Genomic DNA, 57671 nt, shown 5'->3' on the forward strand with positions numbered 1-57671 from the left:
CGGATCGCAAACAGAATGATTACCGCAAGCTCCAGCAGATGATCGATTACTGCTATACAACAAGGTGCCTGCGAAGCGCCATGCTGGACTACTTTGGCGAAGCTCACGGGGACAAGCCGTGCGGCATTTGCAGCTCTTGCACGGACGAGCGCGAGCTCGTTGACATGACCATCGACGCGCAGAAGATCTTCTCCTGCATCCACCGGATGCGCGAGCGCTTCGGCGTGGCGCTGGTGTCGTCCGTGCTGAAGGGCTCGCGCAGCCAGAAGGTGCTGCAGTACGGCTTCGACAAGCTACCGACCCATGGCGCTATGTCCGGCCGTACCGAGAAAGAAATTACGGAAATCGTCAATGTGCTGATTTCCGAAGGTTATCTGGCCTTGTCCGAAGGCCAGTACCCGGTTGTGCGGCTCCAGCAGTCGGCCGCCGAGGTGCTGCGCGGGCAGCGGCAGGTGCTGCAGCGCGTCGTCCGGCCGTCCAGGTCGGCTGCGGGCGGCAGAGACCGCAGCCGCAGCCGCGACCTCTCGCCGTCGGCCGTCAACGAGACGGTGTTCGAGCAGCTGCGCCTGATCCGCCGCGAGCTGGCGGGCCGGGAGCATGTGCCGTCTTATATTATTTTCAACGACGCGACGCTGCGGGAGATGAGCGTGGTCTGCCCGCAGACGGAAGAAGAAATGATGAAGGTAAAGGGCGTCGGGGAAGTGAAATACCGGAAGTATGGAAAGGAATTTCTGGATTTTTTTCAAAGCGAATTGTATTCCAATGAATCGTAAAGGGGCATACGCAGCATGAAGATCGTCCTGGCCACACTCAATGCCAAGTATATTCACACCTCGCTGGCCATCCGTCTGCTCAAGGCTTACAGTCAGCATGAATTCGACATTCAGCTGGCGGAATACACGATCAAGGACCCGGTGATGAACATCGCCTCGGATTTGTTTGGGCAATCGCCCGATGTGATTGGCTTCTCCTGCTACATCTGGAACATCGAAGAGACGGTCAAGCTGATTGGCATCCTGAAGAAGATCATGCCGGGCGTGACGATCGTCCTTGGGGACCGGAGGTGTCCTATGAGCCGCTGTACTGGATGAACCGCGAGCCGGGCATTGACTTCATCGTCTGCGGCGACGGGGAAGAGACGTTCCATCATCTGCTGCAGGAGTTGCGGGACGGGCGGAAGTTTCATTTTGTATACGGGGCGGCTTACCGCAAGGGAGAAGAAGTGATCGTGAACCCTCCGCGTCCGAAGAGCGATCTGAACACGCTTCCCACGCCGCACCGTTTTCCGGAGGATCTGCCGGATTTAGGCAAAAGAATCACCTATTTTGAAACGAGCCGAGGCTGTCCGTTCAACTGCCAATTCTGTCTGTCCAGCGTTGAGGTCGGCGTCCGGTATTACGATATTGAGCGGGTCAAAGCGGATCTCTTGTATTTGATTGAAAATGGAGCCAAAACGATCAAGTTCCTGGACCGCACCTTCAACATCAACCGCGAGTACGCGCTGGAAATGTTCCGGTTCCTAATTGACAATCATGGCGGCTGCGTGTTCCAGTTTGAGATTACCGCCGACATTATGCGGCCCGAGGTGCTGGACTTTTTGTCAAAAAACGCGCCTCCCGGCATTTTCCGCTTCGAGATCGGCGTGCAGTCGACCAATGACGAGACGAATGAGCTGGTCAAGCGGCGCCAGAACTTTGCCAAGCTGTCCCGTACGGTGATGAAAATCAAGGAGAGCGGCAACATCGACCAGCATCTCGATCTGATTGCGGGCCTGCCGATGGAGGATTACGCGACGTTCCGCAAAACGTTCAACGACGTGTTCGCGATGGAGCCGGAAGAGCTGCAGCTCGGCTTTCTCAAAATGCTGCGAGGCACCGGACTGCGCGCCCAGGCGGCCAAGTACGATTATGTCTACATGGAGCATGCGCCGTATGAAATCCTGAGCAGCCATGTGATGCCGTTCTCGGACATTGTGCGGCTGAAGCGGCTGGAGGATGTGCTGGAAAAATACTGGAACAGCCACCGGTTGGATCATACAGTCAAGTATTTGATGCGCCATATTTTTGAATCCCCGTTCGACTTCTTCCAGGAGTTCGGCGATTACTGGGAAGTCCGGGGCTGGCAAAAGATCGGACATCAATTGGAGGATTTGTTCACCCGGCTGAACGAGTTTCTGCTGGAGCGCGGCACGCCGGAGATGGAGATCATCACGGGTCTCATGAAGCTCGATTATTTCCTCGGCCACAAGTATAAGCCGCGCAAGGTGTGGTGGGAGCCGGTCCTTGGCAAAAACGAATGGGGACGCTATATCCGGGAGATTGCCGAGCGACCTCAGCTTCTTGGCGACGCTTGGACCCCGGCGGCGGTGTCCGGCGAAACGGCGGGGAATTTGGCTGCGGGAGCTCCGGCAGCGAAAATACAGGCAGCGGGAATCAGCGAACGGGATCTGCAAAAATACGCGGTGCTGGAGATTTTGCCGTTTTCGCTGACACGGGTGCTGTCTTCCATCAGTGGACTGCGGGCGGGAGCAAGCGGCGTCGGTGAAGTTAACGCGCTGGATGCCGGAGCGCCGCCGCAGGACGGCGAAAGCACCCTCTTGCTTGTGCTGTACCAGCAGGATGAGAGTCAGAAGCCGAGAGTCTATGACCTGCCGGTTCAGCGGGTTCTCCAGTAGCGGAGGGAGTCAGCGTTAGAGCCCTCACGCTTTTTCACAAGGGAAACAAGGAGGCTTCATGCCAATGAGCGATTCGATTCGACTGGCCGAGTATGAAGATAAATTCAAGGAAAGCCTGCTTGCGGGGAGGGACAGCGATGACCAACTATCAGGAGCTGTGCGACCGGCTCACCGGCATTTTTGAACAGAGCAGTTGGTTAGGGGACTTGTTCGAACGTGCGGGAAGCCTCGGTCCGTATCCGTATTATACCGGGGCGGGCTGCCTGGTGCAGACGGTCTGGAACGAGCTTACGGGCAGACCGCCGATGTACGGAATATCGGATATCGATATCGTCTATTTCGATGACGCGGATCTCAGCTATGAAGCGGAGAACGAGGTGGTGGAGCGGGGAAAGCGTCTTTTTACGGAGCTTCCTCTTCCTGTCGACATCAAGAATCAGGGCCGCGTTCACCTGTGGTATCCCGGCCGGTTCGGCGTCGGTCTTACGCCTTACGCTTCTCTGGAAACGGCGATTGACAGCTGGCCTACGACGGCTTCTTCACTTGGCGTGCGGAAGGAGCCGGACGGAAGCTGGCAGGTCTACGCGCCTTTCGGCCTGGAGGACTTATTCCGGCTGGTCGTAAGGCCGAACAAGACTCTGGTTACGGAAAGCGCGTATTACGCTAAGGCGGAGAAGTGGAAGAGCAGATGGCCGGAGCTTACTGTAATGCCTTGGGAAGCATAGCGTCTGCGCGGGAGCATACCGTCTAGCTTCGTTTCCTGGCAGCGGCCAACATATGCGGGCTCATTCCAGTGGGTTTTCCTGCTCTTCTACGATGGCGCTGATCCTCAGCAGCGCAGCCCGGCTTTCCGAATCCCCCTATTTTTCCGCTCTTTAAGCTATAAACATGTCCCAAAAGGTGGTAAACTGTGTTCAACTCGGTTGAGAATATAACGGTGCTTCATCCGTGAGGGTCACCGGTAAAAAGGGAGGATTGCGAAATGAAGTGGCAAGAAATGAGGCAGCTGTTTCCCAACCAGTTTGTTTTGTTCTCCGTCCTTGAATTTCATCAGGAGGGCACCAGAAGATATATAGACGAGGTTGAGCCGATCCGCGCGGTTGCAGACGAAGACGCCCGTACGGAATTTGATCAAGCCGGACCCGGAAAGCTGGTCTACCATACTTCCAGCAAGGTATGCATTATCCGTATCCGCAGGAGAAAACGCAGCAGAGTGAGACGTAAAAAAACAAAATAAGCCGATAATACATATCCGCAGGGCATAAAATACTGGACCTTGGCGCCGGAACGGTTAGAACAGATTCAGCTCGGTGGATGTGGACTGTTCCTCCATTCTTGGCATCAGCAATCACGGCCTGTACGTGGGACGGAAATAACAGCATATTTTTGGACAATCGTAAAAAAGACAGGTCCTTCGCCAACACGGACGAGGCCTGTCTTTGTGTTTTCATACGGCTATTTCCTATTGCGTCCGAAGGAGATCCTGCCCGGGGGGAAGATGGCGGACCAGCCAATCGAGCAGATCGTCTGTAACCTGGCCGTGGTTCTTTTCATTCAGCATTTCATGGCGGCCATCCGGATACAGCTTCACCTCCAGGTCGCTGACGCCGCATTTTCCATACAGCTCCGCGAGCCGAAGGATTCCTTGGCCGTTCATTCCGACCGGGTCCTTCTCGCCGGAGAATAAGTATACCGGTTTGTCCTTACACAAGGAACCCAGCACAGCTTCGGTATGGATATCCTGAAGCAGCCGGAAGAAATCCCGGAAGAAACGGGTCGTGCAGATCGCCCCGCAGAACGGATCATCTACAAACCGGTCGACCTCCTCGGGGTCGCTGCTCAGCCAATCGAAGGCGGTGCGGGAGTTGGAGAATGAGCGGTTGTAGGGGCCAAACACGATGCCGTTCAGCAGCATGCTGCGGTGCCTTTCGCCCATAAGCGCCAGCTGCGCCTTTGCGAGCGTCTCTCCCAGCCGCAGCATTCCGCGGGGGCCGTTGCTTCCGCTCAGAATATAGCCTGCGTATCTTTCGCTCCCCGGCGAGCACATCAGCTTCTGCGCCAGAAAAGAGCCCATGCTGTGCCCGAGCAAAAACACAGGGATTCCCGGATGTCTGCCGGACGCGATTGCGGCAATCTGGAGAAGGTTGCGGTGCATCCAATAAAAGCCGTCTTGTCCAGCATCGCCGAGCAAGTCGATTCTTCCCGCAGTCTTGCCGTGTCCTCTGTGGTCCCCCGCATATACCGCGTAGCCCGCAGCGTTCAACCGCTCGGCGAAGCGGGCATATCTGGCGGCTGTCTCGGACATGCCGTGCGAGATTTGAAGGATGCCCCGCACGGGGCCTTCCGCCTCCGGCAGCCATTCGTACACATGTATCGGGACGCCGAGAGGATCGGTCATCGTAAAGGAATATTCCGTCACCAGTTGTTCCTCCTAATAACAAGCGGCAGGTCGACCTGAGAGAAGCTATAATCTCCAAGCCGGGAGCGTCGCCTACAATGCTAAATGAAATAAGGCTTAAGGCAAATACGAGCGGAGCAGGGTAGCCTGGCCCTCGATGGTATAAGTACCGAGGTTGGCCGGGAGCAGGTAGCACTCTCCTGCCGAATACGGCTGGGAACCGCCCTCCCAGATCAAATGCCCGCTTCCTTCGCAAATTACGAGCACCGTAAAGCTTTCCGGGTTGGTTTCAAGGCTCCAGTTGCCGCTTACAATGCCTTTTTCCACGATAAAATAAGGGGATTCCGCCAGCCGCAGCCATTCTCCGGGTACAGCGTTATCCGTCTTCATAGAAGTTGCGCCAGCGCCTTCGTAAGCAGTCACGTTCAGTGAGTCTTCGATATGCAGCTCTCGCGGCTTGCCGTCAAGGCCGGGCCGGTCGTAATCATAAATCCGGTAAGTCGTATCGGAGTTCTGCTGGATTTCCGCCACGACAACGCCCGCGCACAGAGCATGCACCGTACCGGCTGGAATATAGAACGTGTCCCCTGCCGAGACTGGCACTTCCTGAAGAAGATCCATCACGCTTCCGTCTTCCAGCGCTTGGCGCAGATTTTCGCGGTTCACGCCTTCCTTGAGGCCGTAGATGATTTTGGCGTCAGGCTTGGCGTCAAGAACGTACCACATTTCAGTCTTTCCTAATTCACCTTTAGGCAGCCGTTCATAGTCGTCGGTGGGATGAACCTGAACGGACAGGTTGTCGTTGCAATCCAGAAGCTTAATCAGTAGAGGGAATCTTCCACCTGTTTCCGAATAGCCTTTGCTGCCGAACCATTCCCGTCCGTAGCTTTCACGGATTTGGTCCAGGCCTTGTCCCGCAAGCTCGCCGTTTACGACGGACGAGGTTCCGTTCGGGTGGTCGGCGATCATCCAGCCTTCACCGATTTGGCCTTCAGGGAGGTCCAGACCGAACATTTCAAGGGCTCTTCCGCCCCAGACGCGTTCTTTGAATTCCGGTTGAAATTTTAAAGGATAAGGCAGTGTCATTAGTCCATCTTCCTCTCCAATTCAGGTTTAGTTATCTTTTACCCTCTTTTTCTCAAGTGCGATAACATAGGGAGCCGTTCTGCGCTGGAGCTGGCGGTACACGATGGCACTGGCCGTTTGCTGCGGAACGGAGGACGCCCAGGCCATGGCCGCTTCCGCTTCCAGCTCGCCTCCGGAATGTCCGGGGTACAGGACCGCCGTTATAATCCCTCCCGGCCGGAGAAGCTCAAGGGAAGCTTCAAGCGCGGCAACCGAACTGTCCGGCAAAGTAATCACGCTCTTATCCGCCTCGTCCGAGGGGAGATAGCCGAAGTTGAACATGACGGCCCCGACGCTGCCGCGCCACGAAGGGGGCAGTTCGTCCATCATCACGGCATGGCTCTTGAGTAGAAGAGTCGAAGGAGCAAGGGCGCTTCCCCCTTCGTCCTCCCTGGCGCGGCGCAGACGCTCCCCGGCAAGCGTCAAGGCTTCGGGCTGGATGTCGAAGCCGTAGACCTCGCCTTTTGGCCCCACCTTCTTTGCAAGGAACAAGGTGTCCGCTCCGGTTCCCACCGTGGCATCCACGGCGCGTTCGCCGGGGGCAAGGCGCTCTTCTACCATTTTATGGGCAAAGCTCAGCACGGACAGGAAACCCATCAGCGTTTCCTCCAATATTTGCCCTGCCAGGTATCTCTGCGCTTCAGCTCGTCGTCGATCGCATTGAGCACTTCCCATTTCTTGAGGCTCCACATCGGACCGATGAGCAGATCGCGGGGGGCGTCTCCGGTCAGACGGTGCACAATCATTTCCGGAGGCAGCATCTCCAATGAATCGGCGATGAGCTTCACATATTCATCCTGCTCCAGAAAGCGAAGCAGCCCCGCTTCATACTGCTTGACCATCGGCGTCTTGCGCATCAGATGCAGAAGATGAATTTTGATCCCCTGCACATCCATCTGCGATACGGCGGACACCGTCTCCAGCATCATTTCGTGCGTTTCCTGCGGAAGGCCATGGATAATGTGCGTGCAGACGCGGATGCCCCGGCTGCGCAGCTTCTCCACAGCCTTGAGGTAGCATTCCGTATCATGCGCCCGGTTAATGAGCTGCGAGGTGGACTCGTGAATCGTCTGTAGTCCCATTTCGACCCACAGATAAGTCCGTTCGTTCAATTCCGCCAGATAATCAACAACATCATCAGGAAGGCAGTCAGGACGGGTGGCGATGGACAAGCCGACAACACCCGGCTGTTCCAGTATGACCTCGTAGTATTCCCGCAGTTCTTCAACCGGCGCATACGTGTTAGTATATGCCTGGAAATAACCGATGTACTTGGCGTTCGGCCATTTCAGATGCTGGCGGTCGCGGACACTTCCGAATTGGGTGACCAGATCGTCGCGCCGGCTTCCGGCAAAATCGCCCGAGCCTCTTGCGCTGCAGAAGGTGCAGCCTCCTTTGGCAATCGAGCCGTCCCGGTTGGGACAGGTGAACCCGGCGTCCAGCATGACTTTGAACACTTTATCGCCAAACTGTTCGCGCATTTCGTAATTCCAGGTATGAAAACGTTTATCTCCCCACAGCGAGGCTGTGGAAGGGGCTTCAAGTATAGTCATGGATGTCTCCTTTATATTGCAAGTAATGATTTTACCCGAGTCCATTGTATCAAAAAATGGGAGCGAGCGTAACAGGACAGCGGACTAAGGCGGTCTGACGAAAAATCGGCGGATTCATAAGGTTGAAATCGCTTCTCCGCATACGAGTCCTAACTTCATAAATTTTGAAAAAATAGGTCTTTGAAAGGAGGAAATCCACTTGAAATTACTTACACGACGTGTTATATTTTGAGTGTGAAAGTGCTTCATGTTCACCAGTATGAATGAAGGAATTCAAAATCTCCTGTCGCCGTGGTCCACATCATTAATCGTGAGGTGATCGAACATGAATTCTCAAGCCGTATATCCTCAAGGCAGAGGTCCGATCGATGTTCAACTGACTCCTGATGAGGCGCTTGCGCTCACAGGCGTGGAATTTAAGGGTAATCCGAAGATCAAGACCGAAGCGCAGCGCAAAATTCGCAATGCTTTCGAGAAGACATTTGATTTTAGCTCGGAAGCAAGATAGACTATGAATTGTTGAAATTAGGGACCCCAATTCCAAATACAACATGGAAGGAATTTCCTAGCGTTTCGCTGATTCGGGCGGACGGGGAAGTTCCTTTTCTCTTTTCTGTTTTGCATCTTTACTTTTCGGAGCAAGTTAGTCACAATATTGCAGTAATCATGATCGTAACTTGTCGATAAGTGAAAGGAGTAAACATGCGTTTACGCGGAAGAAAAGGAATACGTGAAAGTCTGGAGCAGCAGACCGATCTGGTCGTGCTCGACCCTCGCAAACATAAAGGACAATGGTCCGGTCTCTTCGGCAACGACCGCCCGATTTATGTCGAGTTCGGAATGGGGAAAGGGCGGTTTATCAGCCGGATGAGCCATAAATACCCCGAAATTAATTTTATCGGCGTGGATATGTATGACGAGCTGATCCGCCGGGCGGCGGAAAAGGCGCGGAATATCTGGGAACCGGAAGGTTTGGAGACGCCGCCGAATCTGAAGCTCGCGCTGGCCAATATTGAATATGCGGAAGAAGTGTTCGCTGAAGGAGAGCTGCAGCGCATCTATCTGAACTTCAGCGACCCCTGGCCAAAAACAAAGCACGCCCGCCGCAGATTGACGCATCCCCGCTTCTTGGATAAGTACCGCGGGCTGTTGGACGGTCTGGGAGAAATTCATTTGAAGACGGATTCGCGCAGTTTATTTGAATTTTCCTTGAACTCGTTTGCCGACTTCGGTCTGCAGATGTCGAATATTTCGCTGGATCTCCATGCGGGAGGGATCAACGAAGAGCATGTCATGACCGAATACGAAACGAAATTTGTCGGCCAGGGCGTTCAGATCCACCGCTGTGAGGCGATTGTCGGAGCGGATGCGCTGAGTCGCTATCAAGCCTCTCGTCTGGACAAGTACAGACTGTAACGGGCAATGATGCAGGCTGAATAATTAAGGCGTCCGGCGAGTAATCCTATAACAAAAAGAGAGTCCTTCGGCTTAGGCCGGCAGGACCCTTTTTTTGCTCCAGCATTTCTAGTGATGTTCCGAATGGCTTTGCAGGCGCTGAACAATATTTTTCATATTGGGTATAGAAAAGCCGTTATAGGGCAAGCGTGGTAAGGCGGTTAATGATACCCGGCGATATTTAGCTGCCCCCGTTTGGTCATAGGTCCGGAGATACGGGCTTTAACTCCATAATGCAACCGTGCCGACCGCGACCGCGCTGCCGATCAGTGCGCCAGCCGCCACATCGGAAGGATAGTGAAGTCCAAGATAGATCCGCGAGAATCCAACCGACAAGGCAAGCGGCAGCAGGATGAAGCCCAGGACGGGGAAAGCCGCCATATAAGGCACTGTGGAAGCAAAGATTGCCGTCGTATGCCCAGAAGGAAACGAATGGTCTTTGAGCGGATTGCGGAACGTATTCGTTCCGGGCAGCGTCAGATATGGGCGGACCCTGGGATACAGCTTTTTGGCGACGGCCACGGGAAGGTGGCTGACAGCCAGGGCGATCAGCGCCTGCTGGGCGGGAAGCTTTAGCGTATGGGGGGCAACCCCCCATACCAGAAGACTGATCCCGATGCTGGCGGTTGCTCCGCCCAGATGAGTCAGATAGAAAAGCCAGAAATTCAGATAGCGGTTGTGCAGCCGGCCATTGATCCAATGAAAGAGACGCCGCTCTGCAGTAAGCAGTTTTAACATTTTAGTTCTCATAGTGGTCCCTCCGCTAATAACTGCCGCAGGATTTACGGCGTTAATTAGGATAACCCGCTTTAGCCGGTACAACTAACTTTATCATACTTTTTTGCACGAAACGATTTCAAGAAAAAGGTCGATTTTTCGCGAAAAATGACAGTTTTGACTTGGATGCCTTTAAGCCGTACAATGGTTCAAGCGGACTTCCCACGTTTATATGGTAACAGAGAAAATAATGCGTTTTGTAAAATCTAGAACGCAAGCGAAAAACTCCATATGGACGGCATATACAACAAAGAGGGGAACCGCTAAGGACAAAGGCACATTCCATGCCTGTCGCTTAGAATTGCAACAAAAGGGTCATTTATTACGTTCAAAGGTCAGAAAAAAAGAACCTGAACAAAAAAAGGGGGCATCGTAGGATCATGGCAGATGCAATTTTTGTAACGCTCCAAGTGATCTTGGCGCTGATTGCGGTTTACCAGTTTGGCTTCTCGTTGTTCGGACTGCGCAGGAAGAAGAAGAAAGAGCTTTTCCCGCCGGAAAAGTCATTTGCCGTGCTCGTAGCGGCGCATAACGAAGAACAAGTGGTCGGGGCGCTTATGGAGAACCTGAAGCAGCTGAATTATCCGAAGGAACTATACGACGTGTTCGTAATCTGCGATAACTGTACGGACGGGACGGCCCGCATTGTCCGGGAGCATGGCATGACCGCCTGCGTCCGCACCAACAATAATTTGAGAGGCAAAGGCTACGCAATCGAATGGATGCTGGGGAAACTTTGGGACATGCCGCGCCAGTACGACGCCGTCGTGATGTTCGATGCCGATAATCTGGCCCATACCGACTTCCTGATGGAGATGAACAATGATCTCTGTTCCGGAGCAAAAGTCATTCAGGGCTACATCGACACGAAGAATCCGGAGGATTCCTGGATTACCGCAGCCTATGGCATTTCTTACTGGTATATTAACCGGCTGTGGCAGTTGTCACGCCACAATGTGGGCATGGCCAACTTTCTTGGCGGAACGGGCATGTGCTTTGAAACGAATCTGCTCAAGGAAATGGGCTGGGGAGCAACCAGTCTTGTAGAAGACCTGGAGTTCACCATGCGCAGCGCATCGAAGGGCGTATATCCGGAGTTCAACTACGACGCCAAAGTATTTGACGAGAAGCCACTTACGTTCAAGGCCTCGTCCAGACAGAGGCTTCGCTGGATGCAAGGACATTTTACCGTTGCCCGCCGTTATTTCTTCCCTCTGCTATGGCAGAGTATTAAAGAACGCAGCTTGACTAAGTTTGATCTGGCGCTATACGGTGTCAACGTCTATATTGTCCTGCTCACGTTCCTGATGACCGCAGTGATGTGGATCGACAGCTCGCTGCTGGGCGGTCCGCATATCGCCAACCTGTACGGTTACCTGCCTTTATGGCTGAGCTATATCGCGATTATCGCCAATGTGTTTACTTTTTTCGTATCGATGATTCTTGAAAAGGTAAAGTTCAAAAAGGTATACGCCTATATGCTGCTGTTCCCGATTTACCTGATTTCCTGGTATCCGATTACGTTCTACGCGTTCTTTACGCAAAATAACAAGCAATGGAGCCATACGAAGCACACTCGCGTTGTGCGGCTGGAGGAAGTTCAAAGCAAGCAGGGGTAGAGGCGCGTAACAGGATGTCCATAACGTTGGAAAAAATGGTTGACACCACTAAACTAAATAGTGTATACTATTCGAGTGTGCTAAATTAATTAGAGATTACAAGCAGAAGCACCGGCTTCTCACCTGATCGGCTATCAGCCGGCTGGTTTTGATCTCAATGCTTTATGAATGCTGTTCGTTCATGAACGTTGATCAAACGGGTTGTCGGTAATTCCGGCACCCGTTTTTTATTTGGGTAGAAGCTGTATATTTATTAGCCAATCAGATCCGGAGGTGGAAAGTTATTAGTAAGGACCATATGATCAATGATGAGATTCGGGCGAGAGAAGTCCGTTTGGTTGGCCCGGAGGGAGAACAGATTGGGATTAAACCGATCCGCGAAGCGTTGCAGATGGCAATCGATCTTAATCTGGATTTAGTCAATGTAGCGCCGCAGGCGAAGCCGCCGGTATGCCGCATCATGGATTACGGAAAGTTCCGTTACGAGCAGCAGAAGAAAGAGAAGGAAGCCCGTAAGAACCAGAAGATCGTGGACATCAAGGAAGTTTGGTTCCGCGCTAACATTGAAGAACATGACTATCAGACGAAGTTCCGTAATGTGGTCAAGTTCTTGAATGAAGGCGATAAGGTGAAATGCTCCGTCCGCTTCCGCGGACGCGAAATTACCCACGCGAACATCGGCCAGAAAATTCTGGAGCGCGTCAAGTTGGAAGTGGCCGAGATTTCCGTTGTGGAGCGCCAGCCCAAGCTGGAAGGCCGCAGCATGATTATGATTTTGGCGCCCAAATCATCTTAAACAAGCAGCATAACTATTGAGGAGGAAACACAATGCCTAAAATGAAAACCCACAGCAGCCTGAAAGGCCGCTTTAAAATCACCGGAACGGGTAAAGTAACGCGCTACAAAGCTTACAAAAACCATCTGCTGTCCCACAAGTCCAAGCGCGCTAAGCGGGTTCTGGGAACCAACCCTGAAATGGCTCCCGGCGACGTAAGACGTCTGAAGCAAGGCCTGGCTAACTTGAAATAGTTCTATTACACAATTTTTGGGAGGTTTATTAATATGGCAAGAGTTAAAGGCGGCTTCGTCGTTCGTCGTAAACATAAAAAGGTACTGAAACTGGCAAAAGGCTACTTCGGTTCGAAACACCGCATTTTCAAAACCGCTAAAGAACAAGTAATGAAATCGCTGGTCTACGCATACCGTGACCGTCGTCAAACGAAACGCAACTTCCGCAGACTGTGGATCGTTCGTATTAACGCTGCAGCCCGTCTGAACGGCCTGTCCTACAACAAGCTGGTACATGGCCTGAAGCTGGCTGGAGTGGACATCAACCGCAAAATGCTGGCTGATCTCGCTGTAAACGATCTGAACGCATTCAACTCGCTGGCTACCGTAGCCAAAGAGAAGATCAACGCGTAAGCAGCTGCCTATTATATGAAAAGCACCGCCTCTGGGGATTCCCGAGCAGCGGTGCTTTTTTTGTGGAAGTATTTGAAGATGGAAGCCGGTTACTCCCAGTACTTGGTCGTTGTAAGCTGACCAGCCAGCTTCTTGCTTGCGGCGCGTCTGACTTTTCGCTGCTCCGACCGTTCCTCCGCCAAATCGCTGACCAGCTTCTCCTCGTCTGTCTCAGGGATAACTTTGGGTACGGGGGCGGGTTTTCCGTCAGACCCGATAGCCACAAAGGTGAGAAAGGAAGTGGCCGCCACGGTGCGCTCGCCTGAATAAAGATTTTCGGCGATGACCTTAACGAATACCTCTATGCTGGTGCGGCCGGTCCAGGATACAAAGGATTCAAAACAGAATGAATCGGTTGGCCGGATCGGGGACAGAAAGTCAACGGAGTCAGTGGAGGCGGTAACGACGCTGCATCGGCAGTGACGCATCGCGGAGATGGAGGCGACTTCATCTATGTTACTCATCAGCTTGCCGCCGAATAGGGTCTGGTGGTTGTTAATATCGTTCGGGAAGACCCGTCCCGTTTTGAATACACGTGATTCTCGGCAGTATTTCGAAGCCGGAGCTGCCGGCTGGGATGATTCACTCATCATGATTGGCTTCCTTTCCATGGAATTGATAGGCATTTATAATAATGGAATTCCCTATATTATGCAATACTATTTGAACTAATTTTACATGAGAGGGCTATAAATATTACATAACAGGTTAGAGTAAGCGGTTTATCGCAGGGAAATGCAAATTTTTATTAACCGCAGGTCATTAATTCACTGGATTTTACCGTTTTTACCCGTTATAATTTGTTTCAATGGCATGTCCAATGAGAACATAGAAGACATCCAATTTCTTTAAGGGGGATCACAATCGATGAAAAAAATTTACCAGCTGTCTCTTGTTATGCTGCTTGCATTCACGGTCATTCTGGCCGGTTGCGGAAGCGACAATAACAACGCGTCCGGAGACACAGGCACTAACGCAGGCACTAATACTGGAACCAACACGGGTTCCGGCGAAGCTACAACGGACAACTCCAACATTAAGATCGGTATGGTTACCGACGTTGGCGGCGTTAACGACAAATCGTTTAACCAATCCGCTTGGGAAGCCCTTCAAGCCCTTGAGAAAGAAAATGGTGTAAAGGTTCAATATCTGCAAAGTAAATCGAACGCGGACTATGAGCCGAACCTGAACCAGTTTGTTAAAGACGGTTATGCTTTGACTTGGGGTATTGGCTTTGACATGGGTGACTCCCTGAAAAAAGTTGCCAGCGAGAATCCTGACGCCAAGCTGGCTATCATCGACAACGTAGTAGATGCTCCTAACGTTGAGTCCGTTACCTTCTCCGAGAACGAAGGGTCGTTCCTGGTCGGCGTTGTTGCGGGTCTGACAACGAAGACGAATAAAGTAGCCTTTATCGGCGGTATGGAAAGCCCGGTAATCAAACGTTTTGAAGCAGGCTTCAAAGCGGGTGTTGCTGCGGTTAATCCAGGCGCAAAAGTAACGGTTACTTATGCCGGAGCTTATGACAAGCCGGACACAGGTAAATCTCTGGCTGCCACTCTGTATGATGCAGGCAACGACATCATCTTCCCGGCTGCGGGAGCAACGGGCAACGGCGTATTCAACGAAGCCAAATCCCGCAACAAAGCAGGCGGCGCGAAAGTATGGGTTATCGGCGTGGATAAAGACCAATCGATCGAATTTGGCGACGACGTCACGCTGACTTCCATGATGAAACGTGTTGACGAAGCAGTTAAAGTTGTTTCCAAGCAAATTATCGACGGCACGTTCAAAGGCGGCACAACTACCGTACTCGGCTTGAAAGACAACGGTGTAGGTCTGCCGGAAACATCTAAAGCGAACGTAAGCGCGGATATCCTGGCTAAAGTGGACGATTACAAACAACAAATCATCGATGGAAAGATTAAAGTTCCTACTGAATAACTCTTTCCCTCAACTGAATAAGATCGGAAGAAGAACCAAGGCCGGTTATTTTAGCTGGCCTTGTTCTTAGTTAGAGAGTAAAATTAGAAAGACTGGCTTGGCCGAATCGGAGGCGGGTACGTTTATCTGCTGCGTTTATCTAGTAGGTTAATCCGGCTTAGTTACCGCTCCAGGAAAGGGGCGGTACAGCCATGTCTAAGGAATTCGGAGGTTCTGAACTCCGTCCATGATCGGCAAAGCTATAATATATTCCTGTAATGAGGGTGATTCCATGAGTGCTGCGCCTCCTGTCGTAGAGTTGAAGCAAATCACTAAACGCTTTCCCGGTATTGTCGCCAATGACTCCATCAGCCTGACGCTGGAGAAAGGCGAGATTCATGCGCTGCTAGGCGAGAATGGAGCAGGCAAGTCCACACTAATGAATATTGTATTCGGACTGTATCAGCCCGATGAAGGCAGTATTGAAATCGGCGGGAAACCGGTTATAATCGATAGCCCGAATAAAGCCATTGAGCTTGGCATTGGTATGGTACACCAGCATTTCAAGCTTGTAGAGCCTTTTACGGTGACCGAGAATATTATTCTTGGAACGGAACCGAAGAAAGGTCTTAAAATCGACTATAAATCCGCAGCGGAGCAAGTCCGCAAGCTATCGGAGCTGTACGGTCTTCAAGTTAATCCGCAGGCCAAAATCCATGATATTTCGGTAGGGATGCAGCAGCGTGTGGAAATTATGAAAACCTTGTACCGCGGCGCGGATATTCTTATATTTGACGAACCCACCGCCGTGCTTACCCCTCAGGAAATCAATGAGCTCATGGCGATTATGAAACGCCTGGTCGCCGAGGGCAAATCCATCATTCTGATTACCCATAAGCTTAAAGAAATTATGACCATATCGGACAGAGTAACGATTATCCGCCGTGGCAAGGTTATCGACACAGTCAAAACGTCGGAGACCAATCCGAACGAGCTGGCTGAAAAAATGGTCGGACGGGATGTAACGTTTAAAGTAGACAAGCAGGCTCCGAACATCGGGAACACGGTACTGAAGCTGGACGGAGTTAGCAGCAAGAACAAGGAAGGCATTCCCGTATTGAATAATCTCAGCTTTGAAGTTAAGGCCGGGGAAATTCTGGGCATAGCCGGCGTTGACGGAAACGGACAGAGCGAGCTGATCCAGGCAATCACGGGTCTTCGTAAAATCGATTCCGGTTCGATTACCGTTGAAGGGAAGGAGATAGCCAATCTGTCTCCGCGTAAAATATCGGAAATGAACGTTTCGCATATTCCGGAGGACCGGCATAAGCACGGACTCGTGCTTGATTTTACCGTAAGCGAGAATATGGTGCTTGAAACCTACTACAAAAGCCCTTATAACCGGAATGGATTTATGGATAGCGAAGTCATTGACAAGCATGCTGAGGAGCTGGTTAGAACGTTCGACGTGCGTACGCCATCGATTTACAATACAGCGCGTTCTCTGTCCGGCGGCAACCAGCAAAAAGCAATTATTGCGCGGGAAATAGACAAAGAGCCGACCCTGCTGATCGCGGCACAGCCGACGCGGGGGCTTGATGTGGGCGCTATCGAGTTTGTGCAAAAACAGCTCATTGCCCAGCGGGATCAAGGAAAGGCCGTGCTGTTAGTTTCATTCGAACTGGACGAAATTATGAATGTGTCCGACCGCATCGCCGTTATTTACGAAGGGCAAATTGTTGGCGAGGTCTATCCGAAGGATACGAATGATCAGGAGCTTGGGCTTATGATGGCGGGCAGCTTGAAGCGGGGAGGTAAAGCGGGTGAATAAGCTTAAAAAAATATTTGCGACAGACAGCTATATTGTGCCTCTTGTCGCAATTATACTTGGATTCCTGGTCGGCGCGGCAGTGATGCTGATCGGCGGTTATGATCCGATCGCAGCTTATGGCGCTTTGTTCAAGCGCGTCTTCGGCAGTGCGTATGACTTCGGAGAAGCGATCCGCGAAATGACGCCGCTTATGCTGACCGGTCTTTCCGTGGCCTTTGCTTTCCGCTCAGGCATGTTCAATATCGGCGCGGACGGTCAGGTGCTGATCGGAATGACCGCAGCCTCTGTTATCGGCATTAAGCTCGCCGGATTGCCCGCATTTTTATTGGTGCCGCTGGCAGTGATCGGGGCGGGTCTGTTCGGCGGGATATGGGCCGGAATTGCAGGTTATCTGAAAGCCAAGCGGGGCATTAACGAGGTTATTACGACCATTATGCTAAATTGGGTTGCCCTGTATCTTGCGAACTATATCGTAAGAACTTTCCTCCTGATCCCAGGGCAGAACCGTTCAGAGGATATTCCTGCGTCGATGTCGCTCACTTTTTTGAACTCCATCTTTGACAATGCCCGCCTGCACTGGGGGACTGTGATCGCGCTTGCGGCGGCGGTATTCTTTTACATCTACTTGTGGAAAACGAAGCAGGGCTTCGAAATGCGTGCTGTAGGCCTGAATTCCCATGCGGCCGAATATGCCGGCATGAATGTCAGACGCAATGTAATGAAGTCCATGTTCATCGCGGGAGTATTTGCCGGACTCGCCGGAGCGGGCGAGGTGCTTGGCGTATTCCACTACCAGTCTGTATTCGCAGCTTCACCCGGTTATGGGTTTGACGGGATTGCCGTTGCGCTGCTGGGGCTTACTCATCCTTTCGGGGTCATTCTGGCCGCGATCCTGTACGGTATGCTGACCTATGGTTCCGCAGGCATGAGCTTCAATGCAGATGTGCCGCCGGAACTGATCCGCATCGTGATCGGCTCGATCATATTCTTTATTGCGGCACAGGGGATTGTGCGCTGGGTGCTTAAGCCGTTTTACTTCAAGCGCAAGAAAGAGAAGGTGTTATAGATGGATTTGCTGACACTGGGCCAAATGCTCAATACAACGCTTGTATTTTCCACAGCGCTTATTTTTGCCGCCCTTGGCGGGATCTTCTCCGAACGCTCGGGCGTGGTTAACATCGGGCTTGAAGGTCTGATGATGTTCGGTGCCTTTGCCGCCGCTGTTGGCGGTTATTATGCGCAGGACGCCGGCTACGTGACGATGGCTCCCTGGATCGGTGTGCTCTGCGCTATGGCGGTCGGCGTGATTGGAGCGCTTATTCATGCCGTCGCTTCCATTACCTTCAAAGCGGACCAGACGATCAGCGGTACGGTAATCAACTTCCTTGCTGCTGGCAGTACGCTTTACTTGGTTAAGTTGCTGTTTGAAGGGGCGGGCGAAACCCCTCTGATTGATGGGTTTAGCAAATATCCGATTCCGGTGCTTTCCAAAATTCCGGTGATCGGCCCCGGTCTGTTCAATAATTATCCAACAACGTATTTGGCGATCATACTGGTTATTGTCGTGTATTTCCTGCTCTTCAAAACGCCGTTCGGCCTTCGCCTCCGGGCAGTCGGCGAGCATCCGAGCGCGGCGGATACGCTTGGCGTTAACGTCAACCGTATGCGCTATATCGGTGTAATGCTGAGCGGAATGTTCGCAGGCATAGGCGGCGCGACGATTACGCTGACGACTACAGGCACCTTTGCCCACAATACGGTTTCCGGGCAGGGCTTCATTGCGATTGCGGCAATGATTTTCGGCAAATGGAATCCGCTTGGCGCCTTTGGCGCGGCTGTGTTCTTCGGTTTTTCACAGGCGATCCGCAACTATGTGCAGCTATTCGGCTGGTCCCAGAGTATTCCGCAGGAATTTATTTATATGATTCCGTATGTGCTGACAATTATCGTTCTCGTGAGCGCAGTAGGCCGCTCCTCGGCGCCGTCTGCGCTTGGACAACCCTACGATCCAAGCAAACGTTAATGGCGGCGTCCGCCGACGCGCCTTTCCGTTTCAACCGCATTTCCGGCTTTGGCCGGAAGTGCGGTTTTTTGTTTGGCAGGGGATCTGCTTCGCCAGGCAATTCCGGATGATCTGGGCATAGGTACAGGCAGGATGGAGCCGCTCCGAATACACTGTACTCGAAGACGGCAATGTGATCTCTGTTCCAATGAAACGCCAGAAAGAGGAGGGATATTATGACACAACAAGTGACCAAGAAGCAGGTTATGAAGCTGGTAGGCAAAAATATCGTAGCGGTGAAAAAAGACGGAACGAAGGTTGCGGGCAAGCTGCTTCGCATTTCGGGCAATCGTCTAATCGTACAGCAAACCGGTGGCAAAAAAGTGCAAATCAAAGCCATCATACCGCTTGTGCTGTTCGACCTGCTCGCAGTAGGAACCGCTCCTTACGCCTACGGCGGATATGGCTATGGACCCTACTCGCCTTACGGTCCGGGATATGGTTACAGCCATGGATACGGCCCTGGCGGTTATGGCGGCGGACCTTACCCTTACGGTTTTTTCTAAAGAGATACTCAAATGCCTGGCGGCAAGAAGCGCTTTTCCATCTCGTAGCTCATGCTCTGCGGCAGATACCGGACCACGGTATAGTCGAGCTTTTCGTAAAAAGAGAGCCCGGCGGCATTTCCGACGTCCACTGCTACTTTGGATCGGTGGCATCCGCGTGATAATGCAAACCGCTCCGCCCGGTCCATCAGCATATTTCCCCAGCGCTTTCGTTTTGCCGAAGCGGCGACGGCCAGCATATCGATATAGAGCAAATCCCCGTGCAGCATAAAATGGACAAATCCCAGCGGGTCGCTGTCATAATCGGTGCTCGCAACAAGCGTAACTCCCTGCCCGAGCCGGCGCGGGAGTTCTTTTTTAACCTGGTCCAGCACTTTTGCGGGCAAATGGGACAAAGGCACAAGCTCGCTCTCAATCAACTGGTGAATAATCGCATCGTCCTGCTTAGGGCGGCGGTAACGGATCACGGCGCATCCCCCTTCCACACTTTGTTGTACATCATATGATTGGCGGGGGGCTGGATGTTCCGCCCAGAATAAAAGAAGGACAAGACAGAGAGATTAAAATAAGGGATTGACTAACCGTGTAAGGAATCATATAATGTGTCTAAACATTTTAACGATCATATCGGCAATGAAGAGGACGAAGTTTTAAGGGCTCTTTTGACCAGAGAGCGGGTGGAACTGCTGAAACCACCGCCAAAACCCCTTATATACGAGCTCACCTCGGAGCTGTTTCCCTGAAAGGTCCGCCAGCCATATCCGGTGGAATTATTAGGGGAAATCGTGTGGTTCGCGTTAAGAACTTTAGGTTGCAAAGATCGGCTTTTGCCTACATCGATGGGTTTTTGCATACCTGCCAAGGCATTGCATCGCGAGATGCTCTGTAAATATGGGTGGTACCACGGAAGAACAGCCTTTCGTCCCTCACGCGCTTATGCGGCGCAGGAGTGATGAAAGGCTTTTTTGTTTTGTTTGAAGCCGGCTGAAACGGATAAACAAAGGCGATCGTCGTTTGCATAGGAAAGTTGATATTTTGTAAGGAGGATGACTGAATGATGACGCAAATACCGGAAATGCGGTCGACAGAGGAGTTACGGGAGAAATGGAAGACGCCGGAAGTGATTACCGGTTCGGAGATTCTGCTGCGCAGCCTGGTGCTGGAGGGTGTGGATACCGTGTTCGGATATCCCGGAGGAGCCGTTCTGTATATCTATGACGCATTGTACGGATTCAATGATTTCAAGCATGTGCTGACCCGTCATGAGCAGGGGGCGATTCATGCGGCGGACGGATATGCAAGAGCAAGCGGTAAGACTGGCGTCTGTATCGCGACTTCCGGACCCGGAGCGACTAATCTGGTCACCGGTATCGCTACAGCCTATATGGATTCTGTCCCGCTGGTGGTCATCACGGGCAACGTATTCTCCAGCTTGATCGGTACGGATGCTTTCCAGGAAGCGGACATTACCGGCATCACGATGCCGATTACCAAGCACAGCTATCTGGTACGAAGTGTGGAGGATCTGCCCAGAATCATTCATGAAGCTTTCCATATTGCATCGACGGGCCGCAAAGGGCCGGTTCTTATCGATATTCCCAAGGATGTATCTGCGGCGAAGACGCTGTTCACCCCTGTGACGAGCGTGAATCTTCGAGGCTATAATCCCCGCACCGTTCCGAATAAGCTTCAGCTCGACAAGCTGGTGCGGGCGATTTCGGAGGCCGAGCGGCCGATCATCATTGCAGGGGGCGGGGTTATCTACTCCGGCGCGCATGAAGAGATGTACGAATTCGTCAAGCGGACGGAAATCCCAATCACGACAACATTGCTTGGACTGGGAGCATTCCCGAGCGGCGATGATTTGTGGATGGGAATGCCGGGCATGCACGGTACGTATACGGCCAATAACGCCATCCAGCAGTGCGATCTGCTAATCAATATCGGAGCACGGTTCGACGACCGCGTGACAGGTAAGCTTGACGGCTTCGCGCCAAAAGCCAAGATCGTGCATATCGACATCGACCCTGCCGAGATCGGCAAGAACATATCGCCTGACATTCCGATCGTAGGAGACGTTAAGACGGTGCTGGAGCTGCTGAATCCGGAAGTTAAACGGGCTTCGAACGCCGATGCTTGGAGAGCGCAAATCGCCCAGTGGAAGGTGGATAAGCCGCTTCGTTATACTGACTCCGATATCGAGCTGAAGCCGCAATGGGTTGTCGAACTGATCAATGACACCACAAAGGGCGAGGCGATTGTGACGACGGACGTTGGTCAGCACCAAATGTGGGCGGCGCAGTATTACAAGTTCAATCATCCCCGTTCTTGGGTTACTTCCGGAGGTCTTGGAACGATGGGCTTCGGTTTCCCTTCGGCAATCGGTGCGCAGATGGCCTATCCGGAACGGCTGGTGGTCTCGATCAACGGCGACGGCGGTATGCAGATGTGTTCCCAGGAGCTGGCAATATGCGCCATCCATAACATTCCGGTCAAGATTGTCGTTCTCAACAACGAGGTGCTCGGCATGGTGCGGCAGTGGCAGAATCTCATCTATGAGAAACGTTACAGCTACACGGATCTGGCCGGCAGCCCGAACTTTGTGAAGCTGGCGGAAGCTTACGGTGTAAAAGGTATCCGGGCGACGACGAAGGAAGAAGCAAGGGCTGCATGGCAGGAAGCTTTGGAAACACCGGGACCGGTACTTGTGGAATTCCTCGTTTCCAAGGACGAAAATGTCTACCCGATGGTAACCCAGGGCTCGACGATCGATCAAATGCTGATGGGGGATGAATAACGGTGGAAAGAAATACGATTTCCGTGCTGGTGAACGACCAGCCTGGTGTGCTCCAACGGGTATCGGGGCTGTTCGGACGGCGCGGGTTTAATATTGAGAGCATTACCGTAGGTCAATCCGAGGAAGCGGGATTATCCAGAATGGTCATCGTCACTTTGGGGGATGATGACCAGCTGGAACAGATTGAGAAGCAGCTCTACAAGCTGATCGACGTCATCAAGGTGGTTGACCTTAGCGCAAAGCCGATGGTTGCCCGCGAGCTGGCGCTGATTAAGGTCAAGGCCGAGCCTTCCGAGCGGCCGGAGATTATGGGCGTGGTCGAAACGTTCCGCGCCTCCGTTGTCGACATCGGCAGCTCGAGCTTGCTTGTGCAGGTGGTCGGGGATACGCAGAAGATCGATGCAATGATCGAACTGCTGAAGCCGTACGGCATCAGAGAGCTGTCCCGGACCGGCGTTACGGCAATGATCCGCGGAAATGTGCAATAGGTATATTTTACAGCTTTAGCGAATTGCTGCTTTTTTGCAGTACAATATAATAATGAACGGCATTCCCGCTAAAGAGCGGGAGCTTGAGGGAAAGCGCTATATGTACAGCCCTTCTCCTGAAGCACCCGCTCTTTAGATGGGTTCCAAATTAAAGGAGGATTTTGACAATGGCAGTAACAACGTACTATGAGCAGGATGGAGATCTGAGCGTATTAAAAGGTAAAACAATCGCGGTTATCGGTTATGGCAGCCAGGGACATGCCCAGGCGCAGAACCTGCGTGACAGCGGACTTCAAGTCATCATCGGCCTGCGCGAAGGAAAATCCTTCCAAACAGCAAAGAATGACGGTTTCGAAGTACTGCCGGTCTCCGAAGCGGTATCCCGTGCGGACGTAGTGCAAATCCTGATGCCTGACGAAACCCAGGCTGCCGTTTATAAGAACGAAATCGAGCCAAACCTGAAGCAAGGCGCGGCGCTTATGTTCTCCCACGGCTTCAACGTTCATTTCGGCCAAATCGTAGCTCCGAAGGATTCGGATGTGCTGCTGGTTGCGCCTAAGTCCCCAGGACATATGGTTCGCCGCACTTATGAAGAAGGCTTTGGCGTTCCCGGCCTGATCGCGATCGAGCAGGATGCTACAGGCAACGCAAAAGCAATCGGTCTTGCTTATGCCAAAGGTATCGGCTGTACCCGCGCAGGGGTAATCGAAACCTCTTTCCGTGAAGAGACGGAAACCGATTTGTTCGGTGAACAGGCTGTACTGTGCGGCGGCGTTACGGCTCTGATCAAAGCTGGCTTTGAAACGCTGGTTGAAGCCGGTTATGCTCCGGAAATGGCTTACTTTGAGTGCTTGCACGAGATGAAGCTGATCGTTGACCTCATCTATGAAGGAGGTATGGCAACGATGCGCGATTCCATCAGTAACACGGCGGAATACGGCGATTATGTAACTGGCCCGCGCGTTGTAACCGACGAAACGAAGAAAGCGATGAAGGCTGTCCTCACCGACATCCAACAGGGCAAGTTCGCGCGCGATTTCATTCTGGAGAACCAATCGGGCCGTGCATTCCTGACCGCTACGCGCCGCAACGAAGCTGCTCATCCAATCGAGGTTGTCGGCAAAGAATTGCGCGAAATGATGGCTTGGATCAAGAAATAAGATTGGTATAATCAGTGTAAGGATTCACATATAAATGCAAGTCTTCAGGTGCGGCTCCGCTTTTACGCGGGCCGCATTTGGAGCGTTTGACGATTACTTTTAAGGAGGTGCCCGGCATGCGAAAAATTTATGTTTTCGATACAACACTGCGTGACGGAGAACAGTCCCCCGGCGTGAATCTGAATACCCAGGAGAAGCTGGAGATCGCCTATCAGTTGGAAAAGCTGGGGATTGACCGTATGGAAGCGGGATTTCCCGCGGCGTCGCCGGGAGATTTGGCCGCAGTCAATGCCGTTGCCAGAGCGGTAAAAAATGTAACGGTCATTGGCCTTTCCAGATCCCGCGAAAGCGATATTGATGCCGTCAAGGAGGCGCTGCAGGGCGCGCAGGACCCCTGCATTCATCTGTTCCTTGCTACCTCCCCGATTCACCGTCAGCATAAGCTCCGGATGGATAAGGGGCAGGTGCTGGAGACGGCGCAGACGGCCATCCGCTATGCGAAGAAGTATTTCTCGAAGCTGGAATTTTCGCTTGAGGATGCGGGACGGACCGAGCTCGACTTTATGGCCGAGGTCGTCGGCATGGCGGTTCGCGAAGGCGCGAGCGTCGTTAACATTCCGGACACGGTCGGATATTTGAACCCGTCGGAGTATGGGGCAATCTTCAAATATTTAAAAGAAAATGTTCCGGACATCGACCGCGTTCAGCTTAGCGCGCACTGCCATAATGATCTTGGAATGGCCACGGCGAATACGCTGGCGGCGATCCTGAATGGTGCGGATCAAATCGAGGGCACAATCAACGGCATCGGTGAACGCGCGGGCAACACGGCGATCGAAGAGATAGCGATGGCGCTTGAGACGCGCAGCGATTTCTTCGGGGCGAAGACGTCGCTTGTACTGTCCGAGATTTCGCGCACTAGCCGCCTGGTCAGCAAATTGACCGGCATGGTCGTGCCGGGGAACAAGGCGATCGTTGGCGCGAACGCTTTTGCCCATGAATCGGGTATTCATCAGGACGGCATGCTCAAGGAGAAGACGACGTACGAGATCATGACGCCGGAAACGATCGGCCTGAAGGAGAGCAAGCTGGTGCTCGGCAAGCATTCCGGCCGCCATGCTTTCCGGGATAAGCTAACCGATCTGGGCTATGACCTGCCGGAAGACGTGCTGAATGCGGCGTTCTCCAGATTCAAGGATTTGGCCGACAAGAAGAAGGAAGTATCCGACGAGGATATTCTGGCGCTGATGGAGGAGCGGCTGGGCATTACGCCGGAGATTTACAGCCTGCGGACCCTGTACGTCACTTACGGCAATGAAGCGACGCCGACCGCGAAACTGGTTCTGAACGGCCCGCCGGAGGAGCCTATCGTTGCAGTAGCCGAGGGGAACGGTTCGGTGGATGCGATATATAACGCTATTGACCAGGCAACTGGCGAGGAAGTCAAGCTGGACGATTATTCCATCAAATCCGTCACTCAAGGCAAGGATGCCCAGGGCGAGGTGCATGTCATTTTGTCACAGGGTATTGTTGCTGCGGCGGGAAGAGGGCTTAGCACCGACATTCTGGAAGCCAGCGCCCGGGCTTATCTTGATGCGCTCAACAAGCTGATTGAGAAGCGCAAGACGTATACGAAGCGCGAGGACGCTCATTTATAGAAAGCGGCGCTTATAGTTTGTTTAGGAATGAGGACGGCGGTATATAGGGACTGTTTCGGGGCGAATCCAGCTCAGAAACAGTCCTTTTTATGCGGATTTCTCATCCTTGTCCAAATTGGATATATAATAGAAATCATGATTTTTGCAGGGGAGAAGAAGAGGTGAACGTCAAACGTAATGTAGAAGGGGAGGGGAGACAACTGGAAGAGGCGGAATGGATATCGGCCGTACTGAACGGCGAGCGTCAGGCTTTTGCCCATTTGGTGACGCGCTATCAGGGCTTGGTATACCGGGTATGCATCAAAATAACAGGAGAATCCGAGTCGGCCAAAGATATGGCCCAGGAGGTATTTATCAAAGCCTACAAGGCGCTTCCCTCCTTCCGGGGACAATCCTCATTTTCTACTTGGCTGTACCGGATTGCCTACCGTACTTGTCTAGACTGGAAAAGAGCTAATGACAGGGAGTGGAAGTATCGCAGCATGGCGGATTATACGGAGAATGACTATGTGACTTCACAGACGCCGGAACATGCCGCGCTCCGCAAGGAGGCTTCCGAAGAACTGGGAAGAAGTGTGAACAGTCTTGCCGAACCGTACCGGTCGGTCGTGCAGCTGTACTACTTTAACCGGCAATCCTATCAGGAAATAGCTGAAGCGAAAGGCATATCGGTAAAAACGGTTGAATCACAGCTTTACCGCGCCAGACAGATCATGCGAAGAAAAGGGGAGAGATGGGAATGAAATGTAATGTAGTGATGGAATGGCTTCCCCATTATACCGAAGGTCTGCTGGCTCCCGAAGCGGAGCGGGAAATGACGCAGCATATCGCGGCGTGCCAAGGCTGCGCGCGGTGGCTGGAGGAAGCAAAAGCGATGGAAGAGATATGGAAGGAAGCGGACGGTGCTCTGGACTTTCAGCCGATCTCCGGTATTCCCGATCTCGTCCCGCAGGTGATGGCGGAAATCGAACGGTTGGAATCTGCACGGCAGCCGGATGGTGCGGGACCTGCTGCTTCAAGGCGGCGCTCAGTGCGCCGGACCTCATGGGTCCATTACGGCCTCGCAGCCTGTCTGACCTTTGTGCTGCTTCAATATGGTGTATTTGAGCAGTTGGGCTATGGGCTGACGGAAATCAACGGCCAGATGTCGAACTCGGTTATGGCATTGTTCGGCCCTCAACAGCCCCGCTAGAGCGGAGGCTGTGGATCAATACACTGCAATCGAATGTCGGCAAGACACATGATCAGGAGGATATTACATGATAAAAAAGAAACGCTGGCTCACTTTTATGCTGGCCATGGTTCCGGGACTCGGACATTTGTATCTGGGCTTCAAAAAACAGGGAATGCAGTTTATGATCGGCGCGTTTGTCTGCATCGTTTTTATTCCTTCTATGCCGACAGTATTCCCGTTCGCGTTGGCTGCGCTGTGGTTCTATCAGCTGTTCGATGCACTGCAAAAGGCAACATGGAACAAGCTCGCTTTTGCAGAGCACGAACGGCTGATGTATAGCCCGGATGGTCTTGGCTCGCCTTGGCCGCCGTTTGCCATGCCCCCGATGCCCGATTACCCGCAGGATGATGTCAGTCCGGCATGGATGGGAGGCGCCTGCATCATAGCAGGAGTTCTCCTGCTGCTGATTACGGTATTCCCGGGACTGTGGTACTTGCTGACCGAACTCAATATCGGTACTATTTTGCTGTCGCTGGGCCTGATCGGCTACGGGCTGCATATGCTTAGAAAGAACACAAAAGCATAAGAACGGAGAATCATGGCATGGGTAGATGGAAGATTGGAAGCTTGACGGCGGCGCTCGGCTCCATTGCGCTTGGCGTTATGCTTACGCTGATTCAATTCGGTAAACTTACGTATGAGGCGCTCGGGTATTTGTGGCCGGCACTGATTATTCTGCTTGGACTGGAAATGCTGCTGCGGCTGCTGTTTAGAACAGAGGCTAGGACCCGTACCAGCGGATGGGCAATCGTTCTGATTGTGCTGCTGGGTCTAGTGAGCGCAGGAAAATCCTTGCTTCCGGGAGGCTCGCTGGACACCCTGTTGGGTAAAGCGCATCTAAGCTCCGTTAACGGAACGGTGCAGATTGGAGAGAACATCAAAGCGGTCAGAATATCGATTCCGGGCGGCAAGGTTAAGGTGAACGGTATTCAGGGAAGCGCTCTAACCTATGAGGGCCGCCTGCTCTTTCCCGGCAGCAGCCAAAGCGACAGCGAACAGGCAATGAAAAAGAATTGGAAGGTTAGAACGGAAGGCGACACGTTAGTGCTTGAAATGACGGCGGCAAAGAGCTTGTTTTCGGGTATTTACATCGGTTTTACCGGCAACACTCCCTATCTCAATGTGAGTCTTCCTGCGGATCTCGCAGTCAAGATCGGAACAAGCGACGGTTCGTTGGATGTTTCGGATCTGAACAGCGGGATCGAGGCGAGCACCTCCAACGGCAAAATTGAAATGCGGGGAATTAAAGGCGGGGTCAAGGCGGGTACAAGCAACGGTTCGCTTAATCTGCAGGGGGTAGAGGGAGGAGTCCATATCACCAGTTCCAACGGCTCCATCACGCTGGAGAATATTGCCGGCCAAGTGTATGCCAAGAGCAGCAACGGCAGAATAACCATTGAATCCCCCGTTACGGGGAATTGGGATTGCGCTTCGAGCAACGGCAGTATCTCGCTTACGATGCCGCAGAAGACGGATGCGACGATTACCGCCGATACGTCCAACGGATCGCTGAAGGGAAGCATCAACTGGCAGAAACAAAGCGACAACAATGGAACTGCGGTACTGGGCAGCGGAAATCATACCGTAAAGCTGTCGACAACCAATGGCAGCGTGAGCGCGGATATTACGGAATAGCCTTGAAATCTAAGAAGAAGCCGTACGCCTCGGAGAAATCCGGCAGCGTGCGGCTGTTGCTGTCCAAATCCAGAAATGATAAGCTCCCGGACCTAACTGTTCATTGTCTTACCAGGCGCATGATTACTCGTATGGAGTAAATGTAATGAATGCCGGGCAATCGGGAATGCTATCGTTGTTCGAATAAGGCGCTCTGCCGTAATATTCCGACTCTGATTTGCGGAAGATTTGCTTTTCGCTCAATCCTAACCAGGTTATAGGCTATTCCTATTAATATGATAGATTCTATATCTTTGTCCTTTTGACCATGTTGTGTTACAACAATATACAGAAGAACTATGTCCGCGTGGGCGCGGATTAACTTGAGGAGTGACGAAGAATGAGCGAAGTTAAAAAAATCGCCGTAATCGCTGGGGACGGTATTGGTCCCGAAGTTGTGGCGGAAGCGGAAAAAGTATTGAAAGTAACCGAGGAAGTATTCGGCTACAAATTTGAGACCGAGCACGCACTGTTCGGCGGTATCGCTATCGACGAGAAGGGCACGCCGCTGCCTGCAGAAACGCTGGATATCTGTAAAAGCGCGGACGCTGTGCTGCTGGGCGCCGTCGGCGGTCCTAAATGGGATACCAATCCGAAGGAGCTCCGTCCGGAGACCGGGCTGCTGGGCATCCGCAAAGCGCTGGGGCTGTTCTCGAATCTCCGTCCCGCAGTCGTATTCGACTGCCTGAAGGATGCTTCCACGCTGAAGCCGGAAGTGCTTGAAGGAACGGATCTGATCGTCGTGCGCGAACTGACGGGCGGTATTTACTTCGGCGAGAAGTTCCGTCGTGATAGCGAGCAGGGGGAAGAAGCGGTAGACACCTGCGCATACAATGTGGCCGAAGTGGAACGCATCGCCCGCCAGGCATTTGAAATTGCCGCCAAGCGCCGGGGCAAGCTGGCTTCCGTCGACAAAGCGAACGTGCTCGAAACGTCGCGTCTCTGGCGTGAAGTGGTTATCCGTGTTTCGGCAGATTATCCGAACGTGGAACTGGAGCATGTGCTGGTCGACAACTGCGCCATGCAGCTGCTGCGCCGCCCTTCGAGCTTCGACGTTATCGTGACCGAGAACATGTTCGGCGATATTTTGAGCGACGAAGCCGCGATGCTCACAGGTTCCATCGGCATGCTGGCTTCCGCTTCGCTGGGCGAAGGAAGCTACGGCCTCTATGAGCCGGTGCATGGTTCCGCTCCGGACATCGCAGGACAAGGATTGGCCAATCCAATCGCCACAATTCTCTCGCTTGCCCTGATGTTCCGTCTGACTTTCGGCTATGAAGACGCGGCAGCCGCAATCGAAGCCGCCGTAGCTCAGGTGCTTGATGCAGGCCACCGTACCAGCGATATTGCCGTAGACAAGAGCAAGGCGATCAGCACGAGCGAGATGGGCGACCTGATTGTCGCAGCCATTCGCAAATAAGAGAAAAACGTCACAAAATATTCCTAGTTTATAATTATTATAAAAAAACAATGAATATAATCTTGACTTTGATTTTGTACGGTGATACCATTTGGTTTGTAACAGCAGAGACGTAACCAAATCCATCATAATCAAGAAAGACACCGCCTCATCATCCTTAACGGAGATGGATGGCAGCATGTTTTTCTTACATAATCAAAGGAGGATTTTCACAATGGCAGAACGTTTGGTAGGCAAACAGGCTCCCGATTTCACTATGGAAACCGTTTCGGGAGACGGCAAAGAATTTGGCAAAGTTAGCTTGTCCGACTATCGCGGTAAATGGCTCGTATTTTTCTTCTATCCTCTGGATTTCACTTTCGTGTGCCCGACTGAAATTACGGCGCTCAGCGAAGCGGCTGACCAATTCACGGCGCTTGATACCGAAATTCTTGGTGTAAGCATCGACTCCGTACACAGCCATAAGGCTTGGATCAACGCTCCGAAAGACGCTAATGGTCTTGGCCAACTGAAATTCCCGCTTGCTTCCGACATTACGAAGAAGGTTGCCAGCGATTACGGCGTATTGATCGAAGAAGAAGGCATTGCGCTTCGCGGTCTCTTCATTATCGATCCGGAAGGCGAACTGAAATACCAAGTGGTTAACCACAATGATGTAGGCCGTAGCGTAGAAGAAACTCTGCGCGTGCTGCAGGCGCTGCAATCCGGCGGATTATGCCCTATGAACTGGAAACCGGGCGACAAGAACCTGTAAGCATAAGCTGCGAGGCGTCCCTCATCCAAGTCCTTTGAAATGCTGATCAAAGCCTCCTTCCGGATTGTTTGTCCGGTCAAGGGGGCTTTTTGCAACAAAACGCCCGTCAGTCTTAGCTTGATCTTTATCAGCAGGAATCGCCGGCAACCGAGTATAATACAATAATACGAAACCATTGGAACTGACCTGAGGAGGGTGAACAATCATGAGTTTTTGCTGTGGAGCGAGTATGGTAGGTACCAAGGGGACGCTTAAGCATTATCGCACGCAAGTCCATAATGTTCCCCTGCTTTTTTGCCCGGTATGTCACCGGGTCGAGGTTCATTACAAGGTCGAGAATGAGTATGAAATCTTGGCGGAATACGCGCATGGCGACGGCGTTACCGATGTGGATTTCCAGGATTATGTGATGGAAGATGAAGAGTCGATTTTTGAAAATGTCGTCAATATGGAAAGTGAAGACGCTATGGCCATTATCCGCAGCCAGATTGATATGGCGCTTGATCTGCTGGCCGTGTCCAAACAGATTGGTGATGTCAAGTGGGAGCGGGAGCTAAAGAAGAGGCTCGCCGTCATGAGTCAGCGCCGTCATCGTCTTCAGCAAAAAGCGTAAAGGTATGGCGTGGATTATTACTTCTCTTGAAAAATCTCCGCAATTGCGACGACACTGAAAAAGGCCGTGAATTTCTACTTCATGTAGAGATCCATGGCCTTTTTGATTTGGAAAGTAAAAAAGCTCGCGGATGCTTTGGAGAAAAGGAAAACCGCCGTAAACGGCCGTAAATCGCGGTTTCTCAGTTTGGTTGAAGCGAATTCCGGTGTTCTCGCAATTGCGAGGACCCTTTTTCATGAAGAATAGCTATTTGCTTAGGCCTTCGAGACGGCACTAAAGTATTATTTTATGAATTTTTTGACATTCGACAGTATCTCTGATTGCTTTGAGCACTTTTCTTGGATATGATTGGAATATAGTTAAAAACGCTTGGATGACTGAATCAAACGAAGATGATCGTAGAATGTACTAGCGGTTCCATAGCATACACTTATATAACAGCCTAATTTGATGTCGCAGAACTGCTTCGTCAATTAGTCGTTCTGCTCCGTCAATTTCAGTTGAAGGGGGAACTTCACATCGTGCTACATGAAATTCACGAAAGTCGGCTTCTGTCGCCGCGATCGTTCCAAGCCGGGCTTCTGGACAGTACATATGAAAATGTTCTGGAGCATATTGATTGTGGAGTCATGCTTTTTGATGAAGAAGGAGTTCTAACCTTTGTAAATGCGCGGGCGTACGGAATGCTTGAGCTTCAGCGCTATACGCTGGCAGGATGTACTGTAGTCGATTTGCTGACACATCTTTCTTTGAGCCGGATCAAGAAGAGACAACTGCTGCATATCTATCGGGAGACGGTTTACAAAGGAAAGACGATGTATGAGTTTATGGACGAATATGGTCGCTATTGGGAAGTAAACGCTTCCTTTGGCGGAGATATGAACGGCAGCTACTTATTTACTTTTAAGGAAATTTCCGATTATAAAAAGATAGAACAAACCGCTTACCAAAATGACAATCTGGCTATGTTAGGCAAATTATCTGCCTCCATTGCCCATGAAATCCGGAATCCTTTGACAGCCATTCGCGGATTCATCCAGCTGCTTCGCCCGCATCTGCAGGGACTTGGGAAGGAAGAATATGCTAAGATCATCTTGGCGGAGATCGACCGTGCCAATGATATTATTCATGAATTTCTCTCCTCGTCCAAGCCTTCCTCTCCTCAAGCCGGAATCATTTCCGTTTCCGCCCTGATGAAAGAAGTCATACTGCTGACAGAAAGCGAAGTCTTGATGAAGGGCTGCCAGATCGTTCTTAATGCTTTAGCCAGCGATTTGTATATTTCCGTAGATGTGAAGCAGATTAAGCAGGTCCTGATCAATATGATAAGAAACGCCCTGGAGGCTGTCTCCGACCGCTTGGACGATATCACAGGGAGGATTGAGCTTGGGGCGTATAGAGAAGGCGGAGAGGTACGGATCATCGTCTCTGACAACGGTAAAGGCATGGATGTGTGCACCATGAGCCATCTGTTCAACCAGTTCTTCACCACCAAGGAGAATGGCACGGGGCTGGGCCTTTCCGTGAGTGACCGGATCATTAAAAACCATGGGGGACGCATTTCCGTCAGCAGCCGGATTAATGAGGGGACCAGTTTTGTGATATCGCTTCCGCTGACTCCGGGGCTTACCGCATAACCTAAAAGCAGGGACAGAATTGCTCCTCGTACCCCCTCTCCCCTCAGAAATCAGCACAATAACAGGAAATTGTAAGCATACAAAGAGACCGGCAAGATGATCCCTTGGCCGGTCCCTTTGTATGCTTTTCTTTAACTACAATCCGACTTGATTACTTTGGTGCAGTCCGGATGGCGAGGGCGTTTCCGGGGTGCTGCAGCAGGCTTGTGAGAAGTCATTGGACGCGCCCGGACAGCTTTTTCCTTTGTCACATCCGGCACAAGCGCCCTTTTTCCCTTTTTGCACATGGCGGTAGAGAATCCAGCCGGAATAACCGAAAATAGCGGCAACAATCAATGTATTAATCAATATGCTCATTACGTAATTCCCCGCTTTCCCCATATAGGGCTATTCGTATTTGGCTTAGGCCCATCCAAGAAGCCGTCCGCCTTGATAGATAACCAGACTTACCAAATAGGCCAGGACAACGGCATAGGCTATGGAGAAGAAGGTCCATTTCCAGGAAGCCGTTTCTTTCTTGATTACGCCCACCGTTGCAAGACAAGGTGTATACAGCAGAATAAAGACCATAAAGCTTACCGAGCTGAGAGGCGTGAACGCCTGGGAAATCTGCGCTTCCAGTCCGGCAGCCTCCGGCGCGTGATAGATAATGTTCATCGTTGAGACGACAACTTCTTTGGCAAGGAAGCCTGGAACCAGCGTCGACCCCGCTTGCCAGAAACCAAAGCCGAGCGGCTGAAGCAGGGGTGCGACGAGACCGCCGAATTTGGCAAGGAAGCTGCTGTCCATATCCACATTTAACCCGGCAGGTCCGGTATAAGACATGATCCAGATAATAGCCGAACCGGCCAAAATAATCGTCCCCGCCTTGCGCAGGAAGCCTTTTCCTTTTTCCCAGGTGCTGCGCGACAGCGATTTAAGCTGCGGCATCCGGTAGGGAGGAAGCTCGATTACGAATACTGAGGACTCGTTCTTGAACAAATACTTGGAGAAGAGCTTGCACAGCAGCAGCGCGAACACCACTCCCAAAGCATACATCGTCATAATGACAGCAGCCTGATTTTCCGGGAAAAAGACAGCGGCAAACAGCAGATAGACCGGAAGTCTGGCGGAACAGGACATAAGAGGAAGCAGCAGAGTAGTCAGCATCCGCTCTTTGGGCTGTTCAATGCTCCGCGCGGCCATAACGGCAGGCACGTTGCAGCCGAAGCCGATGATGAATGGAATAAAAGCTTTGCCGTTAAGCCCCATCCGTTCCATTATGCTGTCTACGACCAGACTGACGCGGGCCATATACCCGGAATCTTCTACAAAAGAAATGATCAGGAACAGAATGAAGATTTGCGGGACAAAGACGAGGACGCCGCCTACGCCGCCTATAATGCCGTCGATGATTAGTGCATGTACGAAATCGGATGCCCCGGCCGTATCAAGAAACGAAGCTGCTCCCGAACTGATCGGACCCGAAATGAGACCGTCCAGCAAATCGGACAGCGGTGCGCCGACCCATTCGAAGGTTGTTTTAAACAGCACATACATAAACGCAAGGAATATCGGCAGTCCGAGATAACGATTCGTAAGGATGGAATCGAGCCGTTCCGTCAAGTTATGGGGTTTGAGGCCGGATGTATCTAGAGCGTCAAGACAAAGCGAGCGGATATAATCGGTTCGAATAGAGCGAATCCATTGAGGAAGGGTATGCGCCAACTTGCTGTTTTGAAGCTCATTCTGACAATTTTGACGAATAGCAAGCAGTTTGTCAGTATCCGCGCGGCCCTTGAGGAATTCCAGGATAACCGGATTTTTCTCCAAAAGCTGGAGTGCGACCCAACGATGATTGGGAAGGCCGATCTCCTGGCTCAGCTCCCGCTCAATGGAGGAAATGGCTTGTTCGACGATTAATCCATAATCGAGCTTGAAATTCACAGCGGGGATATCCGCGGAGTTCTCCAGCATGCTCAGCACCTGTGCGCTGCCTTTGCCCGTCCTTGCGACCAGCGGGAGCACGTTAACACCGAGCTTGGATTGCAGAACGTCCGGATGCACCTTAATGCCTCTCGCATTAGCTACGTCGATCATATTAAGTCCGATGACGGTCGGCCTGCCATACTCGAGCAGTTGGACGGTCAGCAGCAGATTACGTTCAAGCTGCGAAGCGTCGACGATATTGACGAGCGCCTCCGGCGACTCTTCAAGCAGATACTGGGTTGCAACGCCTTCGTCGCGCGACAGCGGGTGAAGGGAATAAATGCCGGGCAAGTCAATCAGTGTGCCTGCGCCATTTTTCAGGTCGCCGACCTTTTTCTCCACCGTTACGCCTGCCCAGTTGCCAACATATTCATAAGAAGAAGTCAATGTATTAAAAAGGGATGTCTTTCCCGTATTCGGGTTTCCAAGAAGTGCGATTGAACTCATGACACGTTCACCACAATTTTCGAGGCTTCTTTCCGGCGGATGGCGAGTAATTGTCCGTTGCATTCCAACATAACCGGACCCATGAATGGACCTTTTCCTTTAAGACAGACGGTGCAGCCTTCTGAAACTCCCAAATCAGCCAGACGGCGGCGCAAGACAGGATCCATTCCTTCTATTCCTTGAATAGCGCCGGCGGAACCCGGTTGCAATTGCAGTAGGTGGCAAACTGAAGCAATCATCTTAATCCCTCCGGTGGAGACTGAGAATCAGTCTCAATTGTTTTTTCTGTAATTTATCATTTTTTCAGGCCGAATTCAATGATCAAAATCACAAGAGTGATGCGATTCGACAAACCTGGAGCGATAATCCATAAACGGGTGCTTATTTCTTTGCATATATTAATGCAGGTACTTATCAAAAACACTGTAAATTTCCAGCCTCATCCAACCGATATTTATATTGGGGATATCTATTTTTTATGAGCGATAGAGTGATACTTAGACGCGAGGGGCCTACGAAAGCCTATGAAAATAGAAGAGAAAAAAACACTGCTTACAGCAGTCTTCGGCGCGGCACTGTTTCTGTTGATTCAAAGCATGCACATTGCGCTGAATGGCCATAACGAACGGGAAGCACTGTCTGCGTTGTATCTGATTAGCAGCTGGTGTACCAGCGCCTTCGGATTTGCGATTTTTGCCCAGGGATGGCTTCTTTTCTCCAATCAATTGTCGAGGGGCAGACTCTACTCTTCCGCTCTTTTTTTGGGAGTTTGCGTGTTCGATCTCCTGCATACGCTTGGTTTTATTGGAATTCCGTTCATCCAGAACGTGATAAGCGAAGACCGGGCATTTTGGCTGCTATCCTTCTCAAGGCTTGCGAGCGCAGTCGGCATTTTTCTGATCTTTGGCAAGGAAGATTCTCCGGTGCTTGTCCTGGGGAAAAATAGCATCCTGCGGAAGTCCATCCTTCTGGTCGTGTTGTCGACGGTTCTATTCAGTGCGGGTTCTTATTTCCTTCCGGGAGTAATCAGTCCCACGCAGGCGGATTTTGCCAGAAAACTGCTTAATTTTGTTGTGCTGCTGATTTACCTTCTAGACATCGCCGTTATCCTCTATACGAAACGTACGGAGAAATCGTCCTCGGTGCTGATTATTATCAGGTCGCTCGTATTTCTCGCTCTGGGTCAGTCGTTCTACTTGGACGCGGGGTCCGATAAAAATATCGATTTGCTGTTCGGAGCAGCAAGCTGCGCGGCAGCCTACTATTTGCTGCTCACCGGCGTGTACAGATTGACGCTCGAAGAGCCGTTCTATGAGAAACAGGCGATTGAGGCGCAGATCAATTATCTCGTCTATCATGACGATTTGACCGGACTGCCGAACAGACGCCGGCTGCTCCAGCATGTCGATGAAGTGATTGAGTCCTATAGAACCTCCGCCATACGCGGTTTCTCGGCGCTAGCCGTCCTCAATATTAATCATTTCAAGGATATCAACGTCTCGTTGGGCCATCTGGCAGGAGACCGCCTGCTGCAATTGGTGGCATCCAGAATTAAGGACGGCATCAGGGCTAACGAGGATTTATTCAGTATGGGCGGAGATGAATTCGCCTATCTGATGACTGACATGGAGAGTCTGGATAGCTGCTTTCTCCGCTCCAAAGAACTGCTTAATCTGTTCGAACAGCCTATTGAACTGGAGGCCGGAGAGTATCATATTTCGCTCAGTCTGGGCATCAGCATCTTTCCCGGTGACGGAGATACGGCGGAGCAGCTTATTCAGAACGCGGATACCGCCGTTCATGATGCCAAGGAGCATGGCGTGGATATTCGCAGGTACGTGCCGTTAATACAAATGAAGGCCAAGGAAAGATTAAAGCTGGAGAACGATCTGCGCAGAGCGCTGGAGCGGGAGGAATTTTTCCTTCTGTACCAGCCGCAGGTTCAACTGGCCACGAAGGAGATTGTCGGCATGGAGGCGCTGCTTCGCTGGCAGCATCCAAAACGCGGCCTCGTGTCTCCGGCCGATTTCATTCCCATTGCCGAGGAGAGCGGGCTGATTGTTCCGATCGGGGAGTGGGTGCTGAGAACCGCCTGTTCTCAGAACAAGGAATGGCAGAAGGCGGGATACCGCCCGATCTGCGTATCGGTCAATTTGTCCATGCGTCAGTTTCTCCAGCCGAACCTGGCCGGCAAGATCGGGGGATTCTTGAAGCGGATTGGCCTCGATCCGAGCTATGTGGATCTTGAAATTACGGAGAGCATGACAATGGATAAGGAAAAAGCCTTTGAGCAGCTGAAGCGGCTTAAAGAGCTTGGAGTATATATCAGTATCGACGATTTTGGAACGGGCTACAGCTCGCTGCATTATCTGAAAAATATGCCGATTGACCGCCTTAAAATCGACCGTTCCTTCGTGGCGGAGGTTATGGAGGACAGCAACAATGCTGCGATTGTCTCGACAATTACTTCCATGGCGCATCATTTGAAGCTGAAGGTGACGGCGGAGGGAGTGGAGAACGAGGATCAACTGCAATTCTTGCGCCAGCAGCGCTGCCATGAGGGGCAGGGTTATTTCTTCAGCAAGCCTATCGGGGCCCAGGAGTTCGAAAGGATTTTCCTGAAACCTACTATTTTTGGAATGCCATCCTAATTGGAATTGCCTTATCGGGGCAAAAGTGTTAAAATGTTAGATGTTCACGAAAGCGCGGGTGTAGTTCAATGGTAGAACTTCAGCCTTCCAAGCTGATAGCGTGGGTTCGATTCCCATCACCCGCTTAAGCCCTTATTTTTGTTGGAACCCTTGCGGCGCAAGGGTTTTTTAGTTTGATTTCTGTTCTTGATTATCGTTGGACGAAACAACAAAAGGCTCTCCGCTTAATAATGAGCGAAGAGCCTTTTGCATATCGGTCCAGCTTGGGGGCGAGTTAGATCGTTCCCGCCGATTTCAAAAATTCCACAATCGTCAGCAGACCCTTGTCGAAGTTCTCCAGGTTGAAGTGCTCGTCGGGCGCGTGCAGGTTCTCGTCGTCAAGTCCGAAGCCCATCAGAACGACCGGCGCCTTCAGGATGCGGGAGAAGCTCTCCATAATTGGGATGGAGCCGCCGTCCTTCGTGAACAGGGCGCGTGTCCCGTATGCTTTGCCGTAAGCGTCCGCCGCCAGTTGAAGGAAGCGATTCGACGGATCAATGTCCAAGGCGAACGCTTTCTCCATCTGCCGCACTTCAACCTTGGCTCCCGGCTGAATATGCGATTTCAGATGGGCTTCAATAGCGTCGAGAACATGCTGTGGATTCTGGTCGCCGACAAGGCGGCAGGTGATTTTGGCATGGGCTACTTTCGGGATAACCGTCTTGGTGCCCTCGCCCTGAAAGCCGCCGTAGACGCCATTAAGCTCCAGCGTAGGTCGGGCTCCGACGCGTTCGACAAACGTATAGCCTTCTTCGCCGTAGAGAGTGGACAATCCGAGTCCCTCCCGGATTTTATCCTCGTCGAGTCCCTGCTTGGCGAATTCCTCGCGCATCAGCGGAGACAGCTCCGGTACGCCTTCATAGAAGCCGTCTACGGCGACTCGGCCCTTGTCGTCATGCAGCGACGCGAGCAGAGAGACGAGCGCGTGCAGCGCATTAGGGACAGCGCCGCCGTAAGTACCCGAGTGCAAATCCGTGGAAGCGGTCATGACATCCACCTCCAGTGAGCAGAGGCCCCGAAGTCCGGTGCAGATGGCCGGTCTTCCGCGCTCCAGTAGCGAGGTGTCGGAGACAAGAACGGCGTCCGCAGCCAGCATGTCTTTATGTTTTTCCAAGAAGGAGGTTAAATGAACGCTGCCGATTTCTTCTTCGCCTTCGATGCATACCTTGACGTTAACCGGCAGGGAACCTTCCTGACTCAATATAGCCTCTATCGCCTTAATATGCATGAAGACTTGACCTTTATCGTCGGTTGCGCCGCGGGCGTACAGCTTGCCGTCCCGGATATTCGGCTCGAACGGCGGAGTCGTCCAGAGATTCAGCGGGTCGACCGGCTGAACATCGTAGTGCCCGTAGATAAGCAGAGTCGGCTTGCCGGGTGCGTGCAGATAGTCCGCATAGACGACAGGGTGGCCGCCCGTTGGATGAATTTCGATATGTTCCAGTCCTGCTTTGTTCAGCGTATCCGCGAGCCACTGCGCCGCCGTCAAAATATCTTTCTTGTGCTCGGAAAGTGCGGAAATGCTGGGGATCTTAAGCCATTCATTCAGTTCGTTCAGTTGTTCGTCCCGGCGGGATGCAAAATATTCTGCGTAAGACATAATTATGTACCTCCTGGATTTGCGGGGTCGCAAGCCTTGAGCTTGTGACGGATACGCCGAATCGGATTCGGCGACCCATAGGAACTATTATACTGGAATACCCCTCGCACAATCAAAAATCGCTGGTTTCGCACATCCCTGGGCGCCGCCACGTACAATAACCCATATCCAGAGAATAACGAGTAATGGAGGAACAGCGGTGATTACTTTTTTGAACGGCGGCCAGAACGGAATCGATATGTCAACGCTATCGGCTGTGGAGAGAGAGGTGGTGGAGAAGAAGCGGAGAAGTCCGGAAACCTATGTTTACGAATCGCCCGCCGCGCTGCAATTTGAGCTGAATATGAGAAGGCGCATTGTTGAAGCGGCAATCGCACTCGATGCAAGCGGAGCGACCTTTGTCCCGTTTGAGACCACCAGGGGCAATCGTAACTTTTGGTCACGCACCAGTGAAGGAGGACTTCGCTTAAATAACGGGGTGTTACCTTCCGACGGGATCAATGATATTTTCCGGAACGGCCATCTGTATGCCTTTGAGTGCGCAACGGCGGCGGTAATTGTTCTATATAAGGGAGTCCTTGATGCGCTGGGCGAAGAGGTGTTTAATGCATATTTTAATAACCTGCTGCTCTATGATTGGCAGTATGACAGCGATTTACAGTTAACTGCGACCAATAACAGGGAGGAAGCCTATCCTGGTGATGTGCAGTATTTCAAGAATCCCGATCACGCTCCGGACAAACCGGAATGGCAAGGCGAGAATGCAATTGTGCTTGGCAACGGAATGTATTTTGGGCATGGAATTGGCATCACCACTGCTGCGGGAATCATTGCCGCTCTGAATAATGAGAGGGTGCCAGGCAGCAGAACATCTGCTTATCTTATGGATGAGACGTTTCATCCGAACTTTGAGTATTTGCGGAGATTGTCCGCGGGAAGAAGCCTCCCGTCAGGGGCAGGAAGTTCTAGAGCCTATGCGGTCGTCGCCAGAATAGGTTCGCACAATTTTATATTTTAGCTTAGAAAACCCATTTCTTTAGGGCGAAGTCGTTAGACATTTGCAGGCCGGTTGATGGATTTAGCCTGTTTCAGGCAGTTCAGGATAGCTCACCTTTTGCTTCACTGTCTTCAGGCGAATTGTGAAAATAGCTCCATTCTCACCGTTCATGGCTGTTACTGTGCCTTGGTGATATTCAATGATTTCTTTGGTAATGGCCAGACCTATGCCTGCATGTCCGTCTTCGCCCATATAAAAACGTTCGAAAATATGCGGCAGATCCTTCGGATTGATGCCTTTTCCATCATCGGCTATTCGGATGATCACGTTCCCTGCTTCTGTCCTGGCCTCGATTGCAACGCATGCTCTGGCGTAGCGAATGCAGTTGGAAAGGATATTAATTATCGCGGTTACCAACTTTTCTCTGTCGCCATAGACGCAGACAGGCGATTTCAGTCCCGAATAGCGGACGGTTTTTTCCTGATTCTGGCCCACCATCTTTACCTGTTCCATGGCCTCTTCCAGCATATCACCGATTTCTACATCCCGCTTAACCAGCGGCTGCATATCCCGGTCATTGCAAAAGTTCCGCTACTAGAATCATCGGCTTCCGGCTGCGCTGCTTTTCTGAGCTTTTAAACCGGGATCAATCAAGGAGCTGACGGCTGAGCGGGAACGGCCAGTCCAATGCTCCTGAGTTCCCTCATTTTGAATACCGAGCCGTAGATTTCTCTTTCAGCTTCTTTGCGGATATATTGATTCATGTCCGCTCCGGTGAAACCCGATAAAGCAAAGAACTAAGAGACAGAAATACATTCTCTCCAAATACAATGACGATTACTATGGTCGGATTGTGATGGAGAGTGCGCAATGAACAGCAACCCGGGCCTGCGGCAAGGTCCGGGTTGCTGCCTGTGTCTAAATCGCCCTTAGAGTTGAACAAAAAATACATAAAGATATTTTTATTTTTTTGTTTAAAAAACAACGGAAATCGTTTAGAATAAATAAATGAAAGGGCTTACAAAAAAGGTATATCCGCTGAGTCTTTATGGCTATAATTAATTATATCCCTGATAAAAAAATTTAGGTCCGGCGGTCTAATTTTTTTCCTCTTTTGTGACGATAAGATTATTTAGGAGGGGATCGCATGGAAAAGCAAGAGAATTTGAGACTACCGCTGCAGCAGGAAAGTATGAGAGCACATTCCGAAGGCCGTTTCTCGGCTGGACTTCTGTGGGGAATTCTGATCAGCATCCCGTTATGGATTTCGCTGTTAGGCTGGATTATTAGCTTTACGAGATAGTACGACGGAAGATAGCAATAGTACGGTTGAGCCATCCTTATGAATTGTAACCGGGAAAGAGAAGCGCGGCATGGGAGCAATATTATGGCGCTTAAGCATAGATAGATAAGAAACGCTCAATAGTAAACGGCTTGCACCGCCCGCTTTAAAGGGAGGTGCAAGCCGTTTATTTATAAGCAACCGGATATTGTTCTAGGATAAGGCCGCCCCTTACGGTATGCGAAAGGGCGGCCTTGAATTATTGGCCGGAACTGTCCAGCCACGCTACGTATAACGCGTCGAGCTTGGACTGCAGCGCTTCACGCTCAGCGTACAGCCCGGCTAGCCGGTCGGCATCGCTGCTCAGCTGCGGGTCCAGCATCCGTGCTTCGATGGCTTGGAGCAGCTTCTCGCCCTCGGCAATCTCGCTTTCCCACTCAGCGGCAGAGCGGGCGTTCCGGGAGCGGACCGAACCGCTCCCGCCCTGCGCCCCGCCAGGCTTCGTCTCTGGTGCCGCCACATTTCTTGCCGAAGCTGCTTTCCCGGGGCTTGTATACGCCCCGCTCTCGGCAGATGCGGCGGCAAGCGTAGACGCTTGTTCCGCACGCTTCTCTTTGAAGTACTCATAATTGCCCGGGAATACGGAGAGAGTTCCGTCTTCCAAGGCCCAGATGCTGCGGAAGCAGCGGTTGATGAAATAGCGGTCGTGCGACACCGCGAGCACTGTGCCGGGAAATTCCTCCAGCGCATCCTCCAGCGCTTCCCTAGAGTCAATGTCAAGGTGGTTGGTCGGCTCGTCGAGGATGAGCAGGTTGGGCCGCCGGTGCATGAGCACGGCGAAGCGCAGCCGGGTCCATTCTCCGCCGGACAGTCCCGCGACGCTCTTGAACACATCGCTGCCGTAAAAGAGGAACCTGGCCAGCTGTCCCCGCGCTTCGCCTTCCTCCATGCCGGCCTGTTCGCGGAAATACTTCAGCACGGACTGGCCGGCATCCTCGGGCACGGCTTCCTGGGCAAGGTAGCCGACCGCTGTCCGCGAGCCAAGCGCGCAGCTTCCCTCGTCCGGCTGCTCCAGTCCGAGTATGATGCGCAGCAGCGTGCTTTTGCCCGCGCCGTTGCCGCCGATCAGCGCGGTCGTCTCGCCGTAGCGCAGCACGCCGCCGGCCTCCGTGAACAGCGTCCGCTGTCCGTAGCGCTTGCCGACGCTGTCAAGCACAAGCACCCGGTTGCCCGAGCGGTCCTGCTGCTCAAGCTGTAAATCCATCGCTTTGCGCTCCAGGATCGGCCGCTTGATTTTGACCATCCGGTCCAGCGCCTTTTGCATCGACGCGGCCCGGCGGTGAAAGGAAGGATTAGGCGGATTGGCGTTGTTGCCCCATTCGATCAGCCGTTTGATGCTTTCCTGCATTTTTTTAATTTTTTTCTGCTGCTCCTGGTAGTCGGCGAACTGCTGAAGCAGTCTAGCTTCTTTCTCGGCCTGATAGCCGGTGTAGCCGGTGTGATAGGTGACGGCCTCGCCGTCTTCGATCTCAACGATCTTTGTGACGACGGCGTCAAGGAAGTAGCGGTCGTGAGAAATAACAACTACCGTGCCGTCATAGTCTCTCAGGAATTGCTCCAGCCATTCGATGGCGGCCATATCCAGATGGTTCGTCGGCTCGTCGAGCAGCAGCACATCCGGACGGAGCAGCAGCAGTGCCGCCAGCCCGACCTTCGTCTTCTCCCCGCCGGAGAGGGAAGAGAAGGCGCGCTCAAACTGCTCGCCGCCGATCCCAAGTCCCGAGGACACCCGCTGGATATCGGATTCCATTTCATAGCCGCCGGCCGTTTCGAATTTCTCCTGCAGCAAGCCGTACTCGCGCAGCAGCGCAGTCATCCGCGCTTCGCCGTCAGCGCCGGGGTCCGACATCTCCCGCTCAAGCTCCCGCAGCCGCCGCTGCCACGCCAACGGCTCGGCGAAGCTGCGCTGAAGGACGGCGTTCACCGTGTCCTCGCCGCCTTCCTGAATTTGGGCCAGCAGTCCGACGACGCTGCCTTTACGAATGGCGATTTGCCCCGAGTCGGGTGCTTCTTCGCCGCCCAGAAGGCGGAACAAGGTCGTTTTGCCGGAGCCGTTGCGGCCGATGAGGCCAACCTTTTCGCCCTGGCGGACGGAAAATGAGACATCGCTCAGCACTAGCTGGGCACCGTGGTATTTTTGCACATTTTGACATTGAATAATCATAGGGATTCTCCTTTAACAGCTTCAGCGGCGTGAGAAGCCGAAGAGCTTGGGATATCAAAGGAAACGCCCCTGCCATCTTACGTGGAAGGACAACATAAAAAGACCGCAGGGAAACGTTCCCCGCGGCCTTGTTCGTCCGTGTCCGGTTTAAGGTTGACGGTCGGAAGGCAGGAAAGACATTTCTGGGTAGCCGGGCGTTATGATTTTGGCAAAAAAGGACAGACCTCTCCCGTTAACGCCAAAAGCATGAACGATGCCTGCCATTGCGATAGGCAAACGGCCGACCATGTTACCCAGACCTTCATAATTCATCTTTCCTCACCTCCCTCTTAACAAAGTTACCTTCATATTAAACAAAAAATTTACAGTTAGCAAGCATCATTTTCCGGAAAAAGTCAAAACGCGATCCGCTCCGTCTCCGATTAATTGCATACCCATCGTTATTGTTCGATATGAATGGGGTATGGGCAGCCAAGACGCCCCATCTCGGCAATTAGAAGGAGGAAGGCACATGGCTTTTTTCGACGGTCTGCTCGGCAATGCGTCTCAGATTGATCTCAATGAGGCCCGCAAAGAATTCGGAAAAATTTTGGCTCCGGGGGAACAAATCGAACGGGCGTACCGGCTGATCCGCGACATGTTCATTTTTACGGATAAACGGCTCATACTGATCGACAAGCAGGGCATGACCGGCAAAAAGATCGCATACCACTCCATCCCCTATAAAAGCATTACGCATTATTCCGTGGAGACGGCGGGACATTTCGATCTGGATGCGGAACTGTATCTTTTCGTGTCCGGCAGCACGATGCCGCTCAAAAAAACGTTCAACAAGAGCGTGAATATTTACGAGGTGCAGGCGGTGCTGTCCCAGTATATTTTGAAGCCCTAACTAAAAAACGGCCGCGTATCCCTTTGCAGGGCCGCGAACCGTTGTCGTGCCGTTATACCCAGTACCGGAGAATAAATCCTCCATAGATAAAAGCAGCCAAAATGACGAGTGCAGGGTGGATCTTGCGCCGTTCCATCGCCCAAAAGGAGATCGCAGCGATAATCAGAGTCTGCCAAATGCCTATGGAGGCCAGCGGCCCTTTGCTCATCTGCCAGGTCAAAATGACCATCATAATTGCGATGACCGGTTGAACCAGAAGCGTCATACCTTTGACGACCGAGGACTGCCGGTATTTCTGGAGCAGGCGGATCATCGCGATCAGGGCGGCGGCGGAAGGCAGCACGGTGGCCAGAAGCGCCAGAATCGCTCCAACCCAGCCGTAGATTTCAAAGCCGACATAAGCCGCTACTTTGGTGGCGATTGGTCCGGGGAGCGCGTTACCCAGCGCTAGCATGTTGGAAAACTCAGAGTTACTCAGCCAATGATAATGCGGTACGATTTCTGTATACATCAGCGGGATGGAGGAAGGACCTCCGCCGTATCCCAGCAGATTGGCGATAAAAAAGCCTATAATCAGATCTAGCCATTCCATCTAAGGCGTCCCTCCATTTCGTTCCTGTTTGCGGCGGAGACTGGCCACAGCCCGGTAATGCACCGTACCGTAAGCGAGAAACAGCACGATGACGATGGCCGGATGAACATGCAGCACTTGAAGCAGCAGCAGGGCTAGCAGCATAAAGGCGATGCCGGCTGCGATGCCGAGCCCCTTGACTGCTTTTTTCGCAAATTCATAAGCCATTACCCCGAGCATAACGGCGATAACGGGCGAGACGGCGGCAATCATTCCCTTAACGACCTTGGAGCCTGCCAGGTAATTGACGGCGGACAGCAGCAGGAGCATGGCAAGAACGCTCGGTAAAATATGTGCAACTACGGCGAAGAACGCTCCCAGGCCCCCTGCGCGTTTGTATCCTAAGTAAGCGGCCATTTTGGTGGCGATCGGTCCGGGAAGGGCGTTGGCCAGCGCCAGCGTTTCCCCGAATTCTTCGTCGCTGATCCAGCGGTAGCGGATTACGGCGTCATGGCGGATCAACGGGATGACCGAGGGGCCCCCTCCGTAGCCGAGAATTCCGGTGCGGACCATTGAGACTCCAAGCTCTATATAGTCCTTGTTCATTGGTTTCAAACCGTTTCCTCCTTATGTTGTCAAAAGTACATTATATACAAACCGTATGAATACCCCAACATTATATTTCTTTTTGCATCCGCCGAGTGATAACTTTGTGCATGGCTCACAAATCAGGCGTGCAGCATTAGCGTTCTATGCGCTTCCGGTTGACTTCAAGCAGCCGTGTAAGGTTAAATGACAATAATTCATTTGGCTAATGCCTTTTATGTCGGTTTTGCAAAACATAAAGCCTACGCTTACGATGCCAGTTTTGCTGAAGCCCATTCAGGAAGTAAATTCACCTAGCAAAACTTTTAGGAGGATCAAAATGATAAAACGACCGGTGACCGGCACGAAAACGATGGTAGTCAGCCCGCACCATTTGGCGTCCGCTGCGGGAGCGCGGATTCTGCAAAAGGGCGGCAACGCATTTGACGCTGCGGTGGCTGTCAGCTCGGCGCTTGCGGTCGTCTACCCGCATATGACGGGCCTTGGAGGCGATGCGTTCTGGCTGGCTTACAGCGCCGATGAAGGCCGCGTTCAGGCCTACAACGGCAGCGGCCGTTCGGGGTACGGAGTACACCGGGGCCGCTACGCCGGAGAGGCCGCGATCCCGCGAAGAGGTGTACGCAGCGCGATAACGGTGCCCGGCATGGTGGACAGCTGGGATGCGATCCTGAGCCGGTACGGCCGCCTTCCGCTGGCGGAGGTGCTGGAGGCCGCAATCGATTACGCGGCCGGAGGCTTTCCGCTGTCGCCGGACCAGCACGCCAACACGATACATGCCGGTGCAGCGCTGTCTCCCGAAGCGGCGGCCATCTATATGCCGGGCGGACGGATTCCAAGGCCCGGGGAGAAGTTCGTACAGCAGGAATTAGCCCGCACGCTGTCTATTCTGGCCGCCGGGGGGCGTGACGCCTTCTACAAAGGAGAAATCGCCAAGGCCATCTGCGACGGCATGGCAGAGGCCGGCGGATATTTGATCCCCGAGGATTTTGCCGATCACCGGGGCAACTGGTGCGATCCGATCTCATCGGATTATCACGGGTACACCATCTATCAGGCTCCGCCCAATTCTCAGGGATTCGCCGGGCTGATGGCGCTGAATATATTGGAGCGCTTTAACTTTGCAGGAATCCCGCATGGTTCTTATGAATATTATCATCTGCTTGTTGAGGCGATAAAGGCCAGCTTCCGCGACCGCGACGCCGTGCTCACCGATCCGGAATTCAATGAGATTCCGCTGGACCGGCTGCTGGATAAGACATACGCCGCAGAGCTTGCCGCGTCCATTTCGCCCGGCAGGGCGGCCGATCTGGCCAGTGAGCCGACTGGCCGGGACACAGCCTACGCGGCGGTCGTGGATGCGGAAGGCAACGCGGTTTCCTTCATTCAAAGCCTGTACTTCGAATTCGGGTCGGGAGCCGCTCCGGGCGGCACCGGCGTTCTGCTTCAGAACCGGGGCTCCTTCTTTTCGCTGGACCCGGCGGCCGTCAACACGCTGGAGCCGCATAAGCGCACCTTCCATACACTGATGCCGGCGATGGCTTGCCGGGACGGCAAGCCCGCCATCCTGTACGGCACACAGGGCGGCGAGGGACAGCCGCAGACTCAGACGCTGCTGCTGACAAGAATGCTGCATTACGGAATGAATCCCCAGCAGGCGGTAGATGAGCCGCGGTTCGTCTGGGGAAGAACTTGGGGCGAGCCGACCCAGGAGCTGACCGTGGAGGGCAGAGTGGAGGACGCGGTGCTGGAAAAATTGGCGGCAGCTGGCCATAAGGTCCGGAAAGTGGCAGACTATGACGGATTAGCTGGCCACGCCCATGTGATCTCCATCGATGACAACGGCTACCGCAGCGGCGGCACCGACCCGCGCTGTGACGGAGCCGCCATCGGCTGGTAACGGCAAGCATTGGAAATGGGAAACAGTCGCAGGATTACAGTCCGGACAATAGAAGTTGCGGATTTTAGAATAAAGGAACGAAAGTGAGAGGAGGGAAGGACAGATGGAATTGGACAACCGGTATGGAGCATTTATCGATCCGGGACTTGAGGTATCGCCGCTTGCGCGCGGACCTTTGGACGGATTGACCTTTGCGGTCAAAGACGTCTTTGCGGTCAAGGGCCATGTCTCGTCGGCAGGCAACCCGGATTGGCTGCGCAGTCATCCGGCGGCGGAAGAGCATGCCGCAGCGGTTCGCAGTCTACTGCTTGCGGGGGCCGCTCTTAAAGGCGCGGCCCACACGGATGAGCTGATGTACAGCCTTGGCGGGGAAAATATTCATTACGGCACGCCGGTGAATCCGCGGGGCGCGGGGAGAATTCCCGGCGGTTCTTCCAGCGGCTCGGCAGTCGCGGTCGCGGCGGGGAGCGTAGACTTCGCGCTCGGGACGGATACGGGCGGCTCTGTCCGTGTACCGTCCGCATACTGCGGTATTTACGGCTTTCGGCCGAGTCATGGAGCGGTTGATATGAATGGCGTTATCCCGCTTGCGTCGCAGTTTGATACCGTCGGCTGGATGGCAGGCAGCCCCGGACTTTTGCATAGGGTCGGCAGGGTGCTGCTCGGCGGAGCGGGCGAAGGAGAAAGCCAGGGTGAGCCTGCCCCAGGCTCTGCGGCATCATCAGCCCAAGCAGCGAGGGTTCAGATTGACACGCTGTTCATCCCAGAGGATGCCTGGGCGCTGACGGAACCGGAAAGCGAAGGGGAATTAACCGGCGCCCTGAAGGTTCTGCAAGCCGGCGCCGCGAGAAGCGTGCAGACCGAAGCGGCTCCGGAAGGACTGAAGGCGTGGATGGATGCATTTCGGGAGCTTCAGGGCAGTGAAATATGGGAAACGCATGGAAGCTGGGTACGTAAGGAACACCCGACCTTTGCGCCGGATATTGCAGCACGCTTTAAACTTGCGGAAGAACTGCACGGCCGCAATCTTTCAGCCGCGGCCTCGCTTCGTAAGGAAGTTACCGCCCGGCTCCGCAATCTGCTTGGTGAGAACGGTGTGCTGGTTATTCCGACAGTGCCGGGTCCCGCACCGCTTGCCGGCGGCGACGCGGCGCAGCTTGAGTTTAACCGCAGTGGAGCCATGTCGCTCTGCTGTATCGCAGGTCTGACTGGTCTTCCGCAGATCACGCTTCCGGTGAGCGGTCCTGGCGGTCTTTCGCTCGGACTGTCCGTCATCGGCGGCTTTGGCCAGGACCTGCGCTTGCTGGCATGGGTAAATGAGATCTGGAAGCCGGCGCTTGTTTAATCAATTGTTTTATACAGATGACAAAAGCTGTCTCGCGGTGAATGCCGCGCTGGACGGCTTTTGTTTTTTTTGCATAGCAGATAACCCAAAAAATCAATATGAAAAATATGTAAAAATACATAACATAACAAGGCGTTTTTTTAAACTTTTTTCTTTTCAAAGCGGGGCGCATTCTTTATAATGTTACATAAAGTAACACAAGAAATCATGAAAAATTAGATTTTATATATATACTGGAGGAGAGGCTGCATGCATCTTACGGTTGAAGAGGCGTTATCGATTTATCCTCTGTCGGAAGCAAAGCTGATTGCCGGCTCCAAAGGGACTCACAGAATCGTTAAGTCGATCAATGTGATGGATGCGCCGGATATTTCGGATTGGATCAAAGAAGGCGAGATGCTGCTTACGACAGCCTATCTGATCAAGGATAACCCGGAGCAGGCTTCGGCGCTGCTTCACAAGCTTAATCGGAGAGGTTCCTCGGGACTCGGCATCAAGCTGGGCCGATTCTGGGAATCGGTTCCTGAAGCTCTGATCGCTGAAGCGGAAGAATTGAACTTCCCGCTCATCGAGCTTCCATTCCAATTTACCTTTTCCGATCAAATGAACGGTCTGTTCCGGGCGGAGCTTGCCCGCAGGACGGATACCCTGCAAGCCGTTCTTGAGAAGCAGCGTAAGCTGATGCGTTTTGCCCTGCGCCCTGTGCGCAGCCGCTCGCTTCTGGAGTCGGTATCCGAAGTCATCGGCCATCCGATTGCCGTCATCGGCAGCCGGGGGGAACTGCTCTTCAATAACTCCTCCCGCACCGAACGGGAACTGCTTGGCGGATGGCCGTGGGGGAGCCGGAACCGCAAGGTGCGCATCGGAGAGGAAGCGGGCTACCGCCTTCCGCTTTTGCAGGGAGAAGAGTGCTTCGGTTATCTTGTCTTTTGCTCCATTGACCCGTTGCTTCTGCCTATGGAAGAAAGCCTGTTCGTTCAGGGAGCCGAACTTATCGCGCATCATATCCGATCAGGGGATGAGGATTATTTCGAGCATGATTTGCATAGAGAGTTTGGGAAGCTGCTTCGCCGTTACCTGAAAGGCGACCTGTCCTGCGCCGAACTGGTAAAGGCGGCTGACACACTGGACTACGGACTGCTGCAAGCGCCGTTTCAGCTTGTTCTTAGTGATGTGCCCGAAGCGGGAGAACTGCGGCAGCACGAACTGACCCGGCTGAAAGAGGAATATGCGCAGCATCCGGAGTTTGGGAAGATGAAGGCTTTCCATCTAGTGATGGAAGAAGGGCTCTTGTCCATCTATTCGGGAGAAAGGATGGCGCCGGAGCGTTTTTCCGCTATCATTGAATCCTGTTTCGACAAACTGAAGATGGGTGAGAGCTTCTACCCCCGGGCCGCGATCAGCAGCCGAAAGAGTAAACCGGAGGAGACCAAGGAAGCTTTTGCCGAAGTAAAAGAAGCTTTGCGTTTGACGGCACACTGGAATGCGGGACAGCAGGTTGCACATTACCGTCAGCTTGAACTGGCCATGGTGCTGCAGCAGGTTCCTGCCGAGATGATGCAGAAATATTTCAGCCGCATATTGGCCGGACTGCTGGGCCGTGAGCCGGAGTATGTAAGGGAGATGCTGCATACGCTGGAAGCTTTTTTGGAAAATGACGGCCATATCAATGAAACGGCCAAGAAGCTGTTCATCCACCGCAATACGGCTACCTACCGCATGGAGAAGCTGAGCGAACTGCTGGATGTTGATTTCAAGAAGACGGACGACCTGCTGCGGTTGAAGCTGGCCTTCCTGTTCCGTAAAATGCTGGAGCGCGGCTGAAATTCAGGTCGCGATGAGTTTAGGAGGGAGTTCATGAGCGTGTACGATATTGTAAACCGCATCAAGAGAGATGAAGCTCCCGCCGTGCTGGCCACCCTGATTGGCGTAGAGGGACACTCATATCGAAAGGCCGGAGCAGTTATGCTGTTTCATGAGGGGGGCACTATAGGAAGCCTAAGCCCCGGATGTATGGAAAGCGATTTGCAGCTCCGGACCGAAGAAGTGTGGGAATCGGGGATGCCGGAGACCGTAGAATATGATATGCTGTCTCAGGATGATTTTTCTTGGGGAGAAGCTGTGGGCTGCGGCGGCAAGATTAAGGTAGTGCTGGAGCCTGTAGCTGGCGAGCTCAGGAATTTGCTGGTTGAAGCCCATGGAATCATAACATCCGGTAAAAGCGTGATCCTTCGGCGCAGCCGGGCAGACGGCAGATATACCTATTCGCTGGAGTCGGCTTCGCTGGAGTCGGCTGCGGCAGTGCCGGAGATGGCGGCGGCCTACAACTGGAGTGATGCTTCGTTTGCGACGCTGCTTGTACCTAAACCGCGGCTCGTTCTGTTTGGTCCCGGAAATGATGCGCGCCCTATTGCGGATTTGGCGGTCAAAGCCGGCTTTCGTGTTGCCATCGCCGACTGGCGCGAGGGTAGCTTAAGACATGATTTTGCTGCGGCAGAAAGAATAATTTGCTCTCCGGCCGAGGCCGCAGACAAGCTTCATATCGGCAGCAGGGATTATGTCCTGATCTGCAGCCATCAGCTTCAACGGGACCGAATATTTCTAGAGCATGTCATTAAGCATAACCCATGTTATATCGGCATCATCGGGTCCAAAGCGAGAATAGGCATGCTGCTGGAGGGGCTGGAAGCCCCGGAGACGGTGCATGCGCCTGTCGGGCTGCCGATTGGGGGAGAAGGCCCTGAAGAAATAGCCGTCAGTATTGTCGCCGAGATGATTCAGGTCAGAAGATCGAGTTCCCGCAAGCGGCCGAAAGGAGCGGATTACCTTGAGAGTTGCCGGTATTTATCTGGCGGCGGGGCAAAGTAGCCGGATGGGCACCCCCAAGGTATCTTTGATGCTGTCGGAGGATGTCGCGCTCGGGAGCGTTGCGCTCGGTGAACTGGAGCGCTGCGGCCTTGATCCGCTGGCCGTGGTGGTACGGGCCGGTGACAAGCTGGAGTGGCTTCCGCCCGAGAGCGGAGTCCCGGGGGCAAGGCGGACGGAGTTTTGCCTGACCGCCCACTTAGGGATGTCCTTCTCCCTCCGCTGCGGCTTGAGTGCGGTGTTGCCGGCCGAACCGGATGCGGTGGTGGTTGCGCTCGCCGACCAGCCTTTCATTACGGCGGGGCTGGTCGGTCGTCTGATTGAGACCTTCCGGTGCTCGCCGGCTCTGGATTATGTAGCTTCCAATGGCAACGGAATGGTAATGCCGCCGGCGCTTTTCTCCAAATCGCTCTTTCCGGCGCTCCAGCAGCTTGAGGGCGACCGCGGCGCGGCACGCATATTCCGTTCCCCGGACTATAGAGGTGCAGTAATTGAAGGGGATTCGCCCTTGTTCTTCATGGATGCCGACACCGAAGGCGATTTCAGGGAAGTTCGCCGGGAGTGGATGCTTAGAAACGCCCCGGAACGCAACGCTGCCGATAGATAACCCCCTATATGTTAGGATTCCTTACAATTTTAAATACATCTAGCTCTACATAGGGTTGGGTTAGTGCGACGTGCACAAAGTAACCCCCTCCTTTTCGTCTTTTCGCACAAACGTATGTTATATAAATTTACGCACGGCTCTGGCCTCCAGTATATTAAAAATATAATATTCCTGAAGATCAGAGCTCCAATGACGGAGCTTCGGCCGGAAACGGCCAGTTCATATAGTGGAAGCTTTCATGCTGCACAACATTTTAGGAGGAGGAAAACAATGAAACAAAGGGGTCGGGCATTTAAATTGAGTTTCATGCTGCTGTTAGTGCTTGCGATTGTGCTTGCAGGCTGCGGCGGCAACAACAATACGGGAGCTAACACGGGTGCATCCCCGGAACCGTCGACGGCGGCCGGAGCTTCGGCAGGCGCGTCCGCGCAGCCGTCCGGAGAAAAGCCGAAGGTGGCGTTCGTATACATCGGGCCTCCAGGCGACGGCGGTTATACTTACCAGCATGACCAAGGGCGCAAAGCAATGGAAGCGGAACTCGGCATTAAGGCTGATGCCGTAGAGAACGTTCCTGAGGGCCCCGATGCGGAGCGCATCATTACCGAGCTGGCGCAAAGCCATGACATCGTATTTACGACAAGCTTCGGCTATATGGAACAGACGCTCAGCGTAGCGAAGAAATTCCCGAACGTCAAGTTCGATCATGCTTCCGGCTTCAAGACAGCCGAGAACATGGGCAACTATTTCGGAAAGAACTATCAAGCGAGTTATCTGACGGGTATTGCGGCAGGCAAAGTGACCAAGAAAAATCATCTTGGCTATGTCGGCGCTTTCCCGATCAGCGAAGTTATTTACAACCTTAATGCGTTTACGCTTGGCGCGCAAAGTGTAAACCCGGACATTAAAGTCGACGTCGTATGGACAAACACTTGGTATGATCCGACGACAGAGCGTCAGGCTGCCATCAGCTTGCTGGATAAGGGCGCCGACGTGCTGCTCGCATACCAGGATTCCCCTGCTACGATTCAGGCAGCTGCTGAGCGCGGCGCATTTGCAGGCGGCAACGACTCCGACATGAAGAAATTCGCGCCTGACAATTATTTGACGAACCCGGTATGGAACTGGGGACCGTACTACACGAAGACTGTAAAATCGGTTATGGACGGTACCTGGAAGAACGAGCAGTATTCCGGCGACATAGCTGACGGCATGATTGATCTGGCTCCATTCGGCAACAAGGTTCCCGAGGATGTGCAGAAGCTTGTGGCCGATGCCAAGGCGAAGATCATCAGTGGTGAATTGAATGTCTTCACGGGTCCGATCAGCGATAACCAGGGCAATGAGAAAGTTCCGGCAGGAAAGAGTCTTACACTTGAAGAAGTGCTGGGCATGAACTGGCTGGCTAAAGGTGTAGTCGGAACGCTTCCTAAATAATTCATGTTTTGACCTGTTTTAAGCTATGCAAAATTCGTGTGTGATATCCGTTAAATAAGAGGAAGACCATACAGGTGGGGCGGGCTCTTAATCCAAGAACCTTCCCCACCTGTACTACAACTATGAGGAAGGAGGCGTTCCATATGCAGGAATTTTCGGTGGAAATGCGCGGCATTGTCAAACGGTTCGGTTCGGTAACCGCGAGCGACCAAGTCGATTTTTCGGCAAACGCGGGCGAGATACACGCGCTGCTTGGTGAGAACGGGGCGGGAAAAAGCACGGTCATGAGCATGCTGTCGGGCGTGTATAGAGCGGATGAAGGAGAGATTCTGATTCACGGCAAACCTGCCAAGATTCGTTCTCCCAAAGACGCGGGCTTGCTCGGCGTGGGTATGGTATTTCAGAACTTCAGACTGGTGCAGACCTTGACGGCGGCGGAAAATATCGTGCTTGGCGAAAAGTCGTCTTTCTGGCGCGGACGAAACTGGATTAAAAACAAACATAAAGAAATTGAGGAGTTGGCGGAACGCTTCGGGCTAAAATTTCCGGTGGACCGTCCCATATGGCAGCTCTCTGTTGGGGAGCAGCAGCGGGTGGAGATCGTCAAGACGCTCTATCGCGGCGCCGATATTATCATTTTGGATGAACCGACTTCGGTGCTTACGCCGGGTGAGGTGGAAGGGCTGTTCAGCACACTTCGCCGGATGAAGCAGGAAGGTAAGACGGTTATCATGACCACGCATAAAATGAAGGAAGTCATGGCGTCTTCGGATCGAATTTCGGTTATGCGCAAAGGTAAAATGATTGCTACACTGGTCACCAAGGATACCGATGAGCGCGAGCTTGCCCGGTTGATGGTCGGCAGAGAAGTGGTTATTGAGCGTCAGGAGCGCGAAGCTACGGAAGGTGAAGAACTGCTTAATGTTAAAAACTTAAGCGTCTACGCCGATCATGGCCGCAAGGCTCTGAACAGTCTGTCCCTGAGCGTGCGAAAGGGTGAAATCGTCGGCGTAGCCGGAGTGGCTGGCAACGGCCAGAAGGAATTGGCTGAAGTCCTGACAGGTCTTAGGACGTGGAGAGAAGGCGAAATTACCTTTGACGGGAGTCCTGTCAAGACGGCTTCGGTGCGCGGAGCGATTGACTCGGGCATCTCTCATGTACCGGAAAACCGTATGAAAAGCGGCTTGGCCGGAAAGCTCGGGTCTGTTGATAATTTGCTGTTCAAATCGTACCGTTCCGAGGAGCATTCGAAATTCGGCTTCCTGAAAGCGGCCAAGAACCGTGTATGGTCCGAGGAGCTTGTTCGTAAATTTGATGTGAAGACGCCGGAACTGGATACGCCTGTCCAGCATCTGTCCGGCGGCAACCAGCAGAAGCTGTTGTTCGCGCGGGAAGTTACCCACCGTCCGAAGCTGATGGTGGCTGTCCACCCGACGCAGGGTCTTGATGTCGGCGCGACGGCAGGGGTACATGAGCTGCTTATGGAGCTCCGCGCTTCCGGGAGCGGCGTGCTGCTCATTTCAGAGGATCTGGATGAACTGCTGCAGCTTTCGGACCGGATACTGGTCATTTATAACGGAGCAATTATTGGTGAGGAGACCCATGAGATGGCGGACAGAGAAAACATCGGCCTTATGATGGCGGGTATCCGGGGCAGAGAGGAGAGCATGGTATGAGCCAGGAAAAGGCAGGCGGAAGAGCGCTTGCGCAGCCTGTGAAACAGACTCCCGGAGGAAAGATGCCCTGGCGGCTGGAATTTGATTCATCCCGCATCCGCACGCCGTGGTGGACGCCGATCGTATCGGTGGCGCTGGCGCTCGTGCTGTGCGCGATTTTTATCTATGCCAACGGAATGAACCCGGTAACCGTCTACTCCAAAATGATTAAGGGTGCCTTCGGAACCTCATACGGCATTACCGAAACGCTCGTTAAAGCGATTCCGCTGCTGCTGTGCGGACTCGGCATCGCCGTGGCTTACCGGATATCGGTCTGGAATATCGGAGCTGAGGGCCAGTTGATTGTTGGCGCGATAGCCGCAACCGCCGTAACGATCTATTTTCCGAATCTGTCGGGATTCTGGTCGATTCTGTTGATGCTGATCTTCGGCGTTGCCGCCGGCGCTCTCTGGGGGCTGCTTACAGCTATTCCAAAGACGCATTTCGGGGTGAACGAGCTGATTACTTCGCTAATGCTCAATTATGTCGCGCTACTGGCCCTTGATTACGTTACGTTCGGACCATGGAAAGATCCTCAAGGCTTCAACATGCCAGGCTCGCCGGTATTCACCGACGCGCAATCGCTGCCTGTACTCGGAGCAACCCGGCTGCATATCGGCTTGATCTTTGCCCTGGTCGCGGTTGTCATTTACTATCTGATGATCCGTTTTACCCGCTGGGGCTACGAGCTGCGGCTGATCGGAGCGAATCCGAACGCGGCCCGTTACGCCGGAATTCACATCAATCGCCATATTATCATTGTTATGCTGATCAGCGGAGGGCTTGCCGGTCTTGCCGGTATGGCCGAAGTATCGGGAGTCAGCCATAAGCTGATGCAGGGCATTTCGCCGGGCTACGGGTACACCGCTATTATCGTGGCTTGGCTCGCCAAGCTGAATCCGCTCGGGCTTGTTGTCACTTCGGTGCTGTTCGGCGGATTGATTGTCGGCGGTTTTAGCGTACAGACCATCGGTCTGCCGTCATCCATTTCGGAAATGCTGCAGGGCGCGATCCTGTTTTTCCTGATTGCCGGCGATATGGTCACCCGCTTCCGCATTCGCCGGGGAGCGTAGCCCAAAGGAGGAATCGAAAGAAATGGATTTTGTCACACAGTTATTAATCGCCGCCATTACCGCGGGCACGCCGCTGCTCCTGGCGACGCTCGGAGGCATATTGAACGAACGCGCCGGCATTATTCAGTTGGGAGCCGAGGGCCTGATGCTGATGGGTGCGGTCACAACGTGCATTGTGTTTATTCGTACCGAAAATCTCGGGGCGGCGCTGCTCGCGTCAGTTGGAGTAACGGCGGCGCTTGGCTTGGTTCACGCCTTCCTAAGTATCACGCTCCGCGCCAACCAGACGATGTCGGGTCTTGCGATGACGCTGTTTGGGAGCGGCTTTAGCGCTTATCTCGGCAAGTCGATCAGCGGCAACCCGCTGCCCGGCATGTTGCCGAGACTGCATCTTGACTTTCTGAAGCCGGTTCCGGTGATCGGCGATATTTTTGGAAATCTGGATGTTCTGACCTGGTTCAGCTTTGTGCTTGTCATTGTGCTGCATCTGCTCATTCACCGCACTTCATGGGGTCTGCATCTGCGGGCCGTGGGAGACAGTCCGGCCACAGCAGATGTTATGGGCGTTCATGTCCGGCTGATCCGTTACGGCTACGTTACCGTCGGCGCCATGCTGATCGGGCTTGCAGGAGCGGATAT

General features: G+C 52.8%; 55 protein-coding genes, 1 tRNA gene and 1 pseudogene (2 of these 57 only partly in view). 41 read left to right on the forward strand and 16 right to left on the reverse strand.

The genetic code is table 11. From position 1 onward, the window contains the following. The 4 genes and pseudogenes from recQ to VK70_RS03400 all read left to right on the forward strand — a co-directional run. Positions 1-773 carry the end of a DNA helicase RecQ gene (recQ, locus tag VK70_RS03385; RefSeq protein ID WP_046722798.1) on the forward strand. The gene continues 1072 nt to the left of window position 1, outside the view, so 773 of the gene's 1845 nt are visible here — the last part of the coding sequence; its start codon lies beyond the left edge, outside the window; it ends in the stop codon at positions 771-773. Between the two features lie 15 nt (positions 774-788). Further along, positions 789-2674: pseudogene (locus VK70_RS03390) on the forward strand (B12-binding domain-containing radical SAM protein). A 137-nt stretch (positions 2675-2811) separates the two neighbouring features. After that, entirely contained in the window at positions 2812-3399 is a 588-nt protein-coding gene (locus VK70_RS03395; protein ID WP_025695280.1) for a nucleotidyltransferase family protein, read from the forward strand. Positions 3400-3656: 257 nt separating this feature from the next. Continuing rightward, positions 3657-3911: a hypothetical protein gene (locus tag VK70_RS03400; protein ID WP_025695279.1), complete on the forward strand. Its 255-nt coding sequence runs from the start codon at positions 3657-3659 to the stop codon at positions 3909-3911. Positions 3912-4136: 225 nt separating this feature from the next. On the opposite strand, the gene VK70_RS03405 is transcribed toward VK70_RS03400, so the two are convergent. The 4 genes from VK70_RS03405 to VK70_RS03420 all read right to left on the reverse strand — a co-directional run bounded on the left by VK70_RS03405 (position 4137) and on the right by VK70_RS03420 (position 7750). Beyond that, positions 4137-5093 carry an alpha/beta fold hydrolase gene (locus tag VK70_RS03405; RefSeq protein WP_179945323.1) on the reverse strand — a complete coding sequence of 319 codons (957 nt, stop codon included), beginning with the start codon at positions 5091-5093 and terminating at the stop codon, positions 4137-4139. A gap of 96 nt (positions 5094-5189) precedes the next feature. Next, positions 5190-6158, reverse strand: coding sequence for a type I phosphomannose isomerase catalytic subunit (locus tag VK70_RS03410; RefSeq protein WP_025696015.1), 969 nt, complete (start codon positions 6156-6158; stop codon positions 5190-5192). 27 nt (positions 6159-6185) lie between these two features. Next, positions 6186-6794 carry a tRNA 5-(aminomethyl)-2-thiouridylate-methyltransferase MnmM gene (locus VK70_RS03415; protein WP_025696014.1) on the reverse strand — a complete coding sequence of 203 codons (609 nt, stop codon included), beginning with the start codon at positions 6792-6794 and terminating at the stop codon, positions 6186-6188. Further along, positions 6794-7750, reverse strand: coding sequence for a tRNA modification radical SAM protein MnmL/YtqA (locus VK70_RS03420; protein WP_025696013.1), 957 nt, complete (start codon positions 7748-7750; stop codon positions 6794-6796). Before VK70_RS03420 ends, VK70_RS03415 begins: the two co-directional genes overlap by 1 nt. Before the next feature lie 325 nt (positions 7751-8075). Here VK70_RS03420 and VK70_RS03425 point away from each other — a divergent pair, with 325 nt between their 5' ends. Then, entirely contained in the window at positions 8076-8258 is a 183-nt protein-coding gene (locus tag VK70_RS03425) for a hypothetical protein (RefSeq protein ID WP_025696012.1), read from the forward strand. A gap of 194 nt (positions 8259-8452) precedes the next feature. Continuing rightward, a complete protein-coding gene (gene trmB, locus VK70_RS03430) occupies positions 8453-9166 on the forward strand; it encodes a tRNA (guanosine(46)-N7)-methyltransferase TrmB (RefSeq protein ID WP_025696011.1) in 714 nt (237 codons plus the stop codon). A gap of 261 nt (positions 9167-9427) precedes the next feature. Here trmB and VK70_RS03435 read toward each other — a convergent pair whose 3' ends face one another. After that, positions 9428-9955: a phosphatase PAP2 family protein gene (locus tag VK70_RS03435; protein ID WP_025696010.1), complete on the reverse strand. Its 528-nt coding sequence runs from the start codon at positions 9953-9955 to the stop codon at positions 9428-9430. A 407-nt stretch (positions 9956-10362) separates the two neighbouring features. On the opposite strand from VK70_RS03435, the gene VK70_RS03440 reads away from it, so the two are divergent. The 4 genes from VK70_RS03440 (at position 10363) to rplT (ending at position 13023) form a co-directional block, all read left to right on the forward strand. Then, positions 10363-11601 carry a glycosyltransferase family 2 protein gene (locus tag VK70_RS03440; protein WP_025696009.1) on the forward strand — a complete coding sequence of 413 codons (1239 nt, stop codon included), beginning with the start codon at positions 10363-10365 and terminating at the stop codon, positions 11599-11601. Positions 11602-11899: 298 nt separating this feature from the next. Next, positions 11900-12397 carry a translation initiation factor IF-3 gene (gene infC, locus VK70_RS03445; RefSeq protein WP_025692213.1) on the forward strand — a complete coding sequence of 166 codons (498 nt, stop codon included), beginning with the start codon at positions 11900-11902 and terminating at the stop codon, positions 12395-12397. Positions 12398-12429: 32 nt separating this feature from the next. Beyond that, positions 12430-12630 carry a 50S ribosomal protein L35 gene (rpmI, locus tag VK70_RS03450; protein ID WP_025692214.1) on the forward strand — a complete coding sequence of 67 codons (201 nt, stop codon included), beginning with the start codon at positions 12430-12432 and terminating at the stop codon, positions 12628-12630. A gap of 33 nt (positions 12631-12663) precedes the next feature. Beyond that, positions 12664-13023 (forward strand): 50S ribosomal protein L20, encoded by a 360-nt coding sequence (gene rplT, locus VK70_RS03455; RefSeq protein ID WP_025333812.1) that lies wholly within the window; start codon positions 12664-12666, stop codon positions 13021-13023. Between the two features lie 89 nt (positions 13024-13112). On the opposite strand, the gene VK70_RS03460 is transcribed toward rplT, so the two are convergent. Further along, positions 13113-13655 (reverse strand): acyl-CoA thioesterase, encoded by a 543-nt coding sequence (locus VK70_RS03460; RefSeq protein WP_411431691.1) that lies wholly within the window; start codon positions 13653-13655, stop codon positions 13113-13115. Between the two features lie 274 nt (positions 13656-13929). On the opposite strand from VK70_RS03460, the gene VK70_RS03465 reads away from it, so the two are divergent. From VK70_RS03465 to VK70_RS03485, 5 genes are all read left to right on the forward strand, one after another. Next, entirely contained in the window at positions 13930-15006 is a 1077-nt protein-coding gene (locus tag VK70_RS03465; RefSeq protein WP_025696007.1) for a BMP family lipoprotein, read from the forward strand. A 271-nt stretch (positions 15007-15277) separates the two neighbouring features. After that, positions 15278-16816, forward strand: a complete 1539-nt coding sequence (locus tag VK70_RS03470) for an ABC transporter ATP-binding protein (RefSeq protein ID WP_025696006.1) — start codon at positions 15278-15280, stop codon at positions 16814-16816. Next, positions 16809-17882: an ABC transporter permease gene (locus VK70_RS03475; protein WP_025696005.1), complete on the forward strand. Its 1074-nt coding sequence runs from the start codon at positions 16809-16811 to the stop codon at positions 17880-17882. Before VK70_RS03470 ends, VK70_RS03475 begins: the two co-directional genes overlap by 8 nt. Continuing rightward, the gene (locus tag VK70_RS03480) at positions 17883-18839 is read left to right on the forward strand and encodes an ABC transporter permease (protein WP_025696004.1); all 957 of its coding nucleotides are present in this window, start codon (positions 17883-17885) and stop codon (positions 18837-18839) included. It abuts the gene before it with no gap. A 215-nt stretch (positions 18840-19054) separates the two neighbouring features. Continuing rightward, the gene (locus VK70_RS03485; RefSeq protein ID WP_025696003.1) at positions 19055-19384 is read left to right on the forward strand and encodes a hypothetical protein; all 330 of its coding nucleotides are present in this window, start codon (positions 19055-19057) and stop codon (positions 19382-19384) included. An 8-nt stretch (positions 19385-19392) separates the two neighbouring features. Here the strand turns inward: VK70_RS03485 and VK70_RS03490 are convergent, their stop codons facing one another. Continuing rightward, the gene (locus tag VK70_RS03490; protein WP_025696002.1) at positions 19393-19851 is read right to left on the reverse strand and encodes a GNAT family N-acetyltransferase; all 459 of its coding nucleotides are present in this window, start codon (positions 19849-19851) and stop codon (positions 19393-19395) included. Between the two features lie 587 nt (positions 19852-20438). Between VK70_RS03490 and ilvB the strand changes: the two genes are divergently transcribed. The 12 genes from ilvB to VK70_RS03550 all read left to right on the forward strand — a co-directional run bounded on the left by ilvB (position 20439) and on the right by VK70_RS03550 (position 32819). Beyond that, positions 20439-22181, forward strand: a complete 1743-nt coding sequence (ilvB, locus tag VK70_RS03495) for a biosynthetic-type acetolactate synthase large subunit (protein WP_025696001.1) — start codon at positions 20439-20441, stop codon at positions 22179-22181. A gap of 2 nt (positions 22182-22183) precedes the next feature. Continuing rightward, positions 22184-22669 (forward strand): acetolactate synthase small subunit, encoded by a 486-nt coding sequence (gene ilvN, locus VK70_RS03500; RefSeq protein WP_036640940.1) that lies wholly within the window; start codon positions 22184-22186, stop codon positions 22667-22669. Positions 22670-22836: 167 nt separating this feature from the next. Continuing rightward, positions 22837-23829, forward strand: coding sequence for a ketol-acid reductoisomerase (gene ilvC / locus VK70_RS03505; protein ID WP_025695999.1), 993 nt, complete (start codon positions 22837-22839; stop codon positions 23827-23829). Between the two features lie 116 nt (positions 23830-23945). Beyond that, complete coding sequence (locus VK70_RS03510; protein WP_025695998.1) at positions 23946-25487, forward strand: 2-isopropylmalate synthase; 1542 nt, start codon at positions 23946-23948, stop codon at positions 25485-25487. A 161-nt stretch (positions 25488-25648) separates the two neighbouring features. Then, the gene (locus VK70_RS03515) at positions 25649-26230 is read left to right on the forward strand and encodes an RNA polymerase sigma factor (RefSeq protein ID WP_025695997.1); all 582 of its coding nucleotides are present in this window, start codon (positions 25649-25651) and stop codon (positions 26228-26230) included. Continuing rightward, the gene (locus VK70_RS03520; protein ID WP_025695996.1) at positions 26227-26679 is read left to right on the forward strand and encodes an anti-sigma factor family protein; all 453 of its coding nucleotides are present in this window, start codon (positions 26227-26229) and stop codon (positions 26677-26679) included. Before VK70_RS03515 ends, VK70_RS03520 begins: the two co-directional genes overlap by 4 nt. 67 nt (positions 26680-26746) lie before the next feature. Beyond that, complete coding sequence (locus tag VK70_RS26265) at positions 26747-27247, forward strand: hypothetical protein (protein ID WP_025695995.1); 501 nt, start codon at positions 26747-26749, stop codon at positions 27245-27247. Positions 27248-27264: 17 nt separating this feature from the next. Continuing rightward, positions 27265-28356 carry a DUF4097 family beta strand repeat-containing protein gene (locus tag VK70_RS03530; protein ID WP_025695994.1) on the forward strand — a complete coding sequence of 364 codons (1092 nt, stop codon included), beginning with the start codon at positions 27265-27267 and terminating at the stop codon, positions 28354-28356. Positions 28357-28735: 379 nt separating this feature from the next. Then, complete coding sequence (gene leuB, locus VK70_RS03535) at positions 28736-29815, forward strand: 3-isopropylmalate dehydrogenase (RefSeq protein ID WP_025695993.1); 1080 nt, start codon at positions 28736-28738, stop codon at positions 29813-29815. Between the two features lie 214 nt (positions 29816-30029). Continuing rightward, complete coding sequence (locus tag VK70_RS03540) at positions 30030-30569, forward strand: peroxiredoxin (RefSeq protein ID WP_025695992.1); 540 nt, start codon at positions 30030-30032, stop codon at positions 30567-30569. 205 nt (positions 30570-30774) lie between these two features. Next, positions 30775-31182, forward strand: coding sequence for a hypothetical protein (locus tag VK70_RS03545; protein WP_025695991.1), 408 nt, complete (start codon positions 30775-30777; stop codon positions 31180-31182). Positions 31183-31703: 521 nt separating this feature from the next. After that, a complete protein-coding gene (locus VK70_RS03550) occupies positions 31704-32819 on the forward strand; it encodes an ATP-binding protein (protein ID WP_025695990.1) in 1116 nt (371 codons plus the stop codon). Between the two features lie 135 nt (positions 32820-32954). Here VK70_RS03550 and VK70_RS03555 read toward each other — a convergent pair whose 3' ends face one another. Genes VK70_RS03555 through VK70_RS03565 form a run of 3 tightly spaced genes read right to left on the reverse strand, consistent with a single transcriptional unit; the run spans position 32955 to position 35473 of the window. Beyond that, positions 32955-33176, reverse strand: coding sequence for a FeoB-associated Cys-rich membrane protein (locus VK70_RS03555; RefSeq protein ID WP_036640938.1), 222 nt, complete (start codon positions 33174-33176; stop codon positions 32955-32957). 45 nt (positions 33177-33221) lie between these two features. Next, complete coding sequence (feoB, locus tag VK70_RS03560) at positions 33222-35234, reverse strand: ferrous iron transport protein B (protein WP_025695988.1); 2013 nt, start codon at positions 35232-35234, stop codon at positions 33222-33224. Further along, positions 35231-35473, reverse strand: coding sequence for a FeoA family protein (locus VK70_RS03565; RefSeq protein ID WP_025692928.1), 243 nt, complete (start codon positions 35471-35473; stop codon positions 35231-35233). The genes feoB and VK70_RS03565 overlap by 4 nt, the downstream gene beginning before the upstream one ends. Positions 35474-35758: 285 nt before the next feature. Between VK70_RS03565 and VK70_RS03570 the strand changes: the two genes are divergently transcribed. Both VK70_RS03570 and VK70_RS03575 read left to right on the forward strand, forming a co-directional pair. Continuing rightward, on the forward strand, positions 35759-37885 hold the full coding sequence (locus VK70_RS03570; protein ID WP_025695987.1) for a putative bifunctional diguanylate cyclase/phosphodiesterase: 2127 nt from the start codon (positions 35759-35761) through the stop codon (positions 37883-37885). 54 nt (positions 37886-37939) lie between these two features. Then, positions 37940-38010 (forward strand) — tRNA-Gly (locus tag VK70_RS03575). Positions 38011-38159: 149 nt separating this feature from the next. Here the strand turns inward: VK70_RS03575 and VK70_RS03580 are convergent. Further along, on the reverse strand, positions 38160-39524 hold the full coding sequence (locus VK70_RS03580) for a dipeptidase (RefSeq protein ID WP_025695986.1): 1365 nt from the start codon (positions 39522-39524) through the stop codon (positions 38160-38162). 199 nt (positions 39525-39723) lie between these two features. Here VK70_RS03580 and VK70_RS03585 point away from each other — a divergent pair, with 199 nt between their 5' ends. Then, positions 39724-40542 (forward strand): protein-glutamine gamma-glutamyltransferase, encoded by an 819-nt coding sequence (locus tag VK70_RS03585; RefSeq protein WP_025695985.1) that lies wholly within the window; start codon positions 39724-39726, stop codon positions 40540-40542. Between the two features lie 60 nt (positions 40543-40602). On the opposite strand, the gene VK70_RS03590 is transcribed toward VK70_RS03585, so the two are convergent. Then, a complete protein-coding gene (locus tag VK70_RS03590; RefSeq protein WP_158454044.1) occupies positions 40603-41049 on the reverse strand; it encodes a sensor histidine kinase in 447 nt (148 codons plus the stop codon). 619 nt (positions 41050-41668) lie between these two features. Between VK70_RS03590 and VK70_RS28200 the strand changes: the two genes are divergently transcribed. Beyond that, a complete protein-coding gene (locus VK70_RS28200; protein WP_155986922.1) occupies positions 41669-41824 on the forward strand; it encodes a hypothetical protein in 156 nt (51 codons plus the stop codon). Between the two features lie 238 nt (positions 41825-42062). Here VK70_RS28200 and abc-f read toward each other — a convergent pair whose 3' ends face one another. Together abc-f and VK70_RS28205 are read right to left on the reverse strand one after the other, a co-directional pair. Beyond that, positions 42063-44027 (reverse strand): ribosomal protection-like ABC-F family protein, encoded by a 1965-nt coding sequence (abc-f, locus tag VK70_RS03595; protein WP_046722804.1) that lies wholly within the window; start codon positions 44025-44027, stop codon positions 42063-42065. Positions 44028-44174: 147 nt separating this feature from the next. After that, positions 44175-44339 carry a hypothetical protein gene (locus VK70_RS28205; RefSeq protein ID WP_155986863.1) on the reverse strand — a complete coding sequence of 55 codons (165 nt, stop codon included), beginning with the start codon at positions 44337-44339 and terminating at the stop codon, positions 44175-44177. A gap of 199 nt (positions 44340-44538) precedes the next feature. Between VK70_RS28205 and VK70_RS03600 the strand changes: the two genes are divergently transcribed. Beyond that, a complete protein-coding gene (locus VK70_RS03600) occupies positions 44539-44919 on the forward strand; it encodes a PH domain-containing protein (protein WP_025694135.1) in 381 nt (126 codons plus the stop codon). A gap of 52 nt (positions 44920-44971) precedes the next feature. Here the strand turns inward: VK70_RS03600 and VK70_RS03605 are convergent, their stop codons facing one another. After that, positions 44972-45511 carry a chromate efflux transporter ChrA gene (locus VK70_RS03605; protein ID WP_025694134.1) on the reverse strand — a complete coding sequence of 180 codons (540 nt, stop codon included), beginning with the start codon at positions 45509-45511 and terminating at the stop codon, positions 44972-44974. Continuing rightward, positions 45512-46096: a chromate efflux transporter ChrB gene (locus VK70_RS03610; RefSeq protein WP_036638473.1), complete on the reverse strand. Its 585-nt coding sequence runs from the start codon at positions 46094-46096 to the stop codon at positions 45512-45514. It lies immediately after the preceding gene. Between the two features lie 319 nt (positions 46097-46415). Here VK70_RS03610 and ggt point away from each other — a divergent pair, with 319 nt between their 5' ends. From ggt to VK70_RS03655, 9 genes are all read left to right on the forward strand, one after another. Beyond that, positions 46416-47993 (forward strand): gamma-glutamyltransferase, encoded by a 1578-nt coding sequence (ggt, locus tag VK70_RS03615; RefSeq protein WP_046722809.1) that lies wholly within the window; start codon positions 46416-46418, stop codon positions 47991-47993. 109 nt (positions 47994-48102) lie between these two features. Beyond that, positions 48103-49338: an amidase gene (locus tag VK70_RS03620; protein WP_025694034.1), complete on the forward strand. Its 1236-nt coding sequence runs from the start codon at positions 48103-48105 to the stop codon at positions 49336-49338. A gap of 249 nt (positions 49339-49587) precedes the next feature. Further along, the gene (locus tag VK70_RS03625) at positions 49588-51162 is read left to right on the forward strand and encodes a PucR family transcriptional regulator (RefSeq protein ID WP_025694033.1); all 1575 of its coding nucleotides are present in this window, start codon (positions 49588-49590) and stop codon (positions 51160-51162) included. Between the two features lie 33 nt (positions 51163-51195). Continuing rightward, positions 51196-52206, forward strand: a complete 1011-nt coding sequence (locus VK70_RS03630) for an XdhC family protein (protein WP_025694032.1) — start codon at positions 51196-51198, stop codon at positions 52204-52206. After that, positions 52166-52810 carry an NTP transferase domain-containing protein gene (locus tag VK70_RS03635; RefSeq protein WP_025694031.1) on the forward strand — a complete coding sequence of 215 codons (645 nt, stop codon included), beginning with the start codon at positions 52166-52168 and terminating at the stop codon, positions 52808-52810. The genes VK70_RS03630 and VK70_RS03635 overlap by 41 nt, the downstream gene beginning before the upstream one ends. Before the next feature lie 270 nt (positions 52811-53080). Further along, complete coding sequence (locus VK70_RS03640; RefSeq protein WP_025694030.1) at positions 53081-54244, forward strand: BMP family ABC transporter substrate-binding protein; 1164 nt, start codon at positions 53081-53083, stop codon at positions 54242-54244. 143 nt (positions 54245-54387) lie between these two features. Next, positions 54388-55920 carry an ABC transporter ATP-binding protein gene (locus tag VK70_RS03645; RefSeq protein ID WP_025694029.1) on the forward strand — a complete coding sequence of 511 codons (1533 nt, stop codon included), beginning with the start codon at positions 54388-54390 and terminating at the stop codon, positions 55918-55920. A gap of 62 nt (positions 55921-55982) precedes the next feature. After that, complete coding sequence (locus VK70_RS03650) at positions 55983-57032, forward strand: ABC transporter permease (protein WP_411431698.1); 1050 nt, start codon at positions 55983-55985, stop codon at positions 57030-57032. A 22-nt stretch (positions 57033-57054) separates the two neighbouring features. Beyond that, positions 57055-57671 carry the 5' portion of an ABC transporter permease gene (locus VK70_RS03655; RefSeq protein ID WP_025694027.1) on the forward strand. Its footprint extends 313 nt past the window's final position, so 617 of the gene's 930 nt are visible here — the first part of the coding sequence; its start codon is at positions 57055-57057; the stop codon falls past the right edge of the window.

The organism is Paenibacillus durus ATCC 35681 (assembly GCF_000993825.1).
Taxonomy (GTDB): domain Bacteria; phylum Bacillota; class Bacilli; order Paenibacillales; family Paenibacillaceae; genus Paenibacillus_AQ; species Paenibacillus_AQ durus_B.

Bases quoted from the DNA above. Each gene is read 5' to 3' on its own strand.
- trmB (WP_025696011.1), top strand. From the start codon at position 8,453: ATGCGTTTACGCGGAAGAAAAGGAATACGTGAAAGTCTGGAGCAGCAG.
- VK70_RS03460 (WP_411431691.1), bottom strand. From the start codon at position 13,655: ATGATGAGTGAATCATCCCAGCCGGCAGCTCCGGCTTCGAAATACTGC.
- VK70_RS03400 (WP_025695279.1), top strand. From the start codon at position 3,657: ATGAAGTGGCAAGAAATGAGGCAGCTGTTTCCCAACCAGTTTGTTTTG.
- VK70_RS03410 (WP_025696015.1), bottom strand. From the start codon at position 6,158: ATGACACTGCCTTATCCTTTAAAATTTCAACCGGAATTCAAAGAACGC.
- ilvC (WP_025695999.1), top strand. From the start codon at position 22,837: ATGGCAGTAACAACGTACTATGAGCAGGATGGAGATCTGAGCGTATTA.
- VK70_RS03480 (WP_025696004.1), top strand. From the start codon at position 17,883: ATGGATTTGCTGACACTGGGCCAAATGCTCAATACAACGCTTGTATTT.
- VK70_RS03485 (WP_025696003.1), top strand. From the start codon at position 19,055: ATGACACAACAAGTGACCAAGAAGCAGGTTATGAAGCTGGTAGGCAAA.
- VK70_RS03610 (WP_036638473.1), bottom strand. From the start codon at position 46,096: ATGAACAAGGACTATATAGAGCTTGGAGTCTCAATGGTCCGCACCGGA.
- rpmI (WP_025692214.1), top strand. From the start codon at position 12,430: ATGCCTAAAATGAAAACCCACAGCAGCCTGAAAGGCCGCTTTAAAATC.
- VK70_RS03625 (WP_025694033.1), top strand. From the start codon at position 49,588: ATGCATCTTACGGTTGAAGAGGCGTTATCGATTTATCCTCTGTCGGAA.
- VK70_RS03470 (WP_025696006.1), top strand. From the start codon at position 15,278: ATGAGTGCTGCGCCTCCTGTCGTAGAGTTGAAGCAAATCACTAAACGC.
- VK70_RS03605 (WP_025694134.1), bottom strand. From the start codon at position 45,511: ATGGAATGGCTAGATCTGATTATAGGCTTTTTTATCGCCAATCTGCTG.
- VK70_RS03530 (WP_025695994.1), top strand. From the start codon at position 27,265: ATGGGTAGATGGAAGATTGGAAGCTTGACGGCGGCGCTCGGCTCCATT.
- infC (WP_025692213.1), top strand. From the start codon at position 11,900: ATGATCAATGATGAGATTCGGGCGAGAGAAGTCCGTTTGGTTGGCCCG.
- VK70_RS03630 (WP_025694032.1), top strand. From the start codon at position 51,196: ATGAGCGTGTACGATATTGTAAACCGCATCAAGAGAGATGAAGCTCCC.
- VK70_RS03415 (WP_025696014.1), bottom strand. From the start codon at position 6,794: ATGGGTTTCCTGTCCGTGCTGAGCTTTGCCCATAAAATGGTAGAAGAG.
- VK70_RS03650 (WP_411431698.1), top strand. From the start codon at position 55,983: ATGCCCTGGCGGCTGGAATTTGATTCATCCCGCATCCGCACGCCGTGG.
- ggt (WP_046722809.1), top strand. From the start codon at position 46,416: ATGATAAAACGACCGGTGACCGGCACGAAAACGATGGTAGTCAGCCCG.
- feoB (WP_025695988.1), bottom strand. From the start codon at position 35,234: ATGAGTTCAATCGCACTTCTTGGAAACCCGAATACGGGAAAGACATCC.
- ilvB (WP_025696001.1), top strand. From the start codon at position 20,439: ATGATGACGCAAATACCGGAAATGCGGTCGACAGAGGAGTTACGGGAG.
- rplT (WP_025333812.1), top strand. From the start codon at position 12,664: ATGGCAAGAGTTAAAGGCGGCTTCGTCGTTCGTCGTAAACATAAAAAG.
- VK70_RS03590 (WP_158454044.1), bottom strand. From the start codon at position 41,049: ATGCTGGAAGAGGCCATGGAACAGGTAAAGATGGTGGGCCAGAATCAG.
- VK70_RS03510 (WP_025695998.1), top strand. From the start codon at position 23,946: ATGCGAAAAATTTATGTTTTCGATACAACACTGCGTGACGGAGAACAG.
- VK70_RS03580 (WP_025695986.1), bottom strand. From the start codon at position 39,524: ATGTCTTACGCAGAATATTTTGCATCCCGCCGGGACGAACAACTGAAC.
- VK70_RS03520 (WP_025695996.1), top strand. From the start codon at position 26,227: ATGAAATGTAATGTAGTGATGGAATGGCTTCCCCATTATACCGAAGGT.
- VK70_RS03640 (WP_025694030.1), top strand. From the start codon at position 53,081: ATGAAACAAAGGGGTCGGGCATTTAAATTGAGTTTCATGCTGCTGTTA.
- VK70_RS03440 (WP_025696009.1), top strand. From the start codon at position 10,363: ATGGCAGATGCAATTTTTGTAACGCTCCAAGTGATCTTGGCGCTGATT.
- VK70_RS03570 (WP_025695987.1), top strand. From the start codon at position 35,759: ATGAAAATAGAAGAGAAAAAAACACTGCTTACAGCAGTCTTCGGCGCG.
- VK70_RS28200 (WP_155986922.1), top strand. From the start codon at position 41,669: ATGGAAAAGCAAGAGAATTTGAGACTACCGCTGCAGCAGGAAAGTATG.
- leuB (WP_025695993.1), top strand. From the start codon at position 28,736: ATGAGCGAAGTTAAAAAAATCGCCGTAATCGCTGGGGACGGTATTGGT.
- VK70_RS03465 (WP_025696007.1), top strand. From the start codon at position 13,930: ATGAAAAAAATTTACCAGCTGTCTCTTGTTATGCTGCTTGCATTCACG.
- VK70_RS03565 (WP_025692928.1), bottom strand. From the start codon at position 35,473: ATGATTGCTTCAGTTTGCCACCTACTGCAATTGCAACCGGGTTCCGCC.
- VK70_RS03600 (WP_025694135.1), top strand. From the start codon at position 44,539: ATGGCTTTTTTCGACGGTCTGCTCGGCAATGCGTCTCAGATTGATCTC.
- VK70_RS28205 (WP_155986863.1), bottom strand. From the start codon at position 44,339: ATGAATTATGAAGGTCTGGGTAACATGGTCGGCCGTTTGCCTATCGCA.
- VK70_RS03545 (WP_025695991.1), top strand. From the start codon at position 30,775: ATGAGTTTTTGCTGTGGAGCGAGTATGGTAGGTACCAAGGGGACGCTT.
- abc-f (WP_046722804.1), bottom strand. From the start codon at position 44,027: ATGATTATTCAATGTCAAAATGTGCAAAAATACCACGGTGCCCAGCTA.
- VK70_RS26265 (WP_025695995.1), top strand. From the start codon at position 26,747: ATGATAAAAAAGAAACGCTGGCTCACTTTTATGCTGGCCATGGTTCCG.
- VK70_RS03395 (WP_025695280.1), top strand. From the start codon at position 2,812: ATGACCAACTATCAGGAGCTGTGCGACCGGCTCACCGGCATTTTTGAA.
- VK70_RS03435 (WP_025696010.1), bottom strand. From the start codon at position 9,955: ATGAGAACTAAAATGTTAAAACTGCTTACTGCAGAGCGGCGTCTCTTT.
- VK70_RS03555 (WP_036640938.1), bottom strand. From the start codon at position 33,176: ATGAGCATATTGATTAATACATTGATTGTTGCCGCTATTTTCGGTTAT.
- VK70_RS03540 (WP_025695992.1), top strand. From the start codon at position 30,030: ATGGCAGAACGTTTGGTAGGCAAACAGGCTCCCGATTTCACTATGGAA.
- VK70_RS03425 (WP_025696012.1), top strand. From the start codon at position 8,076: ATGAATTCTCAAGCCGTATATCCTCAAGGCAGAGGTCCGATCGATGTT.
- VK70_RS03420 (WP_025696013.1), bottom strand. From the start codon at position 7,750: ATGACTATACTTGAAGCCCCTTCCACAGCCTCGCTGTGGGGAGATAAA.
- VK70_RS03645 (WP_025694029.1), top strand. From the start codon at position 54,388: ATGCAGGAATTTTCGGTGGAAATGCGCGGCATTGTCAAACGGTTCGGT.